43 protein-coding genes and 2 pseudogenes (2 of these 45 cut by a window edge) are annotated in these 57,671 nt (G+C 63.6%); 20 read left to right on the plus strand and 25 right to left on the minus strand.

Annotated features, from left to right (window positions below):
• From A5740_RS07660 to A5740_RS07690, 7 genes are all read left to right on the plus strand, one after another.
• Positions 1–300, plus strand: the 3' end of a protein-coding gene (locus tag A5740_RS07660) for a helicase-related protein (protein ID WP_076192769.1). It extends 3,111 nt beyond the left edge of the window; only the last 300 of its 3,411 coding nucleotides appear in the window; the start codon falls outside the window, past its left edge; it ends in the stop codon at positions 298–300.
• Positions 300–3,110 (plus strand): DUF1156 domain-containing protein, encoded by a 2,811-nt coding sequence (locus tag A5740_RS07665; protein ID WP_076192771.1) that lies wholly within the window; start codon positions 300–302, stop codon positions 3,108–3,110. The genes A5740_RS07660 and A5740_RS07665 overlap by 1 nt, the downstream gene beginning before the upstream one ends.
• 1 nt (position 3,111) lies before the next feature.
• A complete protein-coding gene (locus A5740_RS07670; protein WP_175616187.1) occupies positions 3,112–6,456 on the plus strand; it encodes a Swt1 family HEPN domain-containing protein in 3,345 nt (1,114 codons plus the stop codon).
• A complete protein-coding gene (locus tag A5740_RS07675) occupies positions 6,453–6,980 on the plus strand; it encodes a YbjN domain-containing protein (protein ID WP_076192773.1) in 528 nt (175 codons plus the stop codon). The genes A5740_RS07670 and A5740_RS07675 overlap by 4 nt, the downstream gene beginning before the upstream one ends.
• On the plus strand, positions 6,952–7,887 hold the full coding sequence (locus A5740_RS07680; RefSeq protein WP_254849100.1) for a S1C family serine protease: 936 nt from the start codon (positions 6,952–6,954) through the stop codon (positions 7,885–7,887). The genes A5740_RS07675 and A5740_RS07680 overlap by 29 nt, the downstream gene beginning before the upstream one ends.
• A gap of 97 nt (positions 7,888–7,984) precedes the next feature.
• Positions 7,985–8,521 (plus strand): hypothetical protein, encoded by a 537-nt coding sequence (locus A5740_RS07685; RefSeq protein WP_076192776.1) that lies wholly within the window; start codon positions 7,985–7,987, stop codon positions 8,519–8,521.
• Positions 8,522–8,540: 19 nt separating this feature from the next.
• A complete protein-coding gene (locus A5740_RS07690) occupies positions 8,541–9,434 on the plus strand; it encodes a Kiwa anti-phage protein KwaB-like domain-containing protein (protein ID WP_175616188.1) in 894 nt (297 codons plus the stop codon).
• A gap of 399 nt (positions 9,435–9,833) precedes the next feature.
• Here A5740_RS07690 and A5740_RS07700 read toward each other — a convergent pair whose 3' ends face one another.
• The 5 genes from A5740_RS07700 to A5740_RS07720 all read right to left on the minus strand — a co-directional run bounded on the left by A5740_RS07700 (position 9,834) and on the right by A5740_RS07720 (position 18,546).
• On the minus strand, positions 9,834–14,972 hold the full coding sequence (locus A5740_RS07700; RefSeq protein WP_076192780.1) for an AAA domain-containing protein: 5,139 nt from the start codon (positions 14,970–14,972) through the stop codon (positions 9,834–9,836).
• 472 nt (positions 14,973–15,444) lie between these two features.
• A complete protein-coding gene (locus A5740_RS07705) occupies positions 15,445–15,936 on the minus strand; it encodes a hypothetical protein (protein WP_139334985.1) in 492 nt (163 codons plus the stop codon).
• Positions 15,937–16,096: 160 nt separating this feature from the next.
• The gene (locus tag A5740_RS07710; protein WP_076192783.1) at positions 16,097–16,513 is read right to left on the minus strand and encodes a hypothetical protein; all 417 of its coding nucleotides are present in this window, start codon (positions 16,511–16,513) and stop codon (positions 16,097–16,099) included.
• Between the two features lie 70 nt (positions 16,514–16,583).
• Positions 16,584–17,300, minus strand: coding sequence for a type 1 glutamine amidotransferase domain-containing protein (locus A5740_RS07715; RefSeq protein WP_076192928.1), 717 nt, complete (start codon positions 17,298–17,300; stop codon positions 16,584–16,586).
• A gap of 499 nt (positions 17,301–17,799) precedes the next feature.
• Positions 17,800–18,546 carry a Mut7-C RNAse domain-containing protein gene (locus A5740_RS07720; protein ID WP_076192784.1) on the minus strand — a complete coding sequence of 249 codons (747 nt, stop codon included), beginning with the start codon at positions 18,544–18,546 and terminating at the stop codon, positions 17,800–17,802.
• 168 nt (positions 18,547–18,714) lie between these two features.
• Between A5740_RS07720 and A5740_RS07725 the strand changes: the two genes are divergently transcribed.
• The gene (locus A5740_RS07725) at positions 18,715–20,265 is read left to right on the plus strand and encodes a serine/threonine-protein kinase (protein ID WP_076192786.1); all 1,551 of its coding nucleotides are present in this window, start codon (positions 18,715–18,717) and stop codon (positions 20,263–20,265) included.
• Between the two features lie 62 nt (positions 20,266–20,327).
• Here the strand turns inward: A5740_RS07725 and A5740_RS07730 are convergent, their stop codons facing one another.
• The 4 genes from A5740_RS07730 to A5740_RS07745 all read right to left on the minus strand — a co-directional run bounded on the left by A5740_RS07730 (position 20,328) and on the right by A5740_RS07745 (position 22,942).
• Positions 20,328–21,323, minus strand: a complete 996-nt coding sequence (locus A5740_RS07730; protein WP_139334986.1) for a hypothetical protein — start codon at positions 21,321–21,323, stop codon at positions 20,328–20,330.
• Positions 21,324–21,426: 103 nt separating this feature from the next.
• The gene (locus A5740_RS07735) at positions 21,427–21,744 is read right to left on the minus strand and encodes a PASTA domain-containing protein (protein WP_076192789.1); all 318 of its coding nucleotides are present in this window, start codon (positions 21,742–21,744) and stop codon (positions 21,427–21,429) included.
• A gap of 61 nt (positions 21,745–21,805) precedes the next feature.
• Entirely contained in the window at positions 21,806–22,246 is a 441-nt protein-coding gene (arr, locus tag A5740_RS07740; protein WP_371454733.1) for an NAD(+)--rifampin ADP-ribosyltransferase, read from the minus strand.
• A 189-nt stretch (positions 22,247–22,435) separates the two neighbouring features.
• Entirely contained in the window at positions 22,436–22,942 is a 507-nt protein-coding gene (locus tag A5740_RS07745) for an O-acetyl-ADP-ribose deacetylase (protein WP_076192791.1), read from the minus strand.
• Between the two features lie 59 nt (positions 22,943–23,001).
• Between A5740_RS07745 and A5740_RS07750 the strand changes: the two genes are divergently transcribed.
• Positions 23,002–24,291 carry a DUF2786 domain-containing protein gene (locus tag A5740_RS07750; protein WP_076192793.1) on the plus strand — a complete coding sequence of 430 codons (1,290 nt, stop codon included), beginning with the start codon at positions 23,002–23,004 and terminating at the stop codon, positions 24,289–24,291.
• 147 nt (positions 24,292–24,438) lie between these two features.
• Complete coding sequence (locus A5740_RS07755) at positions 24,439–25,536, plus strand: plasmid pRiA4b ORF-3 family protein (protein ID WP_076192794.1); 1,098 nt, start codon at positions 24,439–24,441, stop codon at positions 25,534–25,536.
• A gap of 9 nt (positions 25,537–25,545) precedes the next feature.
• Here the strand turns inward: A5740_RS07755 and A5740_RS07760 are convergent, their stop codons facing one another.
• Entirely contained in the window at positions 25,546–26,964 is a 1,419-nt protein-coding gene (locus tag A5740_RS07760) for an SDR family oxidoreductase (RefSeq protein ID WP_076192796.1), read from the minus strand.
• Positions 26,965–27,072: 108 nt separating this feature from the next.
• On the opposite strand from A5740_RS07760, the pseudogene A5740_RS29035 reads away from it, so the two are divergent.
• Positions 27,073–27,207 (plus strand): annotated as a pseudogene (locus A5740_RS29035) (hypothetical protein); the annotation flags it as partial.
• Here the strand turns inward: A5740_RS29035 and A5740_RS07765 are convergent.
• The 3 genes from A5740_RS07765 to A5740_RS28235 all read right to left on the minus strand — a co-directional run bounded on the left by A5740_RS07765 (position 27,204) and on the right by A5740_RS28235 (position 28,943).
• On the minus strand, positions 27,204–27,518 hold the full coding sequence (locus A5740_RS07765; RefSeq protein WP_139334987.1) for a hypothetical protein: 315 nt from the start codon (positions 27,516–27,518) through the stop codon (positions 27,204–27,206). The pseudogene A5740_RS29035 and the gene A5740_RS07765 overlap by 4 nt on opposite strands.
• Before the next feature lie 297 nt (positions 27,519–27,815).
• Positions 27,816–28,535 carry a hypothetical protein gene (locus A5740_RS07770; protein WP_139334988.1) on the minus strand — a complete coding sequence of 240 codons (720 nt, stop codon included), beginning with the start codon at positions 28,533–28,535 and terminating at the stop codon, positions 27,816–27,818.
• 18 nt (positions 28,536–28,553) lie between these two features.
• Positions 28,554–28,943 (minus strand): hypothetical protein, encoded by a 390-nt coding sequence (locus A5740_RS28235; protein WP_139334989.1) that lies wholly within the window; start codon positions 28,941–28,943, stop codon positions 28,554–28,556.
• Between the two features lie 666 nt (positions 28,944–29,609).
• Here A5740_RS28235 and A5740_RS07780 point away from each other — a divergent pair.
• From A5740_RS07780 to A5740_RS07795, 4 genes are all read left to right on the plus strand, one after another.
• Positions 29,610–30,659: an ABC transporter permease gene (locus A5740_RS07780; protein WP_076192802.1), complete on the plus strand. Its 1,050-nt coding sequence runs from the start codon at positions 29,610–29,612 to the stop codon at positions 30,657–30,659.
• A 1-nt stretch (position 30,660) separates the two neighbouring features.
• Positions 30,661–31,662, plus strand: coding sequence for an ATP-binding cassette domain-containing protein (locus A5740_RS07785; RefSeq protein ID WP_076192803.1), 1,002 nt, complete (start codon positions 30,661–30,663; stop codon positions 31,660–31,662).
• Positions 31,663–31,859: 197 nt separating this feature from the next.
• Positions 31,860–32,738 (plus strand): cyclopropane mycolic acid synthase family methyltransferase, encoded by an 879-nt coding sequence (locus A5740_RS07790; protein ID WP_139335005.1) that lies wholly within the window; start codon positions 31,860–31,862, stop codon positions 32,736–32,738.
• An 18-nt stretch (positions 32,739–32,756) separates the two neighbouring features.
• Positions 32,757–33,644 (plus strand): cyclopropane mycolic acid synthase family methyltransferase, encoded by an 888-nt coding sequence (locus A5740_RS07795; RefSeq protein ID WP_083653955.1) that lies wholly within the window; start codon positions 32,757–32,759, stop codon positions 33,642–33,644.
• Here A5740_RS07795 and A5740_RS07800 read toward each other — a convergent pair.
• Positions 33,641–34,888 (minus strand): KasA/KasB family beta-ketoacyl-ACP synthase, encoded by a 1,248-nt coding sequence (locus A5740_RS07800; RefSeq protein ID WP_076192806.1) that lies wholly within the window; start codon positions 34,886–34,888, stop codon positions 33,641–33,643. The two genes, A5740_RS07795 and A5740_RS07800, sit on opposite strands and share 4 nt — an antisense overlap.
• 101 nt (positions 34,889–34,989) lie before the next feature.
• On the opposite strand from A5740_RS07800, the gene A5740_RS07805 reads away from it, so the two are divergent.
• On the plus strand, positions 34,990–35,823 hold the full coding sequence (locus A5740_RS07805; RefSeq protein ID WP_076192807.1) for an NYN domain-containing protein: 834 nt from the start codon (positions 34,990–34,992) through the stop codon (positions 35,821–35,823).
• A 13-nt stretch (positions 35,824–35,836) separates the two neighbouring features.
• Here the strand turns inward: A5740_RS07805 and A5740_RS07810 are convergent, their stop codons facing one another.
• Positions 35,837–36,868: a patatin-like phospholipase family protein gene (locus A5740_RS07810; protein ID WP_076192809.1), complete on the minus strand. Its 1,032-nt coding sequence runs from the start codon at positions 36,866–36,868 to the stop codon at positions 35,837–35,839.
• Between the two features lie 54 nt (positions 36,869–36,922).
• On the opposite strand from A5740_RS07810, the gene A5740_RS07815 reads away from it, so the two are divergent.
• A complete protein-coding gene (locus tag A5740_RS07815) occupies positions 36,923–38,098 on the plus strand; it encodes an FAD-binding domain (RefSeq protein WP_076192811.1) in 1,176 nt (391 codons plus the stop codon).
• A 167-nt stretch (positions 38,099–38,265) separates the two neighbouring features.
• Here the strand turns inward: A5740_RS07815 and A5740_RS07820 are convergent, their stop codons facing one another.
• Positions 38,266–39,621 carry a cytochrome P450 gene (locus tag A5740_RS07820; protein WP_076192812.1) on the minus strand — a complete coding sequence of 452 codons (1,356 nt, stop codon included), beginning with the start codon at positions 39,619–39,621 and terminating at the stop codon, positions 38,266–38,268.
• A 72-nt stretch (positions 39,622–39,693) separates the two neighbouring features.
• Positions 39,694–41,496: a bifunctional serine/threonine-protein kinase/transporter substrate-binding domain-containing protein gene (locus A5740_RS07825; RefSeq protein WP_076192814.1), complete on the minus strand. Its 1,803-nt coding sequence runs from the start codon at positions 41,494–41,496 to the stop codon at positions 39,694–39,696.
• Between the two features lie 230 nt (positions 41,497–41,726).
• On the opposite strand from A5740_RS07825, the gene A5740_RS07830 reads away from it, so the two are divergent.
• Positions 41,727–44,102: a lysylphosphatidylglycerol synthase transmembrane domain-containing protein gene (locus A5740_RS07830; RefSeq protein ID WP_076192815.1), complete on the plus strand. Its 2,376-nt coding sequence runs from the start codon at positions 41,727–41,729 to the stop codon at positions 44,100–44,102.
• Here the strand turns inward: A5740_RS07830 and A5740_RS07835 are convergent.
• Positions 44,053–44,868 carry a response regulator gene (locus A5740_RS07835; RefSeq protein WP_254849113.1) on the minus strand — a complete coding sequence of 272 codons (816 nt, stop codon included), beginning with the start codon at positions 44,866–44,868 and terminating at the stop codon, positions 44,053–44,055. The two genes, A5740_RS07830 and A5740_RS07835, sit on opposite strands and share 50 nt — an antisense overlap.
• Before the next feature lie 196 nt (positions 44,869–45,064).
• Here A5740_RS07835 and A5740_RS07840 point away from each other — a divergent pair.
• A pseudogene (locus tag A5740_RS07840) lies at positions 45,065–45,286 on the plus strand (LuxR C-terminal-related transcriptional regulator); the annotation flags it as partial.
• A gap of 94 nt (positions 45,287–45,380) precedes the next feature.
• Positions 45,381–48,998, plus strand: coding sequence for a tetratricopeptide repeat protein (locus A5740_RS07845; protein ID WP_083653956.1), 3,618 nt, complete (start codon positions 45,381–45,383; stop codon positions 48,996–48,998).
• 47 nt (positions 48,999–49,045) lie between these two features.
• On the opposite strand, the gene A5740_RS07850 is transcribed toward A5740_RS07845, so the two are convergent.
• The 7 genes from A5740_RS07850 to A5740_RS07880 all read right to left on the minus strand — a co-directional run.
• Positions 49,046–49,879 carry a PfkB family carbohydrate kinase gene (locus tag A5740_RS07850; protein ID WP_254849102.1) on the minus strand — a complete coding sequence of 278 codons (834 nt, stop codon included), beginning with the start codon at positions 49,877–49,879 and terminating at the stop codon, positions 49,046–49,048.
• Positions 49,876–51,441 (minus strand): ROK family protein, encoded by a 1,566-nt coding sequence (locus tag A5740_RS07855; protein WP_076192820.1) that lies wholly within the window; start codon positions 51,439–51,441, stop codon positions 49,876–49,878. Before A5740_RS07855 ends, A5740_RS07850 begins: the two co-directional genes overlap by 4 nt.
• Before the next feature lie 114 nt (positions 51,442–51,555).
• The gene (locus A5740_RS07860) at positions 51,556–54,093 is read right to left on the minus strand and encodes a protein kinase (protein WP_076192822.1); all 2,538 of its coding nucleotides are present in this window, start codon (positions 54,091–54,093) and stop codon (positions 51,556–51,558) included.
• A complete protein-coding gene (locus A5740_RS07865) occupies positions 54,086–54,820 on the minus strand; it encodes a PP2C family serine/threonine-protein phosphatase (protein ID WP_139334990.1) in 735 nt (244 codons plus the stop codon). The genes A5740_RS07860 and A5740_RS07865 overlap by 8 nt, the downstream gene beginning before the upstream one ends.
• A complete protein-coding gene (locus A5740_RS28920; protein WP_076192826.1) occupies positions 54,817–55,113 on the minus strand; it encodes an FHA domain-containing protein in 297 nt (98 codons plus the stop codon). The genes A5740_RS07865 and A5740_RS28920 overlap by 4 nt, the downstream gene beginning before the upstream one ends.
• A 182-nt stretch (positions 55,114–55,295) precedes the next feature.
• Positions 55,296–55,934, minus strand: a complete 639-nt coding sequence (locus tag A5740_RS07875; RefSeq protein WP_076192936.1) for a 4Fe-4S cluster-binding domain-containing protein — start codon at positions 55,932–55,934, stop codon at positions 55,296–55,298.
• A 5-nt stretch (positions 55,935–55,939) separates the two neighbouring features.
• Positions 55,940–57,671, minus strand: partial view of an AAA family ATPase gene (locus A5740_RS07880; RefSeq protein WP_076192828.1) — the 3' portion only. 86 nt of this gene lie beyond the right edge of the window; only the last 1,732 of its 1,818 coding nucleotides appear in the window; its start codon lies beyond the right edge, outside the window; it ends in the stop codon at positions 55,940–55,942.

Genomic DNA, 57,671 nt, shown 5'->3' on the forward strand with positions numbered 1-57,671 from the left:
AACAAGGGATTCGACATCCTGTCCTCCGACTCCAACGGTGACACCTACCGGATCGAGGTCAAGGCCCGGCTGGATGGTGCGACGGACTTCTTCGTCACCCACAACGAGGTGATGGTCGGCAAGAACGCCGCACCCCGCTACCGGCTGGCGCTGGTCAAGGTCGATCCTCGCGGCCCTGACCATGATCAAGTGCGCTACCTCGACAACCCGTTTGCGTCGACTGACCTCGGCGACTTCGAAGCCACCGGTGTGCGTGGAGACTGGAACAAGATGTGGAACAAGGGAACTGAGCCATTTTGATGTCATCTGAGAACACCGTTCAGAAGCGCAAGCTGATCGAGGTCGCACTGCCGCTGGAGGCGATCAACCGGGAATCCGCCCGCGAAAAATCGATCCGACATGGGCATCCATCGACGTTGCACCTGTGGTGGGCACGACGGCCGCTCGCCGCTGCCCGTGCCGTGCTGTTCGCGCAGTTGGTCGACGACCCTTCCTCTCACCCCGAAGAGTTCCCGACCGAGGAACTACAGCGCAAGGGACGCGAGCGGCTACACAAGCTGATCGAGCGGCTGGTGGTGTGGGAGAACATCCGCGACGAGAAACTGCTCGCCGAGGCGCACGCTGAGATCCTCAAGTCCACCGACGGCGACCCGCCGCCGATCCTCGACCCGTTCGCCGGTGGCGGCACTATCCCGTTGGAAGCGCAGCGTCTCGGACTAGAAGCCCACGCATCGGACCTGAATCCCGTTGCAGTGCTGATCAACAAAGCACTGATCGAGATTCCGCCGAAGTTCGCTGGGCATCCACCCGTGTCGCCCGAGGTTGCGAACGACCAGCTCAGCCACCCATGGCCAGGTGCCACCGGTCTCGCCGAAGACGTACGGCGCTACGGGCAATGGATGCGCAACGAAGCCGAAGAACGCATCGGGCACCTCTACCCCAAGGCCACTCTGCCCGACGGCACCGAGGCCACCGTGATCGCCTGGATCTGGGCACGCACCGTGACGTGCCCCAACCCCGCCTGCGGCATCACCATGCCGTTGGTTCGGTCATGGTGGCTCGGCAAGAAGAAGGGCAAGGAGGCCTACGTCGTTCCATCGGTGGTCGACGGAAAAGTCCATTTCAGCATCGGCCATGACCCCGAGCATGCACCCACCTCCAATACCGACGGCACCGTCGGGCGCACCGGCGCCGTCTGCATCGGCTGCGGATCTGCGGTCGAGCGAGACCACATCAAGTCCGAAGGCCGCGCCGGTCGGATGGGTTCGCAGCTCATGGCGACCGTTGCAGAGGGCAAGCGCACCCGTACTTATCTGGCCCCCACGCCCGAGCATGAGGCTGTTGCAGCGGTACCCCGTCCGACTGACGTGCCAGAGCAAGAGCTTGGCTACCACCCCAAGGACATCTGGACGCCACCATACGGCCTCACGACCTTCGCGGACCTATTCACGGCGCGACAACTCACCGCGCTGACCATGTTCAGCGACCTCGTCACCGAAGCCCGCGAACGCATCCTCGTCGATGCTCGCGCCGCTGGCGTGCCCGAAGGCGACGGCCTTGAAGCCGGCGGCACCGGAGCGGCCGCCTACGCCGATGCCATCGCGACTTATTTGGGTTTCGCCATAAGCCGGATGACCAATAAGTCGAGCACAATCTGCTCTTGGGACTCCAGCACGAAAATGGAAGCGGTCCGAAGCGTCTTTGCGCGCCAAGCACTTCCAATGAGTTGGGATTTCGCCGAGTCGAACCCCTGGGGAGGATCGGGCGGCGACTACGTCGAGGATCTCCAGTGGGTCAGCCGCGTACTGGATCGATTCGAGGGCAGCTCACCAGGTACTGCAATGCAGGCCGATGCCCAAGATTCAGTCGGCAAAGGCTCGCTCATCTCCACAGACCCGCCCTACTACGACAACATCGGTTATTCAGACTTGTCAGACTTCTTCTATGTGTGGTTGCGCCGATCGCTGCGGTCAATTCATCCCGATTTGCTATCCACGATGCTGGTGCCGAAGGCCGACGAGCTGGTCGCCAACCCGTATCGACATGGCGGCAGAGAGGGTGCACACCAGTTCTTCGAAGAAGGGTTCCGGGAGGTGTTCCGGCGAGCCCGCGAGTCCGCCCTGCCGGACTACCCCATCACCGTCTACTACGCATTCAAGCAATCCGAGACGACCGAAGTCGGCGAGGCCTCCACAGGCTGGGAAACCCTGTTGGAAGGCATGATTCGATCAGGTTGGGCAGTCACCGCGACCTGGCCGCTGCGGAGCGAACTAAGCAACAGGATGCTCTCTCAAGGCACTAACGCTCTGGCATCGTCAATCGTGCTGGCGCTTCGTCCCCGACTTGAGGACGCACCACGAACGGATCGTCGACAGTTTGTCGATGCACTGAAGGCAGAGCTTCCGTCCGCACTCAAGGATCTGCAACAGGGCGCGATCGCACCGGTTGATCTGCCGCAGGCCGCCATTGGTCCGGGTATGGCGGTGTTTTCCCGATACTCGGCGGTGCTTGAGCCTGACGGTACAAAGATGTCGGTGCGCTCGGCATTGGCCCGGATAAACGAGATCCTGGACCAAGTGCTCAACGAGCAGGAGGGCGACTTCGATCCGACGAGTCGGTTCGCAATCGCGTGGTATCGCCAACATGGCTACAGCGCTGGAACATTCGGTGATGCCAACAACCTCGCCAATGCGCGCAACACCACCGTCGACGCGATGGATCGCGGCGGGATTTTGACCAGCCGTGCCGGCAAGGTTCAGCTGATCATGCCCTCCGATTTGAGTCCGATTTACGACGTTCTGAGCGATCTGCACACCAGCAACTGGGAAGTACTACACCATCTCATCAGATCCCTGGAAGGTGAAGGGATCACGTCCGCCGGGGAGTTCCTGCGGACTGCGTTGAGCCGTCCCGACGGCGCAGTGGATGCAGACCTTGTGAAAGAACTCGCCCACCTGCTGTTCCGGATCGCTGAGACCAACGGCTGGACCAAGGACGCGCTGAACTTCAACACCCTGGTGACCAGCTGGCCCGAAATTCTGGATGTCGCAAGGACTGAGACACCGGCTAGCACGCAGAGTGCATTCGACTTCGACGAGGAGGACGACTGAGATGGCGCTGAGCAACCGCGACCGCATCAACCGCATGTTCGAGACAATGGCCCCGGCACTGGACGACTTCATTGCCTCGGTGATCGGCCAGGGTGATCCGGCCCTGGGTGCGGCGTGGACAAAGCTTGTTCAGTTGAAGGACGGGAAAAAGGGCGCACCGGCCGACAAGACCTACAACCCGCTCGACCCGCAGGTACAGTTCCGCATGCTCACTGAGAGCGCCATCACCAGCGGATTCAAAGCCGGGTGGTACCCGTTCAACAAATCGTTCGGCAAGGCCGGTGAGTCCTTCGCGATCGAACTGCGCGAAGTCCGAAATAACTGGGCCCACAACGGAACTTTCACCGACGACGATGCCTACCGCGCCCTCGACACCGGCGAACGTCTGCTCAAACTCATCGGCGCGACCAAGGAAGCCGACGAAGTTCATGCGATCCGGCTCAACCTGCGCAGAGTCACCGCGGACAAGGACGACAAAAAGACACTTAAGGCCGCCGTCGATACACCCGAAGGCACCGGCCTCAAGCCGTGGCGCGAGGTGCTGCCACCGCACGACGACGTCGCCACCGGCAACTTCGCAGCCTCGGAATTTGCGGCCGACCTCTACAAAGTGGCCTTCGGTGGCGAACAGGATTCCGGTTATGCCGATGCCGTCGAGTTCTTTCGGCGTACCTATTTGACCGAGGGGTTGACCGACCTGGTCGGGCGGGCAGTACGGCGGCTCTCGGGTGACGACAACGCCCCGCCAGTCATCAACCTGCAGACCAACTTCGGTGGCGGCAAGACGCACTCGATGCTGGCGCTCTGGCACGTCGCGGCCGGGCTCCCGGTCGGCGAATTTCCCCAGGCCACCCAGGAGTTGCTGGCGGCCAATGGCTATACCGGCAACAAAGCAAACCGGGTGGCGATCGTCGGCAACCACTTCAGCCCCGCCGGCGAAACCAAAGAGGACGGAACCCACGTCAACACCATCTGGGGCGAGCTGGCCTGGCAACTCGGCGGTGCCGACGCCTACAAGATCGTCGCCAAGGCTGATGCCGAGCGCACCACACCGGGTGAGACCCTGCACGAGCTCCTGGCGAAGTACTCCCCCGCGGTCGTCCTTATCGACGAATGGGTGGCATACGCCCGTTCTCTGGTCGGCCGCACCGACTTGGCCGGCGGCACGTTTGACGACCAGTTCACTTTTGCGCAGTCATTGACCGAGGCCGCCAAGGGCACTTCCGGTGTGCTGCTGGTGATTTCCATCCCCGCCTCCGAAACGGGCGACGATGCCGATCACGTCGTCGCCGGTAACGCCGAGGAGGTCGGTGGTGCGCACGGTTTGGAGGCACTCAAACGGCTGCAGAACGTGGTGCGTCGTGTTGCTGAGCAGTGGCGGCCTGCTTCCTCGGCCGAGGCGTACCAGATCGTGCGGCAACGTCTGTTCAAGGAGCCCGATGCCGCGGCGTTGGCGTCGATCGGGTCCACTGCCCGCGCCTACGTGGAGTTGTACCGCAAATACACCGATGATTTCCCTCGCGACTCCCGTGACAGCGCATACGAGGACCGGATCAAGCGGACCTACCCGATTCACCCCGAACTGTTCGACCGGCTCTATGAAGAATGGTCATCGCTAGAGCGGTTCCAACGCACCCGCGGTGTCCTGCGGTTGATGAGCACCGTCATCCATGCGCTGTGGACCGGTGAAGATGCGTCACCGTTGATCATGCCCGGTTCGATCCCGCTGGCGACGGCCAACGTGAACGCCGAACTCACTCAGTATCTGCAGGATTCGTGGAAGGCCATCATCGACGCCGACGTCGACGGCCTCAACTCTGAGCCTGCCCGCATCGACAAGGAAAAGCCACTGTTCGGGCAGCGCGCCCTGACCAAGCGGCTGGCCCGCACCGTGTTCTTCGGTGCTGCACCGACGATTGGTTCGGCCCACAAGGGGCTGGAGACCCAACGCGTGTTCCTGGGTACGGCCGTGCCGGGGGATGTTCCAGGCAACTTCCACGCCGCGCTGACCCAATTGGGCGACCGGGCCACCTACTTCTACTCCGGTTCCGGCAAGTACTGGTACGACCTGCAGGCCAACATCACCCGCACCGCCAAAGATCAGGCCGAGCGTCTGCACAAAGAAGACGTGTGGGCCGAGATCGTCCGACGCCTGCAAGCCCAGGCGCGCACTCGCGGCGATTTTGCCGGTGTGCACGTATGTCCGGAATCCCACGCCGACATTCCCGACACCGACGAAGCCCGGCTGGTGATTCTGCATCCGCAGGTCGCCCATAAACGAGGAACTGAGTCGCAGGCGAAGGAGTTTGCGCACAAGGCCACCGAGCAGCGCGGGACTGCCAATCGCTCCAACCGCAACATGCTTGTGTACTTGGCGGCCGACGAGGCGCGCCTGGAAGAACTCGACAACGCTGTCCGCGACTACCTCGGCTGGACCCACGTCCTGGCCAACGAGGCTGACTTGGACCTGACCCAGAATCAGAAGAATCAGGCGTCGGCCAGGCAGGCCCAGGCCGATCAGACGGTGAAGTCACGTCTGCTGCAGACGTTTACGTGGGCGCTTGTCCCGTCGCAGCCCGATGCCGGCGCCCCGTTCATCGTGGGCGAAACGAAAGTGGAAGGGCAGTCAGAATCGCTGGCCGAGCGGGTGTCGCGCCGGCTCGGTAACGACGGGGACCTGTCCGTCCGACAGGCCGCCGCCCCGATCCGGCTTGCGATCAACAAGGTGCCTCAGATCTGGAAAGACGGGCACGTCACCCTCGGCGCGCTGTGGGGGTTGTACTGCCAGTACCCCTACATGCCGCGGTTGCGCGATCGAAAGGTGTTGGAGGAAGGCGTCCTTGATCTGCCCATGATCTGGCAGACAGATGCCTTTGCCTTGGCGACCGGCTATCAGGATGGTCGCTACGTTGGCCTGTGGATTCCGACCGACACGAACAGCGCGCCGTCCGCCACGGATTCACTGCTGTTGGTCCGGCCCGACGTCGCCACTAAGCAGCGTGACGAAGAGGAACCGGAAAATCAGCCCGGTGGTGGCGGTGGCACAGTACCGCCGATCGAGATCCCGGGTAAGGAGTCTGGAGACGGTGGCGTCGATATCGCGTTCCCGCCAGCTAAGACCCGCTTCTACGGGGTGAAGACCCTCAATTCCGACAAGATCGCGCTGGACTTCAAGAACATCGCCGATGAAGTGATCGCCAACCTGCGCGACCAGGGCATCAACCTGGTCGTCAAGATCGAGATCGAGGCAGTCGCCTCAACTGGCTTTGACGAGAACAAGATTCGCACCGTGTCCGAGAACGCGAAGACCTTGAAGTTCGAGCAGTCGGGGTTCGAGTCAGAATGATCGCGCGTGATGCTCGTAGATTGTCGCAGCTACGGCCTGTCGCGTTCTTCGACCGAATACTTGGATCCGACAACAACAATCGATCGAACGAACTCAACGAGTGGCTGGAATCCACACTCAAGCGTGAACTTAAGCTCGATGAGATCGAGCGCGACGAGGATGGCGATATCCCCATTCCGTGCGGTAGCGCTGTCGTGTTCGTCCGGGCGATCGACGAAGAGTCTCCGCGGATCGAGATCTTCGCTCCGCTTCTCGGAGACTTCGCGATGCGTCCTGAGGTGTACGAAGCCGTTAACGCCATCAATCGAAAAACACCCTTCGCCAAAGCAACCGTCGACCCTGAACTCCCCCAGATCCTTCTGTCAGCGGAGCTCTTTATCTTTGACGAGCTGTCATCTGACCAGCTGATGGCGACGATTGACCTCATTGCTGACCGCGCCGACCACTACGACACGCTGCTCCAAAAGCGTTTCGGGGGCACGACAATGATCGACGATGACATTGACGACGAATTCGATGTCTGAGTCTTTCCGAGGCATTTTGCGCCGGTTCAGCGATGAGACCGCCGCACTCGCCGAACGTGTCGTACGGTCGACCGCGATCGTCAGAGGTCAGACTCACGACTTCGATGAGGGCAGTGGGTCAGCCTGGCTGTACGACGCCGAGCATCTGGTAACCAACAATCACGTCGTTGCGGACTTCGCCGAACCCATTAGCACCCAGCTGCCTGGCATGGCTCCAGCCCATGCTCGAGTGATCGGGCGGGATCCGCTCACTGACCTAGCAGTCCTGCGCATTGACCCGCAAACTGTGGCCCCACTACCGATATCGAAAGAAGGTGCCCGGCTCGGCGAACTGTGCTTCGCGTTTGGCAGCCCGCTGGGAGAGTTCCCCGAGAGCATCAGCATCGGCATTGTCAGCGGGCTGAAACGAAGCCTGCCAACAGATGACAAGCAAGCGATCTTTGATGTCATTCAGACCGATGCAGCCATCAATCCCGGGAACTCGGGGGGGCCACTCGTAAATGTCGACGGCCTTGTAATCGGTGTGAACACCGCCGTCATCGAGGGAGCTGATGGCATCGGCTTCGCCGTACCTGCCGACACCGTGTCCGAAGTCGTTCACGAGCTCATCACCTATGGAGCCGTTGAACGAGCATCACTGGGCGTGACAGTCGCGCGGAAAGTCGTCGAAGGAGCACATGACGGACACGCTCTTGTCGTGACGGCAGTGAAGGCTAACGTTGCAGGACCACTTGAGCGCGGAGACATGATCGTTGCCGTCGGAGACCGCCAGATATCGACACAGAACGACCTTTTGCGCGCGCTGCGTCGAGACGTGGCGAACCGCAAGGTGAACGTCGTCGTTATGCGGGCAGGTATCGAAGTTTCTGTCGAGTGCCGGCCACGCGGCGTTCGGTCGTTCGGCTAAAAGGGCGGGAATCGCAAATACGCCGGTACGCGGGCGCGGACAGAGCCGTGTCCGCGCTCTAGCGACACCTGTCAGGGTCGATGCGTATGGTGGCGCCATGGCGGACGGAACTGGATGGCTCACCAAGCCATTGATGTTTCTCTCGTCTTATTCCCCGCTTTTTGCTATGTTGGCGATCCGCTTCGATGGTTGCCCGCTACGGATTGCGTGCGGTTTGGCCGCGGCGGTCGGGCTGGCTGTCCTGCCCGTTGTGATGCATTTTCAACGGACCGGCTGCCCAAATCAGCACACTTTGGATGTCGTGCGGCCCGCAGGCGGCGGGGCCTCCGCCTATCTCGCTGGGTATCTGTTGCCGTTTCTTACCGTCAGCAATCCTTCTGCCGCCGACTTGGCGGCTTATGGCGTATTCATTACCGTCACCTTCCTTGTCCACGTACGCACGGAAATCATTCAGGTAAACCCAACCCTATTTCTGTTCGGCTGGAGGATCTATGCTTTCACCGATTCAGGAGGACTCGACGGCCACCTCATTTGCAGGCGGAGGATACTGTCCGGCGATACGGTGCAGGCGTACCGGATGACGAACGATATTCTGCTCCTCGCGGAAGAAAACCCCGAAACAGGAACTCACTAGCCCGAGGATGACATTCACAGTGGCCAAAGAAAACTTACCCACCACCGTGGGCCAACTTCAGGTTGTTGTTGCCTGGTCAGCGGGCAAGCGCTCAATTGGACGGTCGATCAAAATTGCGGATGACGTTGTGGCCAACTTGCGGTTGCACGTCCAGGCCGCGGTGGATTCGCTAACCGACCCGGCACCCTACGCTCCAGACGCTGATGTTGAAGACAACTCGCACCTAGAAGCAGACCCCAGCGTGCTGCTCGATCAAGTCCTCATTCACGAGCTGGCCAAAGGCTCGTCTCTGCCTTTGGCCAGCAATGAGGAGCTGAAGACCAAGTCCTTGATTTGTCACGCGGTGCTAATCGGCAACGAGAAGAACAGGGCTATCTTCGTCAAGAAACGTTCACCGATCCACCTTGCAAAGAAATCCTTGGTGGCGTTGCTGATGAACGGCACGCTGGACAAAGTCCAATCTCCAATTTTTGCGTTCGACGCCAGTTATGATGCCATCATCACCACGGAAAAGGTGTACATCCTTAATAAGATTGCGTTCGAGGGCTTATTCAAAGATTCCGATGCCGTACTAGCCCAAACCCACGATTGGGTGGACGAAGTTGCACGATCGGTCCCCATGGTGGACGGGAGCGCCGATGCGATCGTCGCGGCACTGAAAAGGAACCAGTTTCTGCGTCGCAAGTTCTTCGCAGTGAAGGAACGCGCACACATTAAGACCATAACTTCAGAGGCTCTCAAAGCCGAGATTGAGCGCCACGGCTACGACGCCAACATGCTCATGGACGGCGACAAATTGAGAGTGACGGAAGGCAATGTGAAGCTGGTTCTGCAATTGCTCAACGAGGACTTGTTCAGCGGAGGGTTTTCTCAGGACCGGTACGCAGCCGGAAGCAAACGCGCCGTCAGGTGATGTCTGGCCTGGTAAAAAGTCTGACTAGGCCTATCCCCCGGGTACACCTAGTCCCGCGGCCCCCACCATCCCTGCCCGGGCCTGGATTCCCTCCATTCGTCGATAGTCGCTTTTGTCCAGCCTTTAGCCTTTCCCACAATGACATCAGGCCGCGGCAATTCAATTTTCGATAGTGAGTTCACTCCAGCCAAACCGAGGTACTCCGCTACTTCAGTGCGGCTGAGGAACCTAGGGATTGCGTCATCGCCATCATGATCCAAATCATCGTAATAGGCGCGGGCTGCATCTGCCTCAGCTCGGCGAGCATGCCGGTCTCGCGGCGGCTCGATCCTCTTGAACCAATCGTCATCGCCCGTCGGCTTTGGACACTTTGTTGCCCCCATCTCGATGCCTCCCCTATCAAGCTTCCAACTCGCCTCGCCCCGCCTGGGGCAACAACATCAACGCCTCGCTCAACACAGCCCGCGCAGGTTCAGTCAGCCGCTTCAGGCCCAACACATTCAGTACCTCCCGGAACAACTCCTCCTGGGGATAGCTAACCAGTTCAGTGAATGCCGTCATATGCGAGGCGAGCTCGGCAGGCGGGACCAACCCGAGTGTGCGCGGCCCGAGCTCGCGTTGAACAACCTCGGGCTGTGACGGCAGCCGGAATGTCTTCGGCTTGACGCCGGCCTGACCGAGCGGGTTGTCAGCAATAATCTGGCCGCGTTTCACTGCGAGCTCGATACCACGGTTCAACTGCCGCGCAATCTCTTTACCCACACGTTGTCCGCCGTATGCAATGCGGTACGCATCGTGCAGTCGATGGCCCAGGACTGGTCCCTCTGCTTCAACGATGCGAACGACGTTGGCTACTAATGCAGGAAGCGGGGTTTCCAGGACAGGCGGCAGTGACTCATTAAACGAAATGTAAGGAGCCAGCGTGCTTACATGCTCAGCCTGGCGTTCGATGAGATCATCGATTTCGAGTTCGCAGCCGTCGGGTGAGTCCTCTGCCCCAGGCAGCACAATCACCTCATCCGTGGCCTCGCCATGTGATTCCGCGGGCCCATCGTCGAATCTCGGGTCAATCCAATCGGCAGTCCGGATATCCAGCTCGTCGAGGGTGTCCCACAACCCCTGCAGGGCCCCTGGCATGTCCGCGTAGAACATCGATTCACGAATCCGATGGAACTCCCACCCGCACCGTTCCAGTTCACGTTGTCGGGCCAGGTCTGCTTCGTATTGTTCTGGGCCGTGCCAGAAGTCGCCGTCGCATTCAATCGCCAGCCGGCCTTTTGCGCCGGTGACCACCATGTCGATCCGATAGCCCATTGCTTCGACCTGCGGCATGACGGTGTAGCCCCGGTCGATGAGTCGGTTGAAGATCCGTTGCTCGAATAGTGAGTCGAACGGCGGTACCCGCACATCCTCAGAGACCGCCGCGCTCAGCACGTCGTCACCACCGCGCAGCCGATTGGCCGTGCCGTAGCAGTAGTCCAGCAGCTGGAAGCGTACGCACTCGGAGTTGGTCAGCGCTTCGCGAGGCATCGAATGGTAAACCCACATCTGATCTTTCGCCCGAGACGCGGCGACGTTGAACCGCTGCACGTACTGCGGCTGGGTCAGCACGCCCATGCGCTTGCCTTCCTCGGGCGCCTTGACCATGGACAGGAACATGACGTCGCGCTCGGAGCCTTGGAAGTCCGACGCGTCACCGCAGCGCAGCTCGCGGGCGGCCCACTCCTCCGGCGGCACCGCATCCAGCAGCTTGCTCTCGATCAGCTTGGCCTGTTCCTTGCCCAGCAGCGAGATCACGCCGAAAGTGGCTCCGTCGTACTCCGGTTCCACTAAGCACTTTCGGATCTGATCCACGATCGCCTCGGCCTCAACCAGGTTCGTCTTGTTCGCGGCCTCGTATCCGTTAGAGAGGTACACCACCTTGATCGGCTCCAGCCGCTCGGCACCGAACTGGCGGACCGGAACCAACCGAATGCCTTCTGGCTCATACGCAATGCGGTTAGAGAAGCCGATGATCTCGGGCACACACCTGCGGTGCTCGGTCAGGGTGATCCGTCCGCCGAATCGCATGTTGGCCTCGTCGAAGTAGCTGCGTTTGGGGTCCAACCACGACTCCCGGTACGGGTCATCGCTGAGGTACATATTGGCCAGGTCGCGCAGCTGTTGTTGATCCACGCCCACCGCAGAGGGCGATACCTGCTTGTCGTCACCGATCACCACCATCTTGGGTGCCAGATACTGCAGGAACGACGCCTCCAGCCCCGCCTGCGACGCCTCATCGACAATCACCACGTCGTACAGGTTGGGCTCGACGTGTACCTGCTCGGCGATGCGGTATAGCGGCATGATCCACACGGGTACGGAAGGCCGGCAACGATCCATCGCCTCGGCAATCGCCACCCGTTGTTTGGCGGCGTACTTGCCGGTGCCCTTGCCCAGGCGAGATACCAGCTGGGCGTACTGGGTGAGATTGGCGCGGGCCGCGCCGGTGAGCCGATCAGGGGCCACGGCATGGCCCCAGGCCCGCTCGGCCGCCAGATGCTCGACCTCGGTGCGGATCTGGTCTTCGACCGCGTTTAGGCTGACCTTCAGTACATTGGCGTCCTCGCTGTCTTGGGCGAGGATCCACCGTCCGGTCATCTCCCACTGCCAGGCCTGTTCATAGGCGTCGAGTCGGGAATCCCATTCCGCTGCCGCCGGATTGGCGGCGATCTCGCTCGCCAGCAGCGGAGCCGACCGATCGAGTTCGCGCCGGATCCGGTCACGGTCGGCAGCTGCCCTGGCCACGTCGTCGAGATGATGCAGACGCGCGTGCGCGGCCGCGTAGCCATCGACGTCCCGGTCGCGGACTGCGGCCAGCAACTCCATCGTGATCGGCGGCGGCGTGGGAAGTTGCGCCTGACTACGCAGATACTGGTGCAACCGTTCCACCGGCGTGGCCGCGGCCGCCGCGCGGTCGGCCGCCGCGGCGGCCTCCACCAGGTCGGCGTAGCGGCGAATGTCTTCGAGCTTGTTCCAGTCCGGTACCGGCAGGTTGTTGGCTTGGAACCATTGCCGCTCTACCTCAAGTTGGTCGCCCAACGCCAGAACCTTGTCCAGCTGGGCCACCTCCGTGACATGCCACTGGATCTTTTCGTCGAGGGTGTCCTCCTCGGGAATCAGGACATTGACCGGCCAGGCCTGATCCAACGCGGCCACGGTGCGGCTAGCGTCAACCCAATCAATAAAGGTGGCGAGCTGTTCCTTAGTGGTCGCGGGAAGATCGTTGATCTTGACCGCGCCGAAGAACGGCTCGGCCAGCTTGACCGTCTTGGACGTGAAGGCACCAACCTTCGGCGACCCGTCCGGCCGGGTTTTGATGACGCTTCCCGACTCGACATGGGCGAGAAGAGATTTCGCGACCTGTTGATGCACACCGAAGTCACCGCTGGCAACGACCACTGAGGTGGTGGGACCGATCCGACGGGTGAGCACTACGGCCGCTTCGGCCAGTGATTTGACCTGTGTCGACCGTGCCAGCCAGGTCTGGTGGCGACCGCTGCGCACATCGTGCAGAGCGTCATTCATCCACGCTTCCTGCCGACGCTCGAGATTGCCGGCCTTCTCGGCCAGATTGGACACTCTGGCGCGCAACTCATCTCGCAGTGCTGTGGTCAGAGACCGGACAAATCCAAACGACTCGTGGCTGAGGAGTTCGCCGAACTGGTCCTTGCGGACTGCGGCCTGCTGCTCGGCGGCAACGAGGTTGGCGAAGTCTTCCGGCGTCGTCAGCGATGCAGCTTCGGGCAGCGTCGAGCTCGCTTCCGGTTCGTTCGCGGTCACGTCCTCGTCGCGCAACACGGCGCGCCACCGCTGAATCTCCTCGGTCGACACCGTCGTCCCGGCGCCGGCCGGGTCGACCTCAAAAGCCCGAATCCACTCGTAGTCGGCCTCGTGCTGCAAATGGTCGTAGGCGATAGCCGCCAAAGTGCCTTGGGCTGGGCCGTCCGTGCGCGGTTCCACCTCCTGCCGGCGAACCTTGAGCAGACGGTCGCGCAGCGCCGCCCGCTGACGGCGCAGGTCATCGATCCTGCTGAGGTGCCGGGCGATCGAACGCTGGGAATCGGCGGAGTCGAAGTCGTCTGCCCGCCGCGAGATGTTGTCGACCGCGGTACGAAGGTCGGCCATGTCAGACCGCGACTGACCGATGACTGCGACGGCCAGCGATTGAATCTCGCGCGGCAGTTTGGCGCGGACCTCCTTCAGTGCCCGGTCGGTATGCGCGGTGATCAGCACGCGCTTGCCCTGAGCGAGCAGGTGGGATACCAAAGCCGCTGCGGTGTGGGTCTTTCCGGTACCCGGTGGGCCTTGAACGACGGTCTGGGCACGGCTATCGACGCGTTCGATGATCTGGCGCTGCTTGTCGTTCACCGGTAGCGGCAGGAAGTCTTCGTCATCGACGGTGACCACCGCACCCTGCACATCTGTGCTCAGTTCCGGCTCGGGTTGGCGGTTGGGGTCGATCAGCGGCAGGATGCCCTTCGGCACCTCCCCGGCCTGCTGGATCTGCGTAACGATCTGCTCGTAGATCTGCACCATTCCGCGGTTGGTGCGACGCCGCAGGATGATCGCTGGCGCGAAAGCTCCGCGTGGACTGGGGCCTGACGGTGCCTGCACAGCGTCTTCGTCATACTGCGCATCAGCATCGAGACGATGAATCAGGCGACGGCAGATCTCACCAATCGCCGGCTGGTCGACCAGATGCCCGTCGTACTCGGCGGCCAGCGCCTTGATTTCGTCGAGTTTGGCCGGACTGGAAATCAGTGCCGGGTCCAACATGTCAACCTCGATCGACACGGCATCGGGTGCGCTGACCTGCGTCACCGTCAGGCGGCCGGAGTTCTCATCGAAACTAATCGCGATCGGCGCGGTGGCGACGTGACGCTGCACCTGATCATGGTTGTCGGGCCGCCAGGCCAGACAGCCCACGCCGAGGACCAGCTCGAACTCTTCGCTGTGATCGGCGGCCTTCAGGTGGACGGCGAACAGGTCCTTGTAGATATCCCGCACCGCAGCGTCGCGGCGTTCCCGGTCGGCCCACAGCCGCCAATTGGTCAGCCAGACATCGAAGGCTTCGCTGACCTCGGGGTGCTCAGCAAGCTCGATGCGGCGGTTGACCACCTGGGGCTCGTCATCCTCCCGCTCTTCGGCCGGGACGAGCTCGTCACGGAAGATGGCCTCGCGAAGTGTGGGCTCCTTCTCCGTGTCATCGATCGCGCCCTCGACCCAGACGATCAGCTCGCGGGGCAGCGGTGGCGGGTCCAGCTTGGCCACCCGATCCACGGTGAGGATGGGCGTATCGGGGCTGAGCTCAGCGATCCGATGCGCCGAACGAACGGCCTCATGGTCAGGCAGGTCGACGAACCACATCGCGGCTTCGAACTTGTCTACCGTGCGGACTGGCTTGACCAGCAGCTGCTGGGCGCGGCTGAGGAACGTGAAGAGGTTGACCGCCCGACGCACCAAACGCTCGTTCTCGGTTTCCTGCTCAGCAACCATCGCGCGCCCTTCGTGTTAAGACCCGATCACAAGGGACGTGACATGTGCTGCCCGTCACTTGTGTCAATTAGCGATGATTATGACCTCCGGCTCCGACAACTCAGCACACACCCTCCGCTTCAATTCTCGTTTCCATCTCAGGCGTGCTGGCTGCGCACTCCGCGTGCCCGCATTTCCGCCACTTACGCCCGACTGAACTGGATGACCGGCGTCCGCACCGGACACGTTCCTCCGCACGCCTGGTGGGCGCCAGCGCATCTCAGTAGATGTACTGAAATCAGGATCACTTGCAGGACGCAAGAGTTCCCGTCAATGCACCCGGCTCGAGCAACCCGGCATGCGCTTAACATGACGCCGGCATTTTCGGACGAAAATGCGAATCTCAGCTACCAGACACGTGGCCGTGAAGCGTGCCACGCATCCCCGACACGACGGGCGACGTCTGTGCGAGCGGCTAACGAGACCGTCCGCCTCAGAGTGCGCGCGTATGCACCTTCTCGGTCACAACCGGGCCGACAGGCCTCAAGCGAAACACGAAAACCTTCCGGAGCGCTCCGTCCGTGCCGGGGGCTGTCCGGATCTCGTATGGCCGCTCCAGATCGACCTCGAATTCCCCGAGGTAGCGCTGGATGCGGGTCTGCGAACCGGGCTTATTTCCAATGGCGAGAAAGAGGCGCAGCGCATACCCGTCTGCGCAGTGGTCGGCGATGGCGCGGTTACCGCGGTCCATCTTCTGATCACCGGTCTTGCCCTCACCGGTGTAGTAGAAGACGCCTTCTCTGGCATCCCAACCGTCGAAGTCGTAACCGTTGTCGCCAGCCTTCGCCGGATCGGAGTACACGATCACGTTTGGCGTAGCACCCGAACGGCTGATCCCCGCTTGCGGATTGCCGCCGTAGACGCGATGAATATCGCCTCTGATCAGGGTCTCGCCAGGCTGGACATTCCACGATGCCGACGTCATACGCGGAAGCTTATCCGGCACATCACAGCGCCTGAGTGGCAAGCACAACTCTGCGCAGATCCCGAACGTCTGGTGCCTTCGGGCAGCGCCCGAGGAGCGTCACGATCGGCATCGTCTTTCACATTCGGCATGCCCCTCCGGATTGAAGATTTTCGGTCTACTAATCGCAGTTGCCGCAAACACCAGTGACGGACAATTGCATCCCGCAACTGCAGAACCCGGCTGTGCGTCGGACATCGCGCGACCGCTCAGCCCCATGGTGCACGCGGTTGACCGGATGCTCGAGATACCACGTCCCCTTGCGTGAGCTCGGCGCACGGCCGACCCCACTTCCCGCGACGCGGATGATCTCCTCTTCGGAAATGAAGCCGTTCGTGAACCCGTAATAGATATGGAGGTCGGGCAGGCCGTCGCTCCGCCTCGCGATGACGTACGGCTTGTCCGCTCGCTCGATAGCGCGAAACTCGACAATGCCAATGACAGAAGTGAACTGTCGGATGAAGCCGTGATTTTCCACCGGAATGTGCGTTTGCGACAACGCACCAAGTAACGAGTCAACTGCGTCGTCAGCGGTCACGGCACGACCCTAACTTCATGACGCAACTGGAGTAAACCGCTCAGGAGAATGGACGATTATGGGTTCGCGCCTACGAGTTTCGCTTATCCGCCTTCACATCCGCCACCAACCGCTCGGCCAGCTTCTCCGAGGACTGTGGGTTCTGCCCGGTGTAGAGGTTGCCGTCGACCACGACATGCGGACGTAGCGGAATCAGCGCCTTGGAAAAGTCGACGCCGGCCTCTTTCAGCTTGTCCTCCAACAGCCATGGTGCCTTTCGGGAGAAGCCGTTGAGCAGTTCCTCGTTGTTCGAAAATCCGGTCATCTGCCGGCCGGCGACCGGGGACGTGCCGCCGGAACGGTTCGCGGCCAGGATCGCCGCGGGCGCATGGCACAACAAGGCGAGCGGCTTACCGGACGCCAGCCGGTGCGCCAACAGAGCACCGGAGACCGGGTCGTAGGCAAGGTCCTCCATCGGACCGTGACCGCCCGGGTAGAACACCACGTCGTAGTCGTCGTCGTTCACGGTGTCGAGCGCGACGGGATGAGCCAACACATTGGCGATGCTGTCCAGATAGCGCTTCACCTCGCGGCGCTTCCACGGCATGCCGCCGGCGAACCCAAGGCTGAGCTTGTCCAGCGTCGGCGCCTTACCGCCCGGCGTCGCCACCGTGATGTCCCAGCCCGCCTCGGTGAAAATCTGGTGTGGGCGGGCGACCTCCTCGGCCCAGTACCCGGACGGATGCTCCGTCCCATCCTTGAGGGTCCAGTGGTCCGCCGCTGAGATCACCATCAGCACTTTTGTCATCATTGCGTCCTTCCCCAACGCTTTCCATCGAGGTAGGGGTACCCACCCGCGGCCGAGTACTCAGCACAACCCCGTCCCCACGTTCCGCACCGGCACGACCGACGACCCGAGATATCCCGGCTCGTCGGGCAGCACGATCTCCGGCCGCACCGGGTACTGCTCGGAACTGACCGCCGAATCATCGACGAAGTACCCGCCGGAGCAGGAACTGCTCTACGTGCTGCAAGTGCAGCGGAAGGGCACCTGACGGGCGGGAACTCAGATCACCCGGGCGCGCATCCAAATGCCATCGACCCGCATCGGCCCGTCACACCGCGTGCACCTGGCTACCCAAGGATCCCGATGGGATCGACTCACATCCCGGCGTCGCACTCGCGGACGGAGCGCACACGATCGTGGCGACGGCTACGGCGGCCGCGCTCACAGCCAAGGACTTGATCATGATTTTGTCCTGGTTCGAAGCAACCGGAGATGGTCGTACCCGGTACCGACAATCCGATCAAAGTCGCTCAAGCAGCCCGTCGACCAGACCAGATAACCGTTCGAAATGTGTCCCGGCCCAATGGATCTGACCACAGTCCGGGCACTGACTGAATTCGTCGTAGTACCGCCGCGTCAACGGCTCAAGCCGATCGAGCACCTGCTCCTTGCCCACCGCAGCCAACGCGCCGTTGCACCGCAGACACCGGGTGAACGGCGCCACCCGCCGCCGCAGATCCAACCGCCGCATCACCTCCAGCGTCTGCTCCTCAGGCTGGTCCGACCGCACGAAAAAGCCATGCGTGATGGCGCGACGCTTGAGCAGACCACGGTCCCGCGTCAGCAGAATCCGTTGCTGCTCCAAGCTGATCTCGGCCAGCGTCTGATCGTCGGCATCGTTTGACCACCACACGTCGAATCCGACCACCCGAAGCAGCCGCGCCAACCGGCCGAGGTTGACGTCAACCACGAACCGCGGATCCCGCAGCGGTTCCGGCCGCAGCCGGGCCGTGGGCCCGATGTCGAGCGCCTCGAACATCGGGTACACCGCGATGCGGTCACCGACTGCCGGCCGGTGCTCGAAGCCGACCGGGTCTCCGTTCACCAGAATCAGGTCGATCTCGGTGTGCGGAATGCCCATCGCCTCCAAGACATCTTTGGCCGTCTGATGGCTTTGAACGGGACGGCGCACGACCCGACCGCGCGAGTCAGCGTCCAGGAAGTCGTTGAGCTCGGCATAGGCGCGGACGGTCACGAAACCGGCCATCTCGCCATGGTGACGCTCGGGTTCGCCGGCCGCAATCCGCTATCCGGCCGACCGGGTCGGGTCTGGAACCAATCTATGAGCAAATTCCAGCTACGGAACTCCGTCCGCGAATAAACTTGTCGGCACCCCGCGCTACGTTCGCCTGTTCGCCAGTCGAGGAGGCACAGTATGGTCGAGAACAGCCCGCGCGTGGGAGGCCGTTTCGGAAAGTACGAGCTGACCGCGCTGCTCGGCCGCGGCGGCATGGGCGAGGTATACGAAGCCGTCGACCTCGACAAGGGCCGGACGGTCGCGCTGAAGATCCTCCGCGCCGAGTACGCGCACGATGAACAGTTCCGGACCCGGTTCCTCCGCGAGTCACGCGTGGCAGCAGGCTTGGAGGAGCCCCATGTCGTGCCCATTCACGACTGGGGTGAGATCGACGGAAACCTGTACATCGACATGCGGCTGGTCCGTGGGCAAACGTTGCACGACCTGCTCCGCGGCGGTCCGTTGAACCCGCTGCAGGCAGTGTCGATCGTCGAGCAGATCGCCGCCGCGCTCGATGCCGCCCATGCGCAGGGACTGATCCACCGCGACGTCAAGCCGCAGAACATCATCGTCACCCCCACCGACTTCGCCTACCTGCTTGATTTCGGCATCGCCCAGGCTCAGGGCGATTCGCGCCTCACGCAAACAGACATGCGGATCGGCTCGTTCAGCTATATGGCGCCGGAGCGGTTCGGCGACGGCCGGTGCTCGCCCGCCGTCGACATCTACGCGCTGGCTTGCGTGCTTTACGAGGCACTGACCGCCGATACCCCCTTCCCCACTCACAGCCATGAACAGCTGATCGCAGCTCACCTCTCCAGCCCACCACCACGGCCGAGTACGGCTCGTTGGGGAATTCCCACCGCACTGGATGCGGTCATCGCCCGTGGCATGGCCAAGGAACCCGACGATCGCTATGGCAGCGCCGGCGCGTTGGGTCGCGCCGCGCGACGAGCCGTGACCACCAGTGACGAGGCGACCGCAGCCAGCGCCGAAACCATGACGGCTCCGAATGCTTCGCCTCACGCCACACACCCCGAAACGTTCGACGCCAGCGGTCGTCACCGGCCATCGGTGCTGCCGTGGGCAGTGGTCGGGCTGGCGGGTGCGCTTCTGCTGGGCGCGGTGGGTCTCGTCATCGGTCTTCTCATCCCGAAAAACTCGGCGCCGGACAACAACTCGTCACCGACGTCCACACTCACCCCGCTGCCGAGTGTTCCAGTGCCCGGCACGACCGTGTTCAAGACTGTACCGGCGCCGACTACGCCACCCGCCCCGTCATACACCCGGACGGCAGCCCGCAACCCCGAAGCGTCGAGTTCAGCGCAGCTGCGTCGGATCTCCCTCGAAGACCACGGCGTTGTCAGCACCGACGGCGCGGATCGGTGGGTGCCGCAGCTGAGTTCGAAGCGGCCGGGTGTCGTCGATGAAGGTGTTGTGTGGGACAACGCGTTGACGTTGGAGGAGCATCTGCGGCTGCGGCAGCAGTATGACGCCAAGTTGCTGTGGTCCGGAGACTGGTCGACCTTCGATGCGCCCAACTTCTGGGTCACCATCGCGCCGATCTCTTTTCCCGATGCGAGCGGCGCGTTGGCCTGGTGCCGTACCTACGGTTTCGATCGGGATCATTGCTACGCAAAGCTCATCAGCACGACGCACGCCGTGGCCGGTAGCACCGCCTTCAACTGATTCACCCGTGCAGGAGGAAGCGGAGAACTTCGCCCCAGCCGGTCAACCGACAGGACCAGTCATCACTTGAGGCAGGTGTCGAACTCGTCGCGGATGCGCTGTTGCAGCGCCAACGCATCGGGCACGAGCGGTTCGGTTTTGGTGCGGTCACCGTTGACGTAGTCACATTTGCCGATCATCGCGCTGCCGGCCCAGCGTGGCTCGCCGCGGCGAGACGGATCGCCGTCCCACACCCAGGTGAGGCTGACCGGATGCGCCGGGCCGGCCTCGAGTGCGTGGATGGTGCGCACCACGTCCTCGTACGCGCTCGCCGGCGCCGGCACACCGAAGGTCAGGCGATCGATCCAGCCGTCACGCACGCCGATCCACCCAGGGTCCGCCGGCGCTGCCGCGGCCAATTGCCGATCAATGCGCTGCTTATCGGCGGGGGTGAACCGGTTGAAGATCATCCAGTGCGGATCGGCGACCCGGTCAGCGGCGGAGACTTCGATTTCGCTCGGCGGCCGGTCGGTGAAGATACGCACGATGGCGTCGACTGCGGCATCAGGTGCCTCAGCCTCGAGGATCCGCACCTTCGACTCGTCCGGCGCGCCGCCGCTGAACCAGCGGATCTCCCGGGCCGGAGTGTCCGCGTGGAGGCGACGCACCAGCCCGGTCACGTGCTCGATATCGTCGGGCAGATCAGCGCCGCCGGCGATCGAAGTCCCTTTGGCCACAACGATCTTCACTGACTGGTCGAACTTCGCGAAGTTATCGCCGCGTAGCTCGTCGAGTTGCGTGGCCACCGCGCCGACCTGCTGATCAGTGGCCTCGTCCATCGCAATGTCGAGCTCGAACCGGGTGCCTTCCAGGACGCCGTTGTCATAGATCAGGTCGACGTCGGACACCCCCGGCATGGCCGCGATGCGGGTCCGGATGTTGCTTGCTTCTTCTTCCCGGTCGGGCGCACCGGTGCAGCCGCTCACGCCGACGGACAGCGCGATGAAGAGCGTGGCGGCGACGGGGGCGAATCGCATGCTGATGAGCCTAAAGCTCACGCCGGCGCCGACGATGCGCAAATTCCCATTCGGCGCCTGGCCGCACAGATCGCCACCTGCCCGGACGCCATCGGATCACCCGACAGCGTCCACTGCAGCGTGCCGAGGACCCCACGAATGAGCCCTATGGACACTCCTCCGTGTCGATCCGCACCACCCCGAAATCAATCTCGGTGGAAGCAGAGAACTTTGACCCGGGCGGTGGCGTAGAGCTGCACACCTGCCAGTTTCGGTCACTGATCTGCGCGCGGCCTTTCCCGGTGAGATCGGTCGAGCTGCTGAACCACACCTCGCCGTGGGTCAACGACTGGATGGCGTCCTGCGCGCCCTGCAGGTCCTGGCCGATCAGGTTCGGCATCGTCCATGACGGTTCGGCCGACGCCACCGGGCTCAGTACGACGGCGACCCCGACCGTTACCGCGGCCACTACTACACGCTTCATATCAACCTCCTGGTTTGAGTGAACCGCGCATCGTCACATGAGCCACCGACAACCTGAGAATTCAGTCGTAGATGACGTCAAGCCCTTGCCGCCGGAGATCGGCCAGGGTGTCGCGCATGCCTTGCAGCTGCTCGGGCGAGTGCCCCACCCAATCGGTGAGCTCACCGATGATCCGCACCGGCTCACGGGTGCGGAAGCTGTGGGTCGGGTTGCCGGGAAGCTTCTTGTCGGTCACGTTCGGGTCGTCCTCCAGCGCACCTTCGGGTTCGACGATGTAGATGCGACCCCGTCCCTCGCCGGCGGCCATCTCGGCACCCCACACCGCGGCATCCAAGGTGCGGGTGACGTACACGTGGTTCATGATCCGTCCGGCTTCGTAATTCGACTCGCGTCCCGGCACCAGGTACTCCCCCACCGCCAGATCGGCCTTGGTGCCGTGCAGCAGCGCACCCGATTCGTGCAGTTCGAAAGGTTTCGGCGTACTCGTCACAACATCCCCCATCTCGTCACGGACCGGACGATTGTGCAGCACGTCCGGGGCCTTGCCGCAAGACCCACCTTCCGCCGTATAGTGAGAATGGGAACGAATCCAAAACCCTTCGCGTTCAGCCAATCCCCGCGGTACTCAACGGCATTGTTCGAAATGTGTTCGAGCCCAGGACTTCTGCCCCTGACCCGGCGCTGACGGAAACTACCCCGCCGACTCCACATGCGCGCGCACCGCGTCGAACATCGCGGCGTCGAAGGCGACCAGCATGACCTCCTCGACCGCGGTCTCGGCCGCCGCAATGGTTTCGACGGCCGCGGCAATGGCGTCGCCTTGCGGCCAACCGTAGACACCGCTACTGATGAGCGGGAACGCCACCGTGCGGGCGCCGAGTTCGTCGGCGACCTGCAGGGCCCGTCGGTAGCAGGACTCCAGCAGGGCACGGTCACGCTGGCCGGCGCGGTAGTTCGGCCCAACCGTGTGAATCACCCACCGGGCCGGCAGCTCACCGGCGGTGGTCCAGCCGGCATCCCCGGTGGCCAGTCCGTCGGGAAAACGTTCGATGCAGTCGCGCAGGATGGCCGGCCCACCGCCGCGATGGATGGCGCCGTCGACGCCACCGCCACCGCGCATGGCGTTGTTGGCTGCGTTGACGATCGCGTCCACAACCTGCCTGGTGATGTCACCCTGAACGGCGCTGATGCTCGGCATTCCGTCAGTATGCGCGCCAGCAGAGGTTACTTGTCAGACCGTTGCACCAGACTCCAGACATGAGCCGCCGCAACCGCCAGAAGCGCGCCGCCAAACACAAGGACCGCCGCCGCGCATCTTCCCAACGAGAACGCTGGAGCACCGATCCCGGGTACGACCGGGTCGCCCTCCTCAACCGCCTCACCGCGGCGCTGTATAGCTCCGCGTTGTGTCCCGACCACGACGCGGAATTCCACGCCGCTGCGCTGCTCGACGAATTCCCCGGCCGGGCAGACGATCTCGACCTTGCCGCCGAAGGCACCTTGGCCGGCGCCATCAGCGGAGCATGGCAGGCGGGGTGGTCGCCCAATGACCTGCACGAGTTCGCTCGTCGCCGCCTCGACACCTCGTCGGCGGACTACCTGGCCGAGGCCGTCGTTCGCGAGTCCTGGCACTATCCCGTCACCTCAATGCATCCGCGATGGCGCGCGGAACTCGCCGCACTGTCCGCCGAGATCGATCCCGGTGCTCCGCAGATGTGGCGATGGGCTGACACGCATGCCGGCGACCATCAGTCCGCGTTGGCGATCGTGTTGAAGCTGCTGCGGCTCTTGCGGACCCTGCCGATCCTCCAACCACTGCTGCCGTTACTCGGCGCGCACCAACATTCGGCGGTGCCGGTGTCCGCGGCCGATGCGAAAGCGCTCAGCCGGGTGCGCGGCCTGCTCGCCAAGGCAGAGGCCACGAAGTTTCCCGAAGAAGCCGAAGCCCTTTCGGCCAAGGCACAAGAGTTGATGAGCAGATACTCGCTGCACCACGCGATCCGCGATCATGAGCAAGGTCGTGCAGCGGAGGCGACCGCCCGGCGGATCTGGATCGACAGCCCCTACGTCAGCGCCAAGGCGACACTCGTGCAGTCCGTGGCAACAGCCAACCGGTGCCGGTTGGTGTGTGCGGAGAAGATTGGGTTCGTCACCGTCATCGGCGCCGCCTGCGATCTGGAATTCGTTGAGCTGCTGTCTACTTCGCTATTGGTCCAAGCCAACCGGGCGATGCTGGCGGCGGGCCGCACCACCAGCGGCGGTCAGACCCGGACGCGTTCATTTCGCCAATCGTTTCTTCTCTCGTACGCCGAGCGCATCGGCGAACGTCTCACCGCCACCTCGACGACAGTGAGCACCGAGGTGGATCACGAAAGGCTGCTTCCGGTACTGGCCGCGCACAGCCGGGCGACCGATGACCTCACCAACCGGCTCTTCCCGGCAACGATCGCCCGAATGATGTCGGTGTCCAATGGGGCCGGATGGTCAGCCGGACGTATCGCAGCCGACCTGGCGCAGCTGGACGTGCGTCGTCCGATCGCGGGGTGATGCGGTGGCATGGATGCCCTCCACCTTGCCCAACCCATGACGGCCCGGCGGCAATGCATGACCTCAAGGCTCCCAGCGCTTACGGTCGGAGACGATGCGTACCGATCACAATCTGATCGTCCCGGTGACCGCGGGGCGGCAACCCACATGAAGACCACCCGCCTACGAGTAACCATGCAGGGTGTCGAACCGGCGGTCACCCGGGTGATCGACGTCCCGACCTCAGCGACCCTGCCTGAGCTGCACAATCTTTTGCAAGCGGCCCTCGGCTGGACCGACTCGCATCTGCACCAGTTCGTCACCGCAGAGACCACCTACGGCGTCGAGATGCCAGGAATGGACGTGTGGCCCGACGATCAGCGCGACGAGGACGAAGCACTCTTGGCCGACCTCGGTCCCCGCTTCGAGTATCTCTACGACTTCGGCGACGGCTGGACCCACGACGTGGAAGTGCTCGGTCCTGGCGACGCCGCCCCGGGATGCGTCGACGGGCACGGTGCCTGCCCACCCGAAGATTGCGGCGGGCCGGGCGGTTACGCCGAACTGCTGGAGGTGCTCGACGACCCCGGTCATCCCGAGCACGGTCGCCTGCACGGCTGGGTCGGCAATCGGTTGCGTCCGTTCGATCGCGCAGCGACCGATCAGCGGGTGCGCCGGACGGTCGGCGAGGTACCCGAAACCGTGCGACTCCTGATCGATCTCACCGCCGATGGAGTCAAGCTGACCCCGGGCGGTCGCCTGCCGCGGGCGGTGGTGCGCAGCATGCAGGAGCATCGCCCGGACTGGCATCCGCTCGGTCGTCCCGCCTCGATCGAAGAAGACCTGTTCCCGTTGGCGGTGCTGCACGACCTGCTGCGCGATGTCGGGGTGCTGCGGCTGCGCCACGGAGTGCTGGCCCCCACCCGCATTGCCGGCGATGACCTGGCCGTGGTGCGTCGACTCCGATCGGCCTTCGCCCCCGGCGACTTCATCACCGAGATCGTCGAGTTGGTCATCTTCGCGCTAACCCGGCGCGGGCCGTGTGAGGTCAAACAGCTTGGCGCAGAAGTTTATCCGTTGATCGGACGGGGCTGGCAGATCGAAGGGCGGCCGCTCAGTGAATCGGACGTCCAACGCTCGATCAGCCAAATGTCACCGATGATGACCGGACTTGACCTGGTCGACAGGAGCGACTGGCGTGTCTGGGGTCTGGGCCCATCTGCCCACACTCTGTTGGCCCGCACGGCCATGCTTAACGTGGTCTGAAGGATCGCCCTACCAATTGCTCTTCGAGTAGTCCTTCAAGAAACACCCGTACAGATCCTCGCCCAACTCCCCGCGCACGATCGGGTCGTACACGCGCGCAGCACCATCCACCAGGTCCAGCGGCGCGTGGAAACCTTCTTCGGCCAGCCGCAGCTTCGTCGGATGCGGACGCTCGTCGGTGATCCAGCCGGTATCGACGGCGGTCATCAAGATCCCATCCTGCTCCAGCATCTCCCCGGAACTGGTGCGGGTCAGCATGTTCAGCGCGGCCTTGGCCATATTGGTGTGCGGGTGCCCAGGACCCTTGTAGCCGCGACTGAACTGGCCTTCCATCGCCGACACGTTCACCACGTACTTGCGCCGCGCGGGTGAGGCGGCCAGCGCCGGTCGCAGTCGGCTCACCAGAATGAACGGCGCGGTCTGGTTGCACAGCTGCACTTCGAGGAGCTCCATCGCGTCGACCTCGTGCACGCGTTGAGTCCAACTGTTCACCGGCGCGGTATCGGGCAGCAGCCCACCCGCGTCGATGGCAGTCCCCGCCGAGATCCGCTCGGGTGAGGCGCTGCGGGCGGTCAGAGCCAGCTCCGTAAGCGCGTGCGCCGACGGGTGCTCGCCGAGGCTCCCGACCAGGGCATGCGGATGCGCGTCACTGACGTGGTCGAAGGTGACGACGTCCATCAAGGCCGGCGGCGGGGTGCGCTCGGCCTCGACCAGCGCGGCATACGAGCCCGGCGCGCGACGCACCGTCTGCGCCGCGTTGTTGATGAGGATGTCCAGCGGCCCCTGTGCGGCCACCTCGTCGGCCAGGGCGACCACCTGGGCCGGGTCCCGCAGATCGATGCCCACCACCCGCAGCCGGTGCAGCCAGTCGGCACTGTCCTCCATCGCGGCGAAGCGGCGCACCGCGTCGTTGGGAAATCGGGTGGTGATCGTGGTGTGCGCGCCGTCGCGCAGCAGCCGTAGCGCGATGTACATGCCGATCTTCGCGCGCCCGCCGGTGAGCAGGGCCCGGCGCCCGGTCAGGTCGGTGCGGGCATCGCGTTTGGCCCGGTTGATCGCGGCGCAGTCGGGACAAAGCTGGTGGTAGAAGGCGTCGACCACGGTGTGGTGGTTCTTGCAGATATAGCAGGCCCGTGACCGCAGCAGCGTGCCCGCAGTGGCCCCGACCGCGGTAGACACCAGCGGCAGACCCTGGGTCTCGTCGTCGATGCGTCCCGGTGCTCCTGTGGCGGTGGCGGCGATGACGGCGCGGTCAGCCGCGGCGATCGCGTCGCGTCTGGCGGTGCGACGAGCCTTCTTCAGCGCCTTGAACATCTTCGCGGTGGCCTGGCGCACAGCAACGGCGTCGGGGTGCTCGGGAGGCAGCTTGTCCACCTCGGACAGCACTCGCAGGCACGTGCTGAGCTGGTCGGGGTCGATCGCGTTCACGAGGGAAGGGTACGGGGAGTGGGCCCAAATCCCCGTATCGAGCGAACCGGCGAGGCCCGTGCGATCAGTCATAGATGACGTCCAGCCCTCGCCGCCGCAGATCCAGCCGCCTACGGCGTCAAACGTGCCCAGCGGATGATGGGGTTGACGTTCCGCGACCCACGCATACCCACGTTGGAGGAGTTCACCGAGGCGGTCGATCGTGAGCACCTCGTCGCCTTCAAGCTGACCCCAGGCGGCTAGCTACCCGGATTGCACAGCTTCCACGTGTCACCCACCCGCTTCATCTTGAACGTCACGGTTGGGCCAGGGGGACGCGTGACATCGACAGCGGCGTGGTCACCTGAAATGGTGATAGGGCCGATGTCGACCGGGCGGGGTTTGATGTTCTCGGCCGGTATCGGTGGGTCATCGTTCGCCTCGAACCCGTCAACGAACTGACTAGCCTCCGCTTCGCACATCATGGAAGCGAGCATCTTCGCGTCAGCGGTGTCGGACGCTAGTGCGAATTCGCTGATGGTTTCCCGGATTTGTGCCTCAGTCTTCTTGGACACGCTGTATTGGTAGCCCCAGTACGCGATGCCACCCGCCACAACCAGCACAACAACCAGCGCCAGAATCAGCCGCTTGATCCGCGAACGCCCAGGGCGCCTAGGTTGCTGCATATAGGGAGGTGGTGCGTAGCCAGGTGGCGGTTGCCCCCAGCCCGGGGGCGCATTCGTTGGCCCCTGCGGCCCCCACGCGGACCCGTAAGGGGCACCTATTGGTTGCCGCCCGGGTAACGCCGGCGGCTGGAACTGCGGCGGTTGATTTGGCGGTTGCGGCGGCCACGGGCCGGGTGTTGTCATCTCTCAGTACCCCAGTGGCTTGTTCAAAAACTCGTCGAGCGCTGCTCCGAACGGTGTGACTTCGAAGTCGGGTTCGAAGTAGGTAACCGCGGTGCCTGGCGGCAACTCAGGTGAGGTGAACAGATACGGGTGCCCGACGTATTCGGTGATGAGAAGTAGTCGGTGGGTGCCGGGAAATTGGTAGGTCGACGTATCCCAACACTCGGCGATATCGCTCTCGTCGGGCTGGCCCCAGCTGTCGGCAAGCGTTTGCATGTCAGCCGGGGGCATCAGCCCACACGACTTGCCGTTGAGTGTGGTGAACCCAGCGTGAACCTGCCGTAGGAACGTGCGGGCCGGATCAGGCAGCGAGTCGAACATCGGGGGCTCTGAAAGTCCGAATGTGCGTGGGTCCTCCCCCATCCATACCTTGGGCTCGCCATCCCAGGCCCGAAGCACGTAGTCCAAGGTGGGGGTGCTTTGCCAGGAATGCTGAGCCACCCGCACGTCAAGAAGCGCCGACCGCAACGCCTCGCTGAATCGCGGTACTAGGGCCAGGAATTCGCTGTTCCAGAGTGCCAGCGCGATGTCTTTGCGTTCCTCTGGATCAACTGATTCGGCTATCGACCACCACGCCTCGGGAATCACGGCACGCGTCTGCGGCGAGGGCGCCAGAATCTCGACCGTCGCATCACCCCATCCCGCCACTGCGTCTGCTAGTGCTGCTTGGTCGATACCAGCCATGGACACCTCGGTTCCTTCCTACTGCGCCGGGATCTGAGTGTCGGCCAACTCGCCGATGAGAATGGTCAGCTCTCGGCGCTTGCGCTCTTGCAGTTGGTCCTGTTGTCGCTGCCACGTGGGATCAACGTTCTTCATGTCCGCTGCGGATCTCGAGTTCTTCAGCTGCTCATTGACGTACCTCGGCAGCCACTGCATGTTCGATGGAGCGTTGATAACTTCCCACATATTCTCCGGAGTCAACTCAAGAAACCTTGGTAGATACAAGATTTCCACCTTCGGCACAATATGATCCGGCGAAACCGCAGGGTTCCCCCTGCCGTCGTCGACGACCTCGTACCCGGACGGATGCTGGTAGCCAATTGGCGGCCGAGGAATCCCCTGCAGCGGAACGTCGGGATATGGCCGCATAGGCGTATCCATGGCTCTCACGACTTTCCACAGCGGGAACAGTGGGTGACTGCTCGGGATGGTCGCGCGTCCACTGGGGGTTCTGGCGACTGGACCCGGACTTGTCCACCTGGGTCGTGCTGCCGTCGCTCCGTCCGCCATGCTTGTTTTCTGGGCGGGGGTCAGTGCGGCCGGCGGTGGTCCACCGATGCGCAAGGTGGCAACGACGCAGGCGTTCTTGGCGTTGAGGAGCGAAATTTTCTCAGCCCTCAACTGAGCGGCTTCCGCGTTGAACGGGCGAGCTATCGAGGGATCTACCGGGACAGGCGACTTGCGAGTGTTGTGCTCGAGAATCCTGCCCTCGACGTCCGCGAGCGCCCCGTCCTGAGCGGTGCACGGCCGCTCATCAGCGCGCGAAATTATCGACTGCCAACTGCCCGGTACCGCCAGCGCGAAAAAGAACAGAAGCAACGCGAGGATTCGTCGGGACCGAATTGCGAGAAATCCCATCTACCCAGTGACCCCCAATCAGGCGACACGGCCTCTTGATCCTAAGTCTGGTTCTCGGCTCTCACCGACAGGAATCTGCGCGGGCGGTCCGTGCCCGACTGCTCACCAAATGCCCCAATAACTACCACCCGCAACAACCATCTCGGTAACGTCGGAAGCGATGCGCAAGGCACCGACGTGTTGATCGCGGCGTTACGCGATCTGCAGTGGCGGCGACGGCGATTCATGATCGCCGTGGTCGGCACCGCGATGGTCTTCGCCATGACGTTGGTGTTGACGGGCCTGGCCAATGGTTTTCGCGTGGAAGCCGAACGCAGTGTCGATGCACTGGGCCTCGACCATTTCATGATCAAAGAAGGCGCGGCGGGGCCCTTCCTGGGTTCAGCGCCGTTGCCGCCCAACGCCGTTCAGATGGCAGCCCGCCTGCCCGGTGTCGACACCGCAGTCCCGCTGGTCTATGGCTCCTCGACAATCCCCGCCGACGGCTCCCCGCGCAACGTCAACGTGTTCGGCGTGCCGGATGACGGCCCGGGCTCGCCCACCGTCAAAGAAGGCCGCGCCCCGCACGCCGTCGACGAGGTCGCGGTGTCGACCACGATGGGCCGCCCGATCGGCGCCGTCATCGACGTCGGAGCAGCGAAGCTGCATGTCGTCGGCCTGGTCGATGACCTCACCGCCCTGGCCGCCCAGGACAACGTCTACCTGACCGTTCCCGGCGCCCAGCAGCTGCTGTTCTCGGGCCAGAAACTGATCTCGTCGGTCGGCATCCTGGGCACCCCGCAGCAGACGCCACCGGACTTCCGCATCGTCGACCGGGCCGGCGCGATCGACGACATGGTCCGCCCACTGCGCGGCGCCAACCAGGCGATGAGCCTGATGGCGGGCCTGTTGTGGGCGGTCGCGGCGCTGATCGTCGGCTCGGTGATCTACCTGTCCGCCCTGGAACGCACCCGCGACTTCGCGGTGTTCAAGGCCGTCGGGGTGGCCACCCGCTCGATCATGGCCGGGTTGGCCATGCAGGCCGTCACGGTCGCACTGCTGGCTGCCCTGCTGGGGGCCGGCCTGTCGCTGGTGCTCGGTCCACCGTTCCCGATGCGCTGTGACGTCCCCACCGCCGCATTCGTGGCGCTGCCGATCCTCGCGGTCGGGATCGGTCTGCTCGCCAGCGTGGCCGGCCTGCGCCGCGCCGTCACCATCGATCCCGCCCTGGCATTCCGAGGACCCTGACATGGCCGATCTGCTCGTCAAAGACCTCGTCGTGGAGTACTCCAGCGGCGGCTACGCGGTGCGCCCGATCGACGGCCTGGACCTCGAAGTCCCGGCCGGCTCGTTGGCAATCCTGTTGGGCCCCAGCGGTTGCGGCAAGACCACACTGCTGTCGTGTCTGGGCGGCATCCTCAAACCGTCCGCGGGCCGCATCGAGTTCGGCGACATCGACGTGACGAGCCTGAACAAGAAAGGGCTCTCGGACTACCGCCGCGACACCGTCGGCATCGTCTTCCAGGCGTTCAACCTGGTGCCCAGCCTGACCGCCTTGGAGAACGTCATCGTGCCGCTGCGCGCGGCCGGCATGAGCCGCTACGGCGCCCGCGAACGCGCCATGGAACTGCTCACCCGCGTCGGGCTGCAAGACCGATTGCACCACCGCCCAGGCAATCTCAGCGGCGGGCAGCAGCAACGCGTCGCGGTGGCCCGCGCCATCGCCCTGGACCCGCCGCTGATCCTGGCCGACGAACCAACCGCCCACCTGGATTTCATCCAGGTCGAGGAGGTGCTGCGGCTGATCCGGGAGCTGGCCAGCGGCGACCGCGTCGTCGTCGTCGCCACCCACGACACCCGCATCCTGCCGCTGGCCGACCAGGTGGTGGAGCTCGTCCCGCAGGTGGCCGTGGAACATCAGACCACCGAAACCGTCACCCTCGAACCGGGCGAGGTGCTGTTCTCCCAGGGCGAGATGGGTGATCTGATCTATGTCATCTCCGCCGGCGAACTGGAGATCGTGCGCGAATTGGCCGATGGCGGTGAGGAAGTGATCAAAGTCGCCGGACCCGGGGACTACTTCGGTGAGATGGGGCCATTGTTCAGCCTGCCCCGCTCGGCCACCACGCGCGCCAAGGGCGAGGCTGTCGTCGTCGGCTACACCGTGCAGGCGTTCCGCGAACTGCTCGGCCCGACCGGCACCCGGCACCTCGTCGGGCAACCCGAAACCGAGACCGACCCAACCGCTTGAAAACGCAAGCAGCATCCGGCCTTTCAAGATCACTCGGGCCGAGTTTGTCCAAGGGGTACCCAGGGGGGAGCCTAAAGGAGTAACGTCCGGACACGGCGGATCAAGAAAGCGGTACGCCGGTGAGCTACCGAGTCCGAGACCGTACGGGGCGGCTAGTGACAGCTACTGAGCACACAGACAAAACCGCAGCACCGTTCATCGGTGCGCGTCCGGGCGAGCGGCACGGGTCCACGGCAGACGAAGTCCGCTCCCATTACGACCTGTCCAACGACTTCTTCCGGCTGTGGCAGGACCCAACCCAGACCTACAGTTGCGCCTACTTCGAGCGCGACGACATGACGCTGGAACAGGCCCAGATGGCGAAAGTCGATCTGGCCCTGGGCAAGCTGGGTCTGCAACCTGGTATGACGTTGTTGGACATCGGCTGCGGCTGGGGTTCGACGATCATGCGCGCGGTGGAGAAATACGACGTCAACGTCATCGGCCTGACGTTGTCGCACAACCAACTCGCCCACATCGAGCAACGGTTCGCCGCGTCCGACAGCCCCCGCAGCAAAGACGTCCGCCTGCAGCCCTGGGAGGATTTCGACGAACCCGTCGATCGGATCGTGTCGATCGGGGCGTTCGAGCACTTCGGCTTCGAGAAGTACGCCGACTACTTCAAGAAGACCTACGAGCTGTTGCCCGACGACGGGGTGATGCTGCTGCACACCATCGTCTCGACCAGCAAGGAAGAAGTGGCCGAGATGGGCCTGCCGACCACGATGTCGTTGATGCGGTTCTTCCGGTTCATCGTCACCGAGATCTACCCGGGCGGCCGCATCCCGCTGATCAAGATGGTCGAAGACCACGCGACCGAGGCCGGCTTCCACGTCACCCGCAAGCAACGCCTACGCCCGCACTACGCCCGCACGCTGGACACCTGGGCGGCCAACCTGCAGGCCAAGAAGGACGAGGCCATCGCGATCACCTCCGAAGAGGTCTACGAGCGCTACCTGAAGTACCTGACCGGCTGCGCGGACCTGTTCCGCGACGGCTACACCGACGTGTGCCAATTCACCTGCGAAAAGGCGTGATACGGGGGAGGTAAACGCATGGCCGACGGCACGGCGGGGACGGCCCAGATGCGGCCGTACTTCGAGGATGTTCAAGCCCACTACGACCTCTCCGATGAGTTCTTCGGACTCTTCCAGGACCCGTCACGCACCTACAGTTGTGCGTTCTACGACCGCGAGGACATGTCACTGGAAGAAGCCCAGATGGCCAAGATCGACCTGGCCCTCGACAAGCTGGAGCTGGAAGCAGGCATGACCCTGCTCGACATCGGTTGCGGTTGGGGCGCATTGATGAAACGCGCGCTGGAACGCTACGACGTCAACGTCATCGGCCTGACCCTGAGCCGCAACCAGTACGCCTACGACCAGAACCTGTTGGACCACGTCGACACCGACCGCTCGCACATGGTGTGCCTGCAGGGCTGGGAACAATTCGACCAGCCGGTGGACCGCATCGTCAGCATCGAGGCGTTCGAAGCCTTCGGAAAGTCCCGGTACGCCGCGTTTTTCGACACCGCCTACCGGGTGCTGCCCGAGGACGGCAGCATGGTGATCGAGACCATCTTCACCCACCCGATCAACTACTGGCGTGAACACCACATCCCGATCACCCTGAACGACATGAAATTCACCCGGTTCATCGGCAAGGAGATCTTCCCCGGCGGACAACTGCCGTCGGACGACGACATGTACGACTTCTCGTCGGCCGCCGGGTTTTACACCGAACAGCTGCAGTTGATGAACCCGCACTACGTGCGGACGCTGGACACCTGGGCGGCGAATCTCGTCGCCCACCGCGACGAGGCGATCGCCACCACCTCCGAAGAGGTGTACGACCGCTACATGCGCTACATCACCGGGTGCGCCGACTTCTTCCGCCGCGGCATCTCCGAGGTCGCCCAGTTCACCTTCACCAAAGAGAACTAAGCGGCGCCGAACACCAACGCCACGTTCTGCCCACCGAAACCGAACGAATCGCAGAGCGCATACCGGTAATTGCCCCGACGCGGCTGATCGACGACCACATCCAGATCGATCTCCGGATCCGGGTTCTTCAGGTTGAGCGTGGGCGGGATGATCCCGTCGCGCAGGGCCTGCACCGTCAACACGGCCTCCACCGCGCCGGCCGATCCCAGGGAGTGCCCCAATGCCGCCTTCGGGGCATACACCGCCGGCGCTCCATGTCCGAGTGCGCGGTGAAGGGCCCGGGCCTCGGCCGCATCGCCGCACCACGTCCCGGTGGCATGAGCGTTGACGTGATCGATATCGGTCGGGACGAGACCGGCCAACTCCACCGCCCGGGTGATCGCGTCGCCGGCCCGCTCCCCCGTCGGATCGGGCCGGATCGGGTCATACCCGTCGGAGGTCATGCCGGCACTCAACAGCCGGGCCAGGATCGGCGCGCCGCGCGCCTTGGCATGCTCCTCGGTTTCGATCAGCATCAATGCCCCGGCCTCGCCGAACACCATGCCGCGCCGGTCCTTGTCGAACGGGCGGCAGGCAGCCGCCGGATCGTCGTTGTCGGTGGACATGAAGCCGGCCTGCGTGAACGCGGCGATCGGCACCGCCTCAAGCGGGTTCTCGACGCCCCCACAGATCGCGGCTTCCGCGTCACCGAAGATGAGCCGCTGCCACGCATGCGCGATGGCGGCCGCGCCGGACGCATCGGCCATCACCGGTGAGCTGACGCCGGCCTTCGCCTGCCGCAGCAATCCCACCGCGGCAGCCGGTGAATTCGGCATGTACTTCTGAATCGCTGTCGGTGGGACCGCCCGCAAACCCTTCTGCTGCCAGGTGTCGTACTGCAGGATCATCTCTTCGCTACTGCCCAGCGCGAAGCCGACCGAGACGAGCAGCCGTCGGGTGTCGATCTCCGGGGTTCCGGCGACATCCCAGAGTCGACGGCCCAGCACCGTGGACATCTGACCGACGAACGAAAGCCTGCGCTGCTCAATGCGATTCACCAGACCATCGAACGTCTCGGTGAGGCGCCCAGCGATCCGGACCGGGAAGTCGAACTCGTCGACGAACGGCTCGTCGAGCGGACGAATCCCACTGCGGCCCTCCAACAACAGCCGCCAGGTGTCCTCGGCCTCGGGTGCAAGCGACGTCGTCGATGTCATCGCGGTGACGACGACATCGGGAAAACGACCCGTGACGTGCGCAGACATGTGGTGGGCTCTCGGTTCTCCTCAGCGATTCAAACGAGAAAGTACTTCCCACTTTAGAACTGCTCATACCCGTACAGGCCCGATTTGTCAGACTGGGGACCATGACCGAACCTGCCACCCGCGTCGCGGTCTACCTCGACTTCGACAACATCGTCATCTCCCGCTATGACCAGGTCAACGGCCGTAACTCGTTCCAGAAAGACAAGGCCAAGGGTCTGGATCCGGACAAGCTGGTCAAGGCCACGGTCGACATCGGCGCCATCCTCGACTTCGCGTCCTCTTTCGGCACCTTGGTGCTGACCCGCGCCTACGCGGACTGGTCAGCCGAGGTCAACGCCGAATACCGGCTGCAACTCGTCGGCCGCGCCGTGGACCTGGTGCAACTGTTCCCGGCCGCGGCCTACGGCAAAAACGGCGCCGACATCCGGCTGGCGGTCGACGCCGTGGAGGACATGTTCCGCCTACCCGACCTCACCCATGTGGTGATCGTGGCCGGCGACTCCGACTACATCCCGCTCGCGCAGCGCTGCAAACGGCTGGGCCGCTACGTCGTCGGCATCGGCGTCGCCGGGTCGTCGAGCCGGATGCTGGCCGCGGCGTGCGACGAGTTCGTCGTCTACGACTCGCTGCCCGGCATCCCCACCTCCGCTCCCGAACCCGAAACCAATCAACCCAAACGCACCCGCAAATCTGAGGGCCCCGACCCTCAGACGCAGGCCACCGCCCTGCTCACCCGTGCCCTGCAGATCGGCCTGGAAAAAGACGATGTGGAGTGGCTGCACAATTCCGCGGTCAAAGCACAGATGAAGCGGATGGACCCGTCGTTCAGCGAGAAGTCGTTGGGCTTCAAGTCGTTCAGTGATTTCCTGCGGTCACGCGCGGATGTGGTCGAGTTGGACGAGAGTTCGACGACGCGGATGGTGAAGTTGCGCTGAACGGGGGCTCGGCTTATGGGCCCACCCGGGTGGCGCGCCGGAAGCGGTCCAGATACGCCGGCCAGTCCCAGGCGGACAGAAACTCCGTCGTCGCCGCATAGCCCTTGTCGTACAGGGCCTCGGCCTCGGCGCGGGTGATGTCGAAATCCAGCACACCGACATCGGTCGAATCGACCTCGATCGCCCGCACTTTCACCCACGGCAGGCTCAGATGCGCCTGGTCATGACCGACCAACATGGTGGTGAGCAGGCTTTCCAGGAACGTCGGCCCACCACAGCGCAGCATCCCCAGACCGGGGATGAGCTGTTCGGCCGTCGGCGCTGGGAGGTACGGCACCACCGTCACCCCGAACGTGGGCCAGCGGGGCTCGGCGCCGTCGGGCCGGTCGAACGAATCGATCGGGAAGTTCGACAGCACACCACCGTCCACCAGCGTGCACGGTTGCCCGTCAGCGGTATTCAGCGTGACCGGATGGAACAGGAACGGTATCGCCATCGACGCCCGCACCGCATCGGCGACCAATTGCTCATCGGGATCCAACCCGTAGACCCGTCGGTAATCCCAAGGTAGACGGACCAATTGACCAGTGGTCACATCGGTCACCGTCACCACCAGCCGGTAGCGCCGCTCAGGCAGCAGATTCTCGTCGTCGATCGCCAGATCACCAAACGTCCTGACACCCAGGTTGTTCAGCTCGCTGCGCATCCAGTCGTGCGCGAAGTCACCCCGATAGATCCCGGTCTCCCGCAGCAGGCCCCACGCCGTGCCCACGACCGGGATCCGTTCGATCGGACCGCTGTCGGGAAACTTGTGATACGGCACGTTGAGCACCAGTTCGCGCAACTGCTCACCGGTCATGTCGTCGCGTTGCGCGGCCGCGGCCACCACCGCGCCGACCAGGGACCCCGCCGAGGTGCCCGACACCCGCTCGATCGCATAGCCCGCATCCTTGAGCGCGACGACGGCGCCCACCAGACCGATGCCCTTGACCCCGCCGCCGGAGAGCACCAGGTCGGCACGAAGCGGGTTACGTTGCGCAGCCATGGGTTCAGCTTGGCACGCGTAGCTGTGCACAGGCGCGCGTAGCATCGAATTGTCATGCGGATCGCCATCAACGGAGCCGGAGTCGCCGGGGCGGCACTGGCACATTGGCTGCACCGCATCGGCCACTCCCCGACCCTGATCGAACGGGCCCCGGCCTTCCGCACCGGCGGCTACATGATCGACTTCTGGGGCATCGGCTACCGGGTGGCCCGCGCAATGGGCATCGAGCCGGTCATCCGCAACGCCGGCTATGACGTGCAGTCCGTGCGTTCGCTGGGCTCCGATGGCCGCATCAACGCCGAGCTGCGCGTCGACGTGTTCCGCCGCATGATCGGTGACGACTTCACCAGCCTGCCCCGGGGTGAGCTTGCCGCCGCCATCTACCGCACCATCGAGGATGTCGTGCCGACGGTGTTCGACGACAGCATCGCTGGCATCGACCAACACGGCGACGGGGTGCGGGTGACGTTCGAGAACCGCTCGGCCGACAACTTCGATCTCGTCATCGGCGCCGACGGGCTGCACTCCACCGTGCGTCGCCTGGTATTCGGGCCCGAGGAGCGATTCGAGCACTATCTGGGCTGCAAAGTCGCCGCCTGCGTCGTCGACGGGCACCGCCCCGGCGCGACGTCGGATGCGTACGTCACCTACAGCGTCCCCGGCCGCCAGATCGGCCAGTTCACGCTGCACGGTGATCGCACCATGTTCCTCTTCGTGTTCCGCGACCAGCACGACGACGCCGGGTTGACGCCAAAGCAGCAGTTACACAAGCAGTTCGACGACGCCGGCTGGGAATCTCGCCAGATCCTGGCCGCGGTCGACGACGTCGAGGACCTCTACTTCGACGTGGTCAGCCAGATCCGGATGCCACGCTGGTCCCAGGGCCGGGTGCTGGTGATCGGTGACGCCGCGGGCTGCATCTCCCTGCTCGGCGGCGAGGGCACCGGGCTGGCCATCACCGAGGCCTACGCCCTGGCCGGCGAACTCACCCGCGCCGACGGCGACCACCACCTGGCGTTCGACCGCTACGAATCGCTGCTGCGGCCGTTCATCGAGGGCAAGCAAGCCGGCGCGGAGCGGATGCTCGGATTCTTCGCCACCCGAACGCGATTCGGGTTGTGGTTCCGCGACGTGGCACTGCGCGCGATGAACCTGGGCCGACCGATCGCCGGACTGTTCGCCGGCACCGTGCGCGACGACATCGCCCTGCCGGACTACGGGATCGGGTGACCTGCGCCGGGCACTACGGCATCGAGCGTTGGCGGCGATTGTCACACCTGCCACTTCCGTCCCGGCTCTGGAGGGAAGCATGGGATTCGAAACCTGATATCACCGGCGATACCACCTTTTCGCCCCACATACCGGCCGGCTCCGCGGTGCGGAACCCACCGATGTGACTACGAATCCGTCCCGACCAGCGACTCGCGATCAGCCATTGACGACGGCACCGGCCGGCGGGCCCGCACACAGATCCGCGCCCCGCGATGCGGCACCAGCGTGACGTGCTTGACGCGTTGACGTTCGTCGGCGGCTGTGGTGGCGAAAAGGTCTACCCGGCACAAGATTTCGCGTAACACCACCCGCAGCTCGACCATGGCGAACGTTGCCCCCAGGCACCGCCGGTTGCCACCGCCGAACGGGAACCAGGTGGTAGGACTCAGACTCGCACCGAGCATCCGGTCGGGGTCGAACCGCTCGGCGTCGGGATAGACGTCGTCGCGTTCGTGCACCAGTCCGATCCCCGGGGCCACCATCACCCCGGCCGGCAACCGGTGACCGGCCACCTCGACCGGCTGCGTCAACATGCGGCCGACGTCGAACACCACCGGCCGGATCCGCAGGGCCTCCTTGGCCACCGCGTCGAGATAGTCGTCGTCCCCGGTCCGTGCGGCGTGCACGGCCTTGTCCAGCACCGCGGGGTGACGGGTCAGCCGTTCCAGCGTCCACGACAGCGCGGTCGCGGTGGTCTCGTGTCCAGCGACCAGCAACGTCATCAACTGATCACGCAATTGCCGATCGGTCATGGCGTGCCCGTCGGCGTCGTCGGACCGCACCAGCATGGCCAGCACATCGGTACGGTTCGCCACCTCGGGGTCGGCGCGACGATCGGCGATCTCGGCGTACAGCAACCGGTCGGCCTCCGCGATGTTGCGTTGCAGGGCCCGCCACGGGCGGCGTCGCTGCAGGGCCGGACTGGCCAGTGCCAGCGTGTCCCACGCCCCGATACTGAGCAGCCGGGGCATGACCGTCCGCAATGCCGCCAGCCGCGCCGGGTCAGACGCCCCGATCACGGTTCGCAGGATCACCTCCAAGGTGATCTCGGCCATCTTCGGCGCCACCGGGAACATGGTGCCCACCGGCCAGTCCGCGACGTTGGCCGCGGCGATCTCGCGCATCACCTCCATCTGGTGGGCTACGGCGTCGCGATGGAACGGCGGCAGCATCTGGCGTCGGCGGTCACGATGCTCATCCTCGTCGATCACCAACACCGAGCTGTCACCGAGCAGCGCACTGAGCACGGAATTCGCTTCTCCGGCATGGAAAACCGTCGGGTCGCCGGCGAACACCTGCTTGATGTCGGCCGGGTCGGCCAGATACACCATGGTGCCCATCGCCGCGACCCGCAAGGTGAACATGTCGCCGTAACGGCGCCGGCAGGCCGAGACGAACCGCGGCCAGTGCCGCAACATCAAGGCGGCCTGCACCACCCGGGGCAATCGGGGACCCGGTGGCAGCGATGCGGCACCGCTCATAGCCCCACCCTACGAGCTATGCCTGCCGGACGCGATGACCGTGCGGAGGATTGTTCGCGGTCGACAAGCGCCTCAGCCGAACGCCCCGTTGATCACCGGCTGGCTGATCATGCCCTTCTCCACACCCCACATGGTGGCGATGGTGCGGTACTCCCCGGTGTCGATCACATGCTCCAGCGCCAACCGCAACGACTCGGCCAGCCCGGACCCTTTGGCCACCGGCCACCCGTAGGGCGCGGCATCGAACACGTCACCGGCGGGCTCCAGCGCGCCGCCACTGAGTTTGATGGCGAACCCGGTGACCGGCGAATCGGCCGTCATGGCGTCGACCTCACCGGCCACCAACGCGGCCGTCACCTCATCCTGATGGGTGCGCACCACTTCCTCGATCGGCGGCAATCCGGCCGCCACGCAGGCATCTGACTTCGCCGGGATCTCCGCAGTTGCCTGAATCGTGCTGTACGCCACGCCAACTCGCATACCGCATGGCGACCTCGGATCGGCGGTGGTGCCGGCGCGGCGGGCCCACATCGTGCCGGCCTGGAGGTAGGTGACGAAATCGACCTGTTCCTCGCGCTCGGCGGTGTCGGTGATCGAGGACATGCCGACGTTGAAGTTCCCGTCGACCACCGAGGGCAGGACCCCCTCGAATCCGGTCTCGCGGAACTCGGGCACCAAGCCCATGGTCTTCGTGACCGCCTTCATCAGATCCACGTCGAACCCGACGATCTCACCGCTGGAGTTCTTGAACTCGTTGGGCGCGTAGGGCACATTGACCCCGATCACCAACCGGCCGGATTCCCGGATGTCGTCGGGCACCGTCGTGGCGATGTCGGCCACCGCACCCGTCGGCGCCTGCACCGGACCGGTTTTCGACGCCGAATCGGCCAGATGCGCGTCGTGACCCGAACCGCTGCCCCACAGCTGCCAGATCCCCACCGCACACAACGCCGCCACCAGAACCGTGGCCCCGACGATCGCGGCCACCTTCTTCGACAGCCGCCGGCGGGTCGGCACCCGTTGAGCGGAATGGCGACCCGACCGGCCGGTGGTGCGCACCGGAACCGCAAGGGCCTCTTTCGTCGCGGCCGCCAACGCGCCCGCACTCTGGTAACGCTTGGACGGCTTCTTGGCCATGCCCTTGGCGATCACCTCGTCGAACGCCGCCAGCCGCGAATCCTTCTCCGAGGCCCGCGGCGGCGGGGACACCATGTGCCCGGCGATCTGCTGCTCGAGGCTGTCGGCCGGATACGGCCGTGCCCCGGTGAGGCATTCGTAGAGCACACACGCCAAGGCGTAGATGTCCGAGCGCGGATCGACCTTGCCGCCGTCGAACCGTTCCGGTGCCATATAGGCCAACGTGCCCAAGGTGCTGCCCGCGGTCGTCATCCCCGAATCGCCGGCAGTGCGGGCCAGACCGAAGTCGATCAGATAGACGAAGTCGTTGTCGGCGATCAGGATGTTCGACGGCTTGACGTCACGGTGGATCAGCCCGGCCCGATGCGCGCTGTCGAGCGCCTCGGCTACCTGCTCGATCATGCCGACCACGAACGCCGGGTCCAGCGGTTTGCCGATCTTGGTGAGCATGGCCCCGAGGTTGCGACCCTCGATCAGCCGCATGTCCAGATAGAGCCGGCCATCGATTTCGCCGTAGCCGTGGATCGGCACCACATGCGGATTGCTCACCCCGGCCGCGGCGTGCGATTCCCGTCGGAAGCGTTCCTGGAAGGTGGCGTCCTGAGCCAGATGCGGCGGCAGCACCTTGAGGGCGACAATACGGTCGGTGTCTTCGTCGTAGGCCTGGTAAACCTCGCCCATGCCGCCGCGGCCGATCAGCTTCTGCAGCTGATAGTGCCCGAAAGGTGTCGCATCCACCGTTCAACTCCTCGGGAGCGGCCTCTTCGGCGTCAGCATGTCGATCGAAGTTACATCACGTTGATCGTCGTTGTCGGCCTAGCTCACACTGCGCTGGCAAAAATTGTCGCTCACGGTGACGGGAGTGATCGGTGTGAATTCGTAACGGTCCAGATCACCACCAATGGCCGAAGTCGGCAACTCATCCGGCTACCTTGGTCCCGGGCAATAGCGGCTGAGAAAGGGGGACCATGCGCGTTGACGGACGGGATATCACCGTCACCGGCAGCCTCCTGCAACCGCCGACCCGACGCACCAACGACATCCTGCGTCTGACCCTGGCCGCGATCTTCTTGGCCACGGTCATCACCAGCTCACTGATCACCCGCTACGAATGGGTGGCGCTGGAACGCTCGATCTCCGAGATCGTCGGCGTGCTCACCCCCACCCAGTCCAACCTGGTGTATCTGGCCTACGGCATCGCGATCCTGGCGCTGCCGTTCGTGATCCTGGTCAGCCTGATCCTGGGACGGCAGTGGAAACTGCTCGGCGCCTACGGCGCGGCCGCCCTGATCACCATCGTGTCGCTGTCGATCACCGCCAACGGCATCGCCGCACCCAAATGGCATTTCGACCTGTCCGACCGGCTCGACTCGCAGCTGTCGCAATTCCTCGACGACCCGCGCTGGATCGGCATGCTCGCCGCCGTGCTGACGGTGTCCGGGCCGTGGCTGTCACGGCGGCTGCGGCGCTGGTGGTGGACGCTGCTACTGGCCTTCGTACCGATTCACCTCGTGGTCAGCGCCGTGGTGCCGGCCCGCTCACTGCTCGGCTTGTCCGCGGGCTGGTTCGTCGGCGCCCTGGTGGTGTGGATCGTGGGCACCCCCGCCCTGGAGGTCCCGCTCGACGGGGCGGTGCGCGCGCTGGCCCGGCGCGGCTTCGTCGTCTCGGCATTCGCCGTCGTCCGCCCGGCCGGCACCGGCCCCCTCCTGCTCGACGCCGCCTCGCAAGACCCCGACTCCCACGCCGTCATCGAGCTGTACGGCCCCAACCAACGCAGCGGCGGCGCGGTGCGCCAGGTCTGGCGCAAACTGCGACTGCGCTCCAATGAGACCGCGCCCCTGCAGACCTCGATGCGCCGCGCCGTCGAACACCGCGCCCTGATGGCCATCGCCATCGGCGATCTGGGATTGGCCAGCACGTCGACCATGTCGGTGGCCGCGCTCGATCGCGGCTGGACGCTCTACGCGCACAACCGCAAACGCGGTATCCCACTGGACCAATGCACCGAGGACATCACCGTCGGGCGGGTGTGGAACGCATTGCGCACCCTGCACGACCATCAGATCTCCCACGGCGATCTGCGCAGTAAGGAGATCACGGTCGACGACGGCGCCGTGCTGTTCGGCGGCTTCGGCAGCGCCGAATACGGTGCCACCGACGCCCAGTTGCAGTCCGACATCGCGCAATTGCTCGTCACCACCACCGCGCTCTACGACGCTGAATCAGCCGTGAGCGCAGCGATCGACGCCTTCGGACGCGATGCCGTGCTCACCGCGTCCCGCCGGCTCACCAAGGCCGCCGTACCGGCCCGGGTGCGCGAGGCCATCCCCGACGCCAAGGCCGTGATAGCCGCCGCGCGCGACGAGGTGAAACACCAGACCGGCGCCGATCAGATCCAGGCCGAGACCATCACCCGGTTCACCCGCACCCAGGTGATCCAGCTGGTGCTGCTGGTGGCCCTGGTCTATGTGGCCTACCCGTTCATCAGCACCGTGCCGACGTTCTTCTCCGAACTGCGCACGATGAACTGGTCGTGGGCACTGCTCGGCTTGTCCGTCTCGGCGTTGACGTATGTGGGGGCGGCGGCCGCGCTGTGGGCGTGCGCCGACGGGCTGGTGAAGTTCCGTCACCTCTCGATCATGCAGGTGGCCAACACTTTTGCCGCCACCACCACGCCCGCCGGTGTCGGCGGTCTGGCCCTGAGCACCCGGTTTCTGCAAAAGGGCGGACTGTCCACGATGCGCGCCACCGCCGCGGTGGCACTGCAGCAATCGGTGCAGGTGATCGTGCACGTGATCCTGTTGATTCTGTTCAGCACCGTGGCCGGGGCATCGGCGGACCTGCGTCATTTCGTGCCCAGCGCCACGATCCTCTACCTGATCGCCGGGGTGGCCCTCGGACTCATCGGCGCCTACCTGGCCGTGCCCAAACTACGTCGCTGGCTGTCCTCGGCCATCCGCCCCAAGCTCGAAGAGGTCACCGCCGACCTGATCAAACTGGCCCGCGAACCGCAGCGGCTGGCACTGATCGTGTTGGGCGCGGCGGGCACGACCCTCGGTGCGGCCCTGGCACTGTGGGCCAGCGTCGAAGCCTTCGGCGGCACCACCTCATTCGTCACCGTCACCGTGGTGACGATGGTCGGTGGCACCCTGGCCTCGGCGGCACCCACCCCGGGTGGCGTCGGCGCGGTGGAAGCCGCCCTGATCGGTGGTCTGGCCGCGTTCGGGGTGCCGGCCGCGATCGGTGTGCCTGCGGTACTGCTCTACCGGGTACTGACGTGCTGGTTGCCGGTGTTCATCGGGTGGCCGGTGATGCGGTGGTTGACCAAGAACGAGATGATCTAGATCGTGCCGTCTCCGACGAACGCGACCCGACGACAGTAGGTGCTTGCAACACATCGGCATGACCGTGACGGCGACACCAGCTCACGAGATACCGGGAATGCAGACCGCACCAACGGTAGACCGCCGCCAACGAAAGCGGCAGAGCCGGATCATGTTCGCCCCGCTGCAAAATGATCGGCCCGAGATAATGTGTGGCCGCTTTGGTGGCGGTATTGATTCCGATTCCGGCGGCAGCCGCCAGTGAAGCTCCATCTGTCGCCCGGCCTGCCGCGATCGCGCCGGCCATTCTCCCGGCCGTTTGTCCCTTACGGGTGCGAAACAGCTCGTAGAGCGGAGGCTTACGCGGTGACGGCGACGGCACCGCATGCCGCTTGCCCACGGCGGCATCACGGATCAGGTTCGGTAACTCGCCGGTACCGGCGGACTTGTGGAAGGCCGACACCACCTCCGGCCGCAATCGAGCCTCGTCGATCAGATCGTGTTCCATGCTGTGCCCTTGGCGGGCGAGGATGACCGGCGCCAGGCGGTTTGCCTCGTGCAAGACGTTGATCACGTCGAGCCCATCGAAGGTGAACTCCAGCTCAGGGTTGTTCCAGACCAGATCAGCAATTACGACATCGAACCGAACGCGGCCAATGATCTGGCGACGCACAGCCTCGCTGTTCTCCGCCAGTTCGACTGTTGCCCCAGGCAACGCCTGGGTTACCGACGGCGCCACGATGCGGCCCAGTGGCGAAGCCACGAGGATGCGGAGACTGCGGTCCATAGCTAATTCTCCGATATCAGGCAACATGTTGCCGACGAATTCAATTTTTGCTGAGAGTAAGCTTAAAGCACCGTTAATTAGGTGTGGTGCCCACCTGTTTCTCATGTCCGCCGATCGGACGATAACTGCTGACTGATGTGCCTAAGCTGGAGGCTCCACGATGCACGTTCTTCCGTTCGACGGGATTCGCCCAAACCCGGAACTCGCTCCTCGCGAGAAAGAAGTGCTGATTGCGTGGTTCCGCACGGACAGCAAAGACGGCGTCGCACGACAGCTGCATATTGCCCCGACGACCGTGCGGACCCACCTCCAACGAGTGCGTGCCAAATACGCTGCGGTGGGCCGGCCTGCGACCACCAAAGCCGCGTTAGTCGCTCGTGCGATTCAAGATGGGTTGGTGGACGTCAACGATCTGTGAGGCGGTGCCACGCCAAGAACGCGGGCGTTCTCGAATCCCAATCACGCGCGCAGATAACCATTTACGTACATAGCGGCATGGAAGCGGAGCCTCGGTGACAGTCATCCCGGTGTTTGTGTCGTCAACATTCCGCGATTTCCATGGCGAGCGCGACGTATTGGCGGGCCCGGTCCGCGCGGCGCTGGACGAATTGCTGCGTCCCCACGGATGTCGGGTGGAGATGGTGGACTTGCGTTGGGGAGTCGCCGCGGGTGAGATCGACGATCCAGATACCGCGCAACGCAAAATCCTGGACGTGTGCCTTTCCGAGATCGCCAGATCGCGACCACTGTTTGTGGGACTGGTCGGATACAGATACGGCTGGGTTCCACCCCACGAACGTGCACGCCGCGTAGCTGACGAAGCCGGTCTGGATGTGGACGTTCGTGGACGCTCGGTTACTGAACTGGAATTCATCCACGGCGTCAGCAACCGGCCGAACACGATGCAGTCGGTGTTCTTTGTACGCGACATCAAACGCAGAATCCCACAGGGTTGGCGTGAAGTGGATGCCGCACCGGCGCGGCGTTCGGAGTTGCTGCGCGAGTGGGTCACCAATCACCCAGGTATAGCGGTGCATCGGTATCGGGTCAAAACCGATAACACCCGGGTGCGGGATCTGAGCGGATTCGAAGCGCTCGCGATCAAGACACTCGGTCCACTGGTATTACGACAGGCCGACTTCCTCGTCAGCGAAGCGAACGCCGAAGACCCCACTGCCGCAGTAGAATCCCTCTTCTTTGCCGAACGTACCGCCGTCGTGGAAGGGCGTGACGATCTTGTCTCGGCCATCACCACAGCGATCAATGAAGGTGGATCACTCTGTTTGACGGGCCCGTCCGGCGTCGGAAAATCAGCAGTATGGTGCACTGCCGTCCAACGGTTACGGAACTCAGGACACCAGGTCGCGGCTGTGCCCATTGGCGCCAGCGCCGACACGACGAGCGAACGAGCGGCAGTTGCGCGCCTCGCAGCGCAACTCGGTGCGCAAATCCCCGACGAACTAAACACCACTCAACAGCTGCGCAAATGGTGGCGCCGGCTGACCGAGGATTCCGGCGATGTTGTGATAGCCGTCGACGCCACGGACACCCTTGACGAGGGTGAGTCGAGGGACGAGTTGGGTTTCCTTACCGGCTTGTCCGACAACGTCCGACTCTTGGTATCGACGACAGACGAGCCACAATTCAACCTGTTGTCTCAAACCGGCACACGACGGATCACGGTCGACGTTCTGCCTCCCGCCGCGGTGGCTCAAGCAGCAGCGGGCATGGCCCGGGCACTACGCCGCGAACTTCCCTCTGCGGCGATCGCTTCCCTTGCCTCCCAACCTCGCTCGCCACTTTGGGTATCGCTCGCAGTCGGTGAGTTGATGGCTCTCGACGAGGACGATTTCGCGACCGTCGATCCCACTGGCGACGCGGTAACCGAGTTGGCAAATCTCGTGATCAGGACCGTCGAACGGTTACCGGAGACGGTAGACGGTGTTGTCGGCATGATCACCGCTCGTGCAGGCGAGCGCTTCGACGCCAAGTACGTCGGTTCAATCTTGAGGTTACTTACAGTGTCCCGGTCCGGTTTGACCCCGAGTGACCTTGCCACCATTACCGGCCTGCCCGATGTCATGGTAGCCGGCCTGAAGCGTGCATTCGCGGGCATGATCGAGGTTCGCGGTGCCGGGGGACGCCTCGGATTCACCCATGGCGCAGCGAAAGCCGCAGTTGACCGGGCCTACCTGTCGGCCGAACAGACGTGCGAATCGCATGCAAAGATCGCGCAACACCTCGGTTCGCTACGCGACAACGATCCGATCCGCAAGGACGACGCACTCTGGCACGCTTTGCATTGTGCGGGAACACCATCCGCCGGCCCATTGCTCAACCAGATCGGCGATACTGACAGCGAAACCGGCATCCGGGCGCGCAGAGTGATGGCTCACGCCCTCGCAAATGGCATCGATTTCGACGTTGTTACGAAAGGCCTTGATCATCAAGGATTGTGGATCCTCTTGGCAACTGAGCGCTCTGAATGGCCGGAGGTCCGCGTTGACGCATTCAGACATCTCAGACAGATCAGTGCTCGTCATGCCCGCAGGCTGCACGAAGCGAACCCCCGGAGCGACCGCTCGATCAGGGCGGTCGGTGTCGCATTGTCGAACCTCGCCGATGTCGAAGCACGCGTGGGCAACTTGGCGCAAGCCCGTGAAATTATCGAAGAATGCCTGCAAATCATGCGATCGCGATGCAGTACCGATCCGACTCCTGCAGGACAGCGGGACCTCTCGGTCGCATTGCGTCACGCCGCCGACGTCGCCGACAAGATCGGAGATTCCGACAGTGCGATGCGGTTCACGACGGAATCGCTTGAGATCTCACGGAATCTCGCGCAACACGATGCCGCAGGAGTCCAGGCTCGGCGCGACGTCGCCGTATCTCTGCTCGACGTCGGCGGGCAAGCTCACGCCCGCGGGGACAGTACGCGAGCGCTTGACGCTTACGCAGAAGCACTACAGATCTGGCGAGAACAGACCACAGCCGACCCCGACGATCAATCCGCGTTACGCGATATGAGTGTGGCGCTCAACCACGTCGGTGAAGTTGCACGGCAAAGGGGAACGTTTGAGCGAGCCAGAGACTCGTTCGACGAGGCGCTGGAGATCCGGCTCAAATTGCTGAGAGCCAATCCCGGTACCCCGCAGTCGTTGCGAGATGTCTCGGTGTCTTTGACCCACGTCGGCGAACTGGCCCGATCTACCGGCGACATCGACCGCTCGGACGAGTGCTTCGCTGAAGCACTGCGCATCGCCCGCCAGATATCCGCAACGGACCCTTCAAACACTGTCGCATTACGAGATATCAGCGTTTCGCTAGGCCGAGTAGGTCAACTGGCCATCGATCGGCGTGACTGGAACGCGGCCAATGCCGCGTTCAACGAGGCGCTGCAGATTCGCCGGCAACTGTTTGCACATAATCCAAACAGCTCTGAGGCGATCCGCGATGTAGCAGTATCCCTTGGCGACCTTGCGCGTGTCGCGCATGATCGGAAAGATTGGACGCATGCTAACGATCGATATGTAGAGGCCCTGAAGATATGGCGACAGTTGCATCAACGGGACCCGGCCAATGTGCAGACCGTAGAGGATCTGTTGACCGCGTTGATGGACGCAGGCCAGGCTGCCCGCAATGTCGGTGACTTAGACCGGGCGTCTTCAGCGTATGCCGAATCGGTCCAGGTGGCACGTCAGGCGTCAACCGAAAAGCCAGGCGACGCCGCTGCCATGCGCGCCATCAAACTGGCTCTGGACAACCTGGGGGAAACGCACCGACGCGCCGGCCGATTGAGCAAGGCGTTGGAGACCTGTGAGGAATCCGTTCAGCTGGCACAAGCAATCAACGACATCGATCCGGGAGCCCGCGCCCGCCGCGATCTCTGGGCTTCATTGACGCTGCTTGGTCGCGCTGCCGACCAGCCCGAACACGCTGGCACTGCGAGCGCCAGTTTCAAAGAGGCACTGGACATCGCGCGTGAACTTCACGCCGAGCGACCCACAGCGAATACGACGCGCGACCTGTTGGGCACTCTGCGTCGCCTCGGCCAATCCGCCCGGCAGGACGGAGATACCGCGCTTGCCGCCATGTGCCACCGGGAAGCCAGCGAGCTCGAAGGCACGTAAGCACCACAGCGCCACTGTGGTCGCGGGGCCTTGCGGGGCCGGCTGTCTCAGATGCCGTCCAGACGCCGTTGCAGTTCCGTCGCCACCAAATGAGCTGCCCGTGTGGCGGCGTCGAGCGGCTCCGCACCTTCAGCGCGATTCGCGACGTAACAGACGGTGAACATATCCCCCGCTCCGGTGGTGTGCGTGCCCTTGACCCGCCAGGCGGCCGGGACCGTGACCGGCGATCCGTGAATGTAGACGTCACACCCTTCTGAACCATGGGTCACCAGGATCTCAGGAACCCCAAGCCATTTAGCTGTTTCTGCGGTGAACTCGCCATCTGCGACAATGGTCGCCTCATCATCCGCGATTTTGAGGACGGTGACGTCACGTAGGAGTTCGAGGCCGAAGTCCCGGTCCAACGCGACGGGTCCGAGCTGGTCCGAGCGGACAAGGCCCTGACCGTCGTAACTCAATTGGTGACCACGCTCTGCGAGTTCCGCAAGGGCCGGCGCAGGAAAGTCTTGCCGGAGCAACGGCGCAACGTGCACCCACGTCGTCATCGGCGCCGCCGCCTGAATCTCCGCCGTTCCCCAGACGGCTCCGACAGCTTCGACCGTCAGCGTCCGATTTTCGTCCTCGTAGCGCAAACCGAATGAACTCGTACTGTCGGCAGCAACGATTTTGAGTATCGTCCTGAACCGGTCGAGAAGTGCGTCGAATAGGTCAAGGTCCTCGGCGGCAGCTGCTCCCACAATTCTGCCGAAACCACCCGCGGCTTCGATGGCCGCCCCAGCGAATGACGCACACCCTCCCGGGCTCGGTGGAGCGTCATCGATCAGGTCGACCGACAAATTGCCCAGCACGGTCACGCCGGCCGTGAGCGTTTGCCGGCTCATTTGAACGGCCACTCGTCGTTGGGATGAAACATCAAGGCGGCACCGGTGGCGATACCGTCCTCGGTATAGCTCGACTGCACAATCGGAGTGTTGGCCACCTCCGCCAAGGCGTTTCGTTGTATTGCCACGGTGATTTCATCGATCATGTGGAAGAAGAAGCCAGTCATCAACCCTCCGCCGATCACCACAGCGGCAGGGTTGACGAGGTTGAGATAATTGGAGATCCCAAGCCCCAGCCGCTCTCCCACCTCAACGGCGATCTCTTTTGCCGCTGCGTCATCAGCTTCGATCGCCGCGACAACGGTCTCCGGCGTCATGTCCTGGTCGGTCGAGGACAGTGCAGTCTGGCGTCCCCTACTTTCCCAGTCGATGGCGATGGCACGCGCCCGGTCGACGATCGCCTGAGCTTTGACAAACGTTTCAAGACACCCGATTTGGCCGCAGGCGCATGGCGGTCCCGATAATGCGACCTTGGTATGTCCGAGTTCCCCGGCACAGAAGTTGCTTCCGAAGTGGATGCGCCGATTGATCACGGTGCCGGACCCCACACCCGTTCCGACGAAGATGCAGGCGAAGCTGTCGAACTGCGACCCGACGCCCAGATGGAGCTCGCATCGGGTCGCGCAACGCACCTCGTTGTCAACTCGAACGGGAATGCGCGGGAAAGCACCGTTGAGAAACGTCTTGAACGGTAAATTTCGGGAACCGAAGAGATTTGGGCCAAACTTCAACGTGCCGGCACGCAAGTCAACCTGACCCGGCACCGCAACACCTATTCCGACCGGCGGAGCGTCCGGAAACTGTTCGTCCACCAACTTTTGGATCAACAGTTTGACCGCGTCTAGAACCCCGCGCCCCGATCGCATGTTCGTCGGCAACGCAATCTGCTCGGTGATCGGCGGCGCCAAAATGTTCGAGGCGTCCATCGGCACGACACACCCTCGCACCTTGGTCGCCCCCACATCGATACCGATACTCCTCGGTACATCGACTGCCGCAGGGCGGGCAGAGACTGCCGGGGAGGTCTCCGGCACTCGGGCAGCAGGCACGTAGTCGTGTGACGGTTGCCGTTCCTCCGTGTCTTCATCCAAGAGCAGCCGCAGATCGTGCACAAGGTGACCGAGGTGGCCGGACAGCGAGCCGTGCGACGCATCGAACCACTGATGACTGCGCACGAACAAGCTGACTCGGCGGCTGCTACCCGGGTCCGCATCATCAGTGCGGATCACTAGGATTCGCTTGCCCTTGCTTGCGCTGTGCTCGAGCTCGTTGACAACATGTGTTGAGTTGCTCGCGGCTTCGCTATAGAGCAGCACGAACACTGAACACTCGTCGATGCCGTCGACGATCGCTTCGCTGTACCGGTGACCAGCGGGGATATCGCGGGGCGCCAACCAGCAACTGATGCCCTCGTTCTCGAGCTGTAGACACAACAGTGCCGCGCGGTCGGCATCGTTCGACGAGTGACTCAGAAAGACGCGACCCGGTCCAAAACGTCGATTCATCGGCGGCACCACATTGTCTGACACATCCTTCGCATCGAAGTAATCGGCGCCGCGCAACGACGTCGGATTGGCAAATGGCCACGGCGAACGTTCACGAGCTGTGACTTTCGGTTGTGATCGTCGTGATCGATGTGCTCGTATTCATCGCGCGCACACTGAGACTCGGCGTCCTCACCGCAATGTGAACCCATTGTTCCCAGCTCCGTCGAGGCTGAAGTCGAGCACGTGGCCGTTCTCGGTCAGCAAGTTGATATTTGTGGCAATAGGATTCATCGGTGTGCGCAGGCCGGTCTTGGTGCTGTGTTGTGAGAACGACCGAGAACTCGTTGCCCGAACGGGCTCAGTCCAACTCACGGCGTTCACCACTATTTCGCCTGTGAAAGTGTCGCCGTCAGGCAAGTTGTAGGCGCCGACGAACTGCCAGCCGCGGTAGACATTCACGCGGTTGCACCCATCTGGGTTCGTTCCCTTGAGCCGGCCGAGGTGCACCTGCCACAACTCGGCGTCATGCGAACCATTCTCGGCGTCGAAGTCCCAGCTTTCACAGTTGTAGTACCGGTCGTCGAACGGAAACGCGGTTTCGCGAAGTTTTGCAATGGTGGTTCTCTCCGCGTCACGCCATTGCGACTGGGCCAGCGGCAACAGAAATGCCAGGGTACCGATCAGCGCCACGGCACCGCCGACCACTGACACCCGGCGATACTCCCAGGGCCTGCGGAGCACCAGAAATAACCCCATCAACAACACTATTGGGAGCAGACCGCCCAGGTACGTGGCCCAAAAGTGGTCGCTTATGCCGCGCACGACATCCTCATACACCCTGGGATCCGGCTTGAGGACGAACGTCTTGGTCATCAAGAAGTGTCCGATGAGGAAGGGCACCAGCACCGTGACGGCAAGGAGGCCGGCGAACATCACCGCCATGACATCGTAGGTAGTCGCGTCCGACGCAGCGCTCCGGGCCCGGCGACGCACCTCTTCGGCACGGTCCTCTTGGATCTGCTGCCCTCTTTCCAGAGCCGATTCCGCGCAGGCGTCGAGCAGAAGTGCCAGGGCTAGTTCGGCATTCGATGCTCCATGTCCGCGACCGGCATCGACGACCAAGCGGACGAACCAATCCATCTCCCGCGCCGGCGCGTAATCCGGCCCACTGACCCGCGCCACCACGTCGTCGGCATACTTTTGCTGAGTTCCGGACCCGGCGGTCGTCACCACGAGCAACGCAACCTGCCGAACGAACCGGCGCATGTCGTCCGTGAATATGATGCCGCGCTGGGCAGCAAGGTCGGAAGCTCTACCAACCAGGTCGTGCCAGTTGACGTCGATCATCCGATAGGTAGCCCGCATCCCGTCATCGGCCAGGCTGCCCAACAGCTCGGCGTCGAACAACGCGCCTACGACGTCCGTATCACCACTCTGGGCCATCCGAATCAGATCGGTGGGCACGGCCACGCTCTGCCCACGAAAGGTCAGCGGCGCATCCGGTGCCAGTCGAGCGATGAAATAGGTCACCCTAGCGTCGGGATCCCAATTGTTCTGGGCCACCTCGGAATAGTCATCAGCGGTGTGGAACTCCTCAGTGAGCCAAGTGATCAGACGCGCGGTGCCTTTGCCGCTGAGCATCCGGGCCGCCTCGCTCTGCCGCTCGGACATCGCCGCTCCAAGCGCAGCCGCCGTCGTGAACTCTCCCACCCCGGCGAATGCAAAGGGCTCGACACACTTTTGACCATCAATGCCATCCGGCAGGACCTCGCCCCGACCGTCGAGCGGCCGGTGTACCGCAGGGGCTTTCCCCGCCAACCAGGCCTCGACCTGCGCTGCTCCCCAACGTAAGTCCGGATCGCGCGTCAGCAATCCGGCCAGCAGCAATTTCCAACGAGCACGACGTTCGCTCGGAATTACAAGCCCGTCGACCTCCGTCAGCGAGACATCACGTGAGATCAGATCCGCTTCGATCGCCCGTTGATTAAGCCAATGTCCGTCGCCAACCTGGTAGTACCCGCGGCCGACAAGGACGGTGTACATCACCATGCCCAGACTCCACCAGTCGGCCGGTGCTCCCTTGATGCGCATGATCTCCGGAGCGTTGTAGGCCGTGGTGCCCTGACCGAAGTTGCTCAGATTGGAGCGCTCGCCGAGGTTGATGGTCAACCCGAAGTCGCTGAGCACGAGGTCAACCGACGCTGCGTCACGGACCAGGACGTTGCGTGGTTTGACGTCACCGTGCACGATCCTTGCCTGTGGTCCTTGCAGATTCTTGAGGCAGTGCGTCAACCGGGCCAATACCCGGATTGCTGTCTCATCCGTGCCGCCCTCGGTGGCAATGAAATCTTCAAGGGTTCCGCCTGCGCAGTACTCCATCACCTCGAAGTGAATCTCGGTGCCCGCTACGCGATCGCTGCCGCGCTGAAGCACCTCCACTGTCCACTCCCGGAAGAAGTGCCTGCGGTATTCCGGCGAGTCGAACTCAAACGCATATGTCGGTGCGCGAAAGTACACCTTGACTGCCACATGCAGGCCACCACCGTTGGTACACAGCCAGACCCGGGCCTCGGCCCCTACACCCAGCTCGCGCACAACCCGATAGCCATCGGCGACGAGCGACGGCGGCAATGGCTGATAATCCGCGTAACCGTCTTGCCCGTGCTCGATGAACGTTTCCGGCGCCCGTCCCCGCGGAGAGCCCTCGATGAATGTCTCGTTAGCCAACGGCCCGCTCCTCGGCCGTATTCACACTCACTATCGTCACGTTGTCACCGCCCCCTCCCCTCAACGCGAGATCGCGCAAATCCATCTCCAGTGTCGATCCGGCCGACAACACCTGCTTCTCGATCTCCAGCGGGTCGGCGTAGTCGTCGAGTCCGTCGCTGCACAGCAACAGTCCTGGTTCGGACGGCAGCCGGCACTCGAAGAAGTCCGGCTCCAAGAAGATCCGCCCTCCTCCGCCGAGCGCCTGAGTCAATCCATTCGACGTCGCGTCCCGGTGGTCGACAGAGAGCTGAGCCAGGTACTGCCCTTCCACCCGATAGCACCGTGAGTCTCCGACGTTGAAAACGAGTGCGGTGCCACCGGGATACAGCACTGCCCCAACCACCGTGCAACCCATGCCTGTCAGCGCTGGATCCTTAACCGCAACATCGTTAATCGTGTCTGAAACCTGTTGCAGCAGAGCGGTGACGGACTGCGTCGTGGCCGGCCCCAGTGCCCCGGGCGCTGTGATCAGCGTGGCTGCAAGTCGGCTGGCCGTTTCGCCTGCCGCATGCCCGCCCATCCCGTCACACACGACTACGACGCTGGGTGCGGCGATCTCCATCTCCATAGACACCGGCTGGGTCACCTCGCCGTTGAATGCCCACCCGGACCAACCGACGCAGTCTTCGTTGTGATCGCGGACCAGACCCCGGTGGGTGAGAGCGGTGATCCGTACCCGCGTCATGACGGCCATCTGATCTCGACAGCGACGTCGGACGCCAACCGCAGCGCCTGCCCTGGACGCAGCTCGTATTCGGTGGAGGCCGGCAGGCGCTGATCATTGACGAACGTGCCATTGCTGGAACCGATATCGGTCACATAGAGCCGACCGTCCTCATAACGCAACTCGGCGTGGCGTCTCGAGACGTTCAGGACGGACCGGAACACACTCTCGGTCGACAACGCCTCATCCCGACCCAGGGTCAGAACGCGGCCGGGCTCAAGCGTCAGGCGTCTGCCGCATACCAGCAGATCCACGCCCGCACTCAGTGGCGCAGAATCGAGAACCGTTCCCGGGACTGACGGTGCTGCCTTCGCCGGCTCGGGCGGTGGTTCGGCGACCAGATTGGAGAGGTCCCATAGATCCCTTGTGCAATTGGCACATTGGGAGTACACGGCACGATCCCAGTTCCTGCCACATCTACAGGTGACGGGATCGGTCAGCTCAGCCATGAGGTTCTCCCCAATGTCACACCCCGAGCCTGCACTGAATCGCGAAGCCGAGAGAGGTCCCCGGCTTTGGGAATACCCACCATCCATATGGAACTGCCGTCGACACTGATCGAGATCTGGCTTCGCTGAGCTGAATACAACCGGTCGAATTCCGATTCGGGATAGCGGTGGGCCGCCAGGTCCGTCAATCGATGAACTTGCTGATTCGCTGACCCGCGAAGTGCATGGTCTCCGCCGTGTTGTTGTTCGAAGGGTTCGCTGATCAGCAGATCAACCAAACCTTCCCACAGCCATGGGAAGTCCCGCTGCAGTTGCGCCGTGGGGCGCCCCGAAAACATCACGACATCGGCGTCCTCACCGCGGTCGGAAAGAGCTTCCAACAGCGCCCGCAGAGCCGCGGGCTGATCGGTGGGTTCGCCGCCGGAGATGGTGATCCCGTCCAACGGGGTCAGCGCATCCAACCATCCCAGGACAGCCGTGACGTCACAACAGCTTTTCTCGTCGAACGGCCACGTATCGCGGGACACACATCCAGGGCAGTACAGCGTGCAGCCTTGAAACCAGATGCCGGCCCGCACCCCGAATCCCAGATTTCGGACCGGATGATGTAGCCGCGACAACAGCATGGTCGTCACTGCAGAACCGCCGTCCAACCGTCTCCGTGGTGTTCCAGCCGGACGACCGTGACCCCTGTCGTGCCCTCATCACGTTCGAACAGTGCTCGAGCGACCGGGTTCGTGAACATCGCCTCCACCGCGTTGCGCACCCCACGTCCACCGAACTCCAATTGGAGCCGTGCCCCGTCGAAAAGTGTCCGATGCACGTCGTCGCTGACCGTCACCTGGATGCCGAGGTCGTCCCGAATCCGTCGAACGACATTGCCGGTGAACACTGGAACCAGCTGCTCGGCAACCGCATCAGAAATGAAATCGAAAACGACAATGTTGTCGCCGATGCGATTGAGAATCTCCGGACGCCCGATCTCGTTCTTGAAATGATCCTGGACCGCAGTACGTATCTCGCGTTCGACCTCGTCGTACGTCGCGCCCGGTTTGACTACCGGCACCCGGTTGCCGGCTTCGTCATGTTCGTAAACACCGAGGTTCGAGGTGAATACGATCAATGCCTCACTGAAGAACACAGTGGCGCCCGTTCCGTCAGTAAGCCGACCGTCGTCGAGTATCTGGAGAAACTTGTCCAGTATCCGCGGATGCGCCTTCTCGATCTCGTCGAAGAGGATCAGGCGGAAAGGTTGTTGCCGTACAGCATTCGTGAGCTCTCCACCGCCACTGAAGCCCTCGTACCCCGGGGGAGCACCGATGAGCCTGGCCTCGTTGTGGTCTGCACGAAACTCGCTCATGTCAAACCGCAAGAATGAATCTTTTTGCCCGAAGACCAATTCCGCAATCGACTTCGCCAGTTCGGTCTTGCCGACCCCCGTCGGCCCGGCAAAGAAAAGTACTCCTTGGGGCCGGGTCGTCGATCCTCGTGATTCCGCTCCGGTCAGACCCATACATGACCGGACCAGGATGTCCACAGCTTTACGAATCGCGGCCGGCTGACCCAACACCTTGGCGCTCAACGACATCGCACCGTCGCGAATGCGCTGTCGCAAACCGTCGGATTGCCAGGGATTGTCAGGTACGCCGTGGCGAAAAGTACGGACTGCGTCATCGATATCGACCGCTGGAATCTGTCGGTCCTGAGCCAGGCGGCCAATTTCCGACATCGACCGTAGAGTCAAACCGTCGGTCTGGGCGGCAAAGCGCGTGACAACGTCGGCCAGTCCGGGGCTGCCTGGCGCAGGTGCGTGCGGCAATGAAAGGGCCAGTGATCGGGCGAGTGCGATCCGGTGTTCCATCGTCGGCTGCGGCACCGAGATCACCCGTGCCAGCTCTGACGAGGCGAGCCAGTAGGGCAGATCACCCTCTCGATCCAGTAACCAGATCACGGTGTTGTACAGCGGTGCCCGGTGTCTGCCCTCAACGTGCCGGGCGGTCGCGGTCAGCATCAGCTTTTCGGCGGTCGCCAGCAGGCGATGGAGCCCCTCAGCCGCGAAGTTACCTGCGGGCGCGAGCCTGGAGGCGTTCGAAAGGACGAGTACACACGGACGATCAGAGACAACCACGGCCCGGATCAACCCAGATAGCAGCTCATGGCTCGGAGCATCGGCCTGTCCGCTGCATACTGTGGCGATCATGCCGGAGGCCACCTCACCGTCATCGCGCGCGGCGATCGCGCCGTCGACCGGGTCGTACACGATGACGTTGCGGTGACCTGCCGCTTCCAGCTCCGACAGAATCGCGTCGACCACGGAGGCCTGCCGGGGTGCCGAGGTACCACGAGGGAGGAGCACGATGTCC

Origin of the sequence: Mycobacterium sp. GA-1841 (genome assembly GCF_001954135.1) — a bacterium.
Classification (GTDB): domain Bacteria; phylum Actinomycetota; class Actinomycetes; order Mycobacteriales; family Mycobacteriaceae; genus Mycobacterium.

Excerpts from the sequence above, each read along its gene's own strand:
- A5740_RS28235 (WP_139334989.1), bottom strand. The coding sequence starts at position 28,943 with ATGCGGCCATATCCCGACGTTCCGCTGCAGGGGATTCCTCGGCCGCCA.
- A5740_RS07725 (WP_076192786.1), top strand. The coding sequence starts at position 18,715 with ATGGTCGAGAACAGCCCGCGCGTGGGAGGCCGTTTCGGAAAGTACGAG.
- A5740_RS07800 (WP_076192806.1), bottom strand. The coding sequence starts at position 34,888 with ATGTCTGCGCACGTCACGGGTCGTTTTCCCGATGTCGTCGTCACCGCG.
- A5740_RS07705 (WP_139334985.1), bottom strand. The coding sequence starts at position 15,936 with ATGACGTCGGCATCGTGGAATGTCCAGCCTGGCGAGACCCTGATCAGA.
- A5740_RS07805 (WP_076192807.1), top strand. The coding sequence starts at position 34,990 with ATGACCGAACCTGCCACCCGCGTCGCGGTCTACCTCGACTTCGACAAC.
- A5740_RS07810 (WP_076192809.1), bottom strand. The coding sequence starts at position 36,868 with ATGGCTGCGCAACGTAACCCGCTTCGTGCCGACCTGGTGCTCTCCGGC.
- A5740_RS07665 (WP_076192771.1), top strand. The coding sequence starts at position 300 with ATGTCATCTGAGAACACCGTTCAGAAGCGCAAGCTGATCGAGGTCGCA.
- A5740_RS07850 (WP_254849102.1), bottom strand. The coding sequence starts at position 49,879 with ATGAGCCGGCAAACGCTCACGGCCGGCGTGACCGTGCTGGGCAATTTG.
- A5740_RS07830 (WP_076192815.1), top strand. The coding sequence starts at position 41,727 with ATGCGCGTTGACGGACGGGATATCACCGTCACCGGCAGCCTCCTGCAA.
- A5740_RS07815 (WP_076192811.1), top strand. The coding sequence starts at position 36,923 with ATGCGGATCGCCATCAACGGAGCCGGAGTCGCCGGGGCGGCACTGGCA.
- A5740_RS07750 (WP_076192793.1), top strand. The coding sequence starts at position 23,002 with ATGAGCCGCCGCAACCGCCAGAAGCGCGCCGCCAAACACAAGGACCGC.
- A5740_RS07755 (WP_076192794.1), top strand. The coding sequence starts at position 24,439 with ATGAAGACCACCCGCCTACGAGTAACCATGCAGGGTGTCGAACCGGCG.
- A5740_RS07700 (WP_076192780.1), bottom strand. The coding sequence starts at position 14,972 with ATGGTTGCTGAGCAGGAAACCGAGAACGAGCGTTTGGTGCGTCGGGCG.
- A5740_RS07735 (WP_076192789.1), bottom strand. The coding sequence starts at position 21,744 with ATGAAGCGTGTAGTAGTGGCCGCGGTAACGGTCGGGGTCGCCGTCGTA.
- A5740_RS07670 (WP_175616187.1), top strand. The coding sequence starts at position 3,112 with ATGGCGCTGAGCAACCGCGACCGCATCAACCGCATGTTCGAGACAATG.
- A5740_RS07785 (WP_076192803.1), top strand. The coding sequence starts at position 30,661 with ATGGCCGATCTGCTCGTCAAAGACCTCGTCGTGGAGTACTCCAGCGGC.
- A5740_RS07685 (WP_076192776.1), top strand. The coding sequence starts at position 7,985 with ATGGCGGACGGAACTGGATGGCTCACCAAGCCATTGATGTTTCTCTCG.
- A5740_RS07675 (WP_076192773.1), top strand. The coding sequence starts at position 6,453 with ATGATCGCGCGTGATGCTCGTAGATTGTCGCAGCTACGGCCTGTCGCG.
- arr (WP_371454733.1), bottom strand. The coding sequence starts at position 22,246 with ATGGGGGATGTTGTGACGAGTACGCCGAAACCTTTCGAACTGCACGAA.
- A5740_RS07770 (WP_139334988.1), bottom strand. The coding sequence starts at position 28,535 with ATGGCTGGTATCGACCAAGCAGCACTAGCAGACGCAGTGGCGGGATGG.
- A5740_RS07680 (WP_254849100.1), top strand. The coding sequence starts at position 6,952 with ATGACATTGACGACGAATTCGATGTCTGAGTCTTTCCGAGGCATTTTG.
- A5740_RS07715 (WP_076192928.1), bottom strand. The coding sequence starts at position 17,300 with ATGACAAAAGTGCTGATGGTGATCTCAGCGGCGGACCACTGGACCCTC.
- A5740_RS07835 (WP_254849113.1), bottom strand. The coding sequence starts at position 44,868 with ATGGACCGCAGTCTCCGCATCCTCGTGGCTTCGCCACTGGGCCGCATC.
- A5740_RS07820 (WP_076192812.1), bottom strand. The coding sequence starts at position 39,621 with ATGAGCGGTGCCGCATCGCTGCCACCGGGTCCCCGATTGCCCCGGGTG.
- A5740_RS07795 (WP_083653955.1), top strand. The coding sequence starts at position 32,757 with ATGGCCGACGGCACGGCGGGGACGGCCCAGATGCGGCCGTACTTCGAG.
- A5740_RS07865 (WP_139334990.1), bottom strand. The coding sequence starts at position 54,820 with ATGACGCGGGTACGGATCACCGCTCTCACCCACCGGGGTCTGGTCCGC.
- A5740_RS07745 (WP_076192791.1), bottom strand. The coding sequence starts at position 22,942 with ATGCCGAGCATCAGCGCCGTTCAGGGTGACATCACCAGGCAGGTTGTG.
- A5740_RS07875 (WP_076192936.1), bottom strand. The coding sequence starts at position 55,934 with ATGCTGTTGTCGCGGCTACATCATCCGGTCCGAAATCTGGGATTCGGG.
- A5740_RS07720 (WP_076192784.1), bottom strand. The coding sequence starts at position 18,546 with ATGGCCGGTTTCGTGACCGTCCGCGCCTATGCCGAGCTCAACGACTTC.